Origin of the sequence: Streptomyces sp. RPT161, assembly GCF_027533845.1 — a bacterium.
Lineage (GTDB): Bacteria > Actinomycetota > Actinomycetes > Streptomycetales > Streptomycetaceae > Streptantibioticus_A > Streptantibioticus_A silvisoli_A.
In genome coordinates this window covers 1-52,951 of record NZ_JAPZVN010000033.1, presented here as the reverse complement: position 1 = coordinate 52,951, position 52,951 = coordinate 1, and the positions used below count along the sequence as shown (strand labels likewise).

Genomic DNA, 52,951 nt, shown 5'->3' with positions numbered 1-52,951 from the left:
GGCAAAACAAGACATAAGAATCGGCGTAGGCTACGGCCTGGATTAGTACGCCGACATTCACTCGCGGGTGAGCCCCCGCCATCCCCGGCTTGCGGGCACCTGGTTGCCACTAAGTGGCCTCGTATGTGACGCGCCTCATATCGGGGGCATCACAGCGAACCCCCCTCAATGTGGCGTGGGTCATATTGCGCCCGTCACACGAATAGGCCGCCGAACAGAAAAACCCTGCGCGAGTAGCAGGAAGGCCCACCGGAAATTCCGTGAGAGGCGCGGGCGGCCCCCGCCCAGCTCGGGCGGCGCTGGCGCCTTCGGCACACCTCACGACGAGCCGACTGACTACCTCGCCGCCCCCTGCCTACCGCCGGTCGCACGGCTTCGCGCGCGACGGGATGCCCGAACGCCCACGAGCGCGCCGAGTTGCTGGGCCTGGCCCACTGTGAACTTCGCGGCTCGGCGATGCGCGGCGCCCCGGTACGGACGTGGATCGCCGCCCGCGCGGGTAGAGCGGAAGCCGCGACGACGATGACCCCGAGCGGCGCGACGGAGCGGTGTTCCCTCGTAGCCGTGAGTGACGGCGAGGACGCCCTACGGCGCGCTGGTCTCGACCCGGACGAGATCACGGTGGATGAGCCAGGACTAATCGAGCGGCGAGGCGGCAGCCCGAACGGCTACCTCCTCGTCGGCCCCAACCCCTCCCCTCCATCGCGACGGCCACGGCATGGTCTTCCTCGCGCAGGGCTCGCCGACGGGTGACGGGCCAGAACTCCCCAAGGCACTGCTGCCGAAGTGGGTGGCGGCGGAGGGGCAGCAGTCACGTAGCGTCAGGTCAACGCCCCTGCCAATGCGGCGCGTTGGGAAAACTCACGGAGCTGAACCACGGTCACTCCGTAGGATCGACGGTCATGGTTGATCTCTACCCTCCGACCCGTCCTTACGACTATGGATTTCTCGACGCCGGAGACGGCAACCGCATCTACTACGAACAGCTCGGCAACCCTGAAGGCAAGCCTGCCCTGCATGTCCACGGCGGCCCAGGGTCGGGCGCACCACAGCGGCCGACGAGGGCCTGGGACCCCGAGCGCTACCGCGTCATCCGCTTTGACCAGCGCAACTGCGGTCGTAGCACCCCGCACGCCAGCGACCCGGCAGCGGACATGAGTTTGAACACCACGCAGCACCTGATCGACGACATGGAGCGGCTGCGCGAGCATCTCGGCATCGAGAAGTGGCTGCTGAACGGTGCCTCCTGGGGCTCGACGCTCATCCTGGCCTATGCGCAACAGCACCCCGAGCGGGTCAGCGAGGTAGTCGTCCAGGCGGTGACGACGACCCGCCGCTCCGAGACCGACTGGCTCTACCGGGGCGCCGGGCGCTTCTATCCCGAGGCGTGGGACCGGTTCCGCGACGGCGTCCCCGAGGACGAGCGGGACGGCGACTTGCTGGCGGCCTACGCGCGGCTGATGGAGAACCCTGATCGGGCGATCCGGGAGAAGGCCGCTGCCGACTGGCTCGCCTGGGAGGACGCGGTCATCTCCAACGAGCCCAACGGCGTGCCCGGCATGTACAGCGACCGGGAGGTCGACGCGCAGATCGCGTTCGTACGGATCTGCGCCCACTTCTTCAGCAACGGCGCGTGGCTGGAGGAGGACCAACTGCTGCGCGACGCCCACAAGCTGGCTGGTATCCCGGCGGTGCTGGTGCACGGCCGACACGACATGGGCAGCCCGGTACAGACGGCGTGGGAGCTGGCGAAGGCGTGGCCGGACGCGCGGCTGCACATCTTCGAAGACTCCGGGCACACCGGAAGCGCCGCGATGCAGCACATGGTCCGGGAAGCCATTGAGGAGTTCAAGAACCGGTGATCCTCTGGGTATTTAGCAGAGGACCTCGAACGGGAGGTGCTCGGTCCAGGCGACAGGCGGTCCGACCGTGACCGTCCAGCGTGCGCGGCGTTGTCACCGTCGGGCGGCTTTCACGGGCGGCAGGATCGCGAAGGACCGCGCGCGACCCGATGGTTGTGCTTTCGGGAGGAGTGGCGGAGTTGGCGGACGGTGGTCAGCGGGGCTGTCCCGCCATGCGTCGCGTGGTGCAGGAGGCCTATGGCCCAGCCGATCTGAGTGGGAATCCGATCTTCGCCGGCGGGTTCATCAACTTTGGATACTGGCGGGCCATTGATCTGGGACTGCCACTCAACGAGGCGGAGCGGGTCCGCAGCCAGGAGGATCTCTACCGGCATGTCCTGGACGCCGCTGGGCTGTTGAAGGAGCCGAAGGTTCTGGAAGTGGGCTGCGGGCTCGGGATGGGATGCGTGGTGGCCCTGCGTGAATACGGTCCCGCCGCGGTTACCGGCATGGACATTCATCCGGAGCAGTTGCAGCGGGCGCGCGACGCGCACGCCGGTCTGCTGCGGGAGGAGCCGGGACGTCTGCGGTTCGTCCAAGGGGCCGCGGAACACATGCCGTTGGAAGACGGCGAGTTCGATGCCGTCATCAGCGTGGAGGCCGCTCAGCACTTCCCGGATATCGTCGCCTTCGCAGCAGAGACATCGCGGGTGCTGCGGCCGGGCGGCCGCGCGGCTGTCGCCAGCTTCTTCACCGTGGAGGACGCGCCGGGGCGGCCGCAGGAACTCGCGGGGCTGCTGGACACGTACGCGAACGGCCTGGACATCGCCCGGCCGGTGAAAGCGCTCACGGACGCGTTCGCGGCAGCCGGGCTCACGGGGGTGCGCGTCGAATCGATCGGGCCGCACGTCTGGCCCGGATGGGACCGCTGGCTCAGCCGGTGGTGGGCTCCGGGAACCTGGCCGCGGAACTTCCTGCGAGCATACGAGCGGCGGATCCTCGACTACTACGTCGTCACGGCGGTCCGGCCGGGGTAACCAGGCGGGTAGGACCCCGGTGCCATGCCGTGCGTGGTCAGCCGCCGCCTGCCTGGTTACATCGGTAGGAGCAGCGGAACAGCGGCTCGCGGTAACGGTGTTCCCTGAGTCGCCCCTGCGAGTGTCCATGCCAGGCCAGTGACTCGCACCTAGGCGACCCATGTTGATCGGTGACATCGACATCCACCCCATCGCCGACGGGACCTTCCGGGCTTCCCCCGCCTACTTCGGCGCCCACGCCCGCGCCGACGGCCATGAGGACCTCTTCACCCGCCACGCGATGGCCTGGCTGCCCATCGGCTGTTTCCTTGTGCGAACCGGTGACCGCACGATCCTTGTCGACGCCGGTATGGGACCAGAGATGCGTGACGACGGCCCCCGCCGACTCCTGGTCGGCGGCCAGCTTCTGCTCGGTCTCCGCGCCGTCGGCGTCACTCCGCCGGAGTGCGGCGGCCATGTCCAGGTCCTCGACTACGTCGGCGGGACTCTGGTCATTCCTCAGTCAGTGCTCGTGGAACAGTACTGGGACGAGCTTGAATCCGGTCTCCGCAAGGCAGGTATCCCGGTCCACCACTTCGTTCTCCATGCCGATCACGACACTCTGGTCCAACGCATCGAGAACGACGCCGTGGAGACCGGTGCCCGCCAATGGCGCCTCGACCACCTGGTCGACTATCAGCAGGCCCAACCATGGCTGAGCCGCAGAGCGCGGCTCATCGACACAACCAAGCGCACACCCTCCGAAGTGGCAGCGTTGATCTCGGGTACCGTGCCCCAGTCGGCCGACGAATTCAGGTAGCGGCAAGAAGCGGACGGGCAGCGCGGCGTATGCGTTTTTGCGTACCGCCGCAGGGGCGACTGCTGCTAGGTGAACTGCGGGCCGGTGGCTGATGTGAGCACTGTCAGTTGACGCGGGCGCTGAAAGTACCGGCGTTCTTCGCATCGGCTCGGCGAAGTCCGCCTCGACATGGCCAGCCGCCTCGCGCTGACCGGGTGACCTCTGCTGCGGGCCATAGCCCCCTTGGGGTCCGCGCGGGTGGCCGGAGCCGAAGGGCTCGCCCGGCTCAGGTGGCGGGTGGGGCGCTCGCCTGCCCGTTGGGCAGGTGGAGAGCAGTGATGCCGGCGAGGACGAGATCGATTCCGGCGAGGAACTGCTCGCGGTCGTCGTGCTCGCGCATCTGGTCCGCGACGGACCGGGTGAACGGGTAGTCGTCGGGGTCGAGTTCCTCCCATGCCTTCGAGACGGCGTCGAGGAACTCGCCGCGGTCCACGTCGGGCCCGAGAACGCGGCCGTTCGCGGCGTTCTGGCCAGCGGCGCCGAGGATGTAGTGCACCAACGCGGAGGTCGCTGTGAACTGGCTGCCCTCGGGCACACCCACGGCACCGACCTGCCGACCGATGCTTTCGAAGATCCGCGGCGTCACCGACCCCCAGGGACTGCGGGAGAGCTGCGTGGCGAGCTGCGTCGCAAGCCACGGGTGTTCGTCGATCGCGTCGAACAGGCCGAGCGCGACAGCGCGGATCTTCCCCCTCGGCGAGTCCGGAGACTCGGCGGGCTCGATGGCCAGAGCGGCGGCGACGACGGCGTCGGTCGCTGCGTCGAGCAGCTCGCTCTTGTTCGCCACATGCCAGTAGATCGCCCCGGGCCCGGTGGCAAGGCGCTCGGTCAGCGCCCGAAACGTCAGCCCGCCCTCGCCGGCAGCATCGAGCAGTTCGACGGCAGCCTCGACGATGCGCTCCCGGGAGAGGGCCTCTGTGCGCCGCTGTGACCGGCGCGTCCGCGTTGCCATGCCGCCATCTTGACACGCCTGGAGCGTCGTTCCAACATTGGAACGGCATACCAGATTGGAACGACATACCAGAGCGACTGGCCGAACCTCACCGACGGCGGCCTCGATCTCGAAGGAACACAAAATGGGCACTCCCGTCACGATCATCGGCGCCGGACTCGGTGGCCTCACCCTCGCCCGCGTCCTGCACGTCCAGGGAATCCCGGCCACGGTCTACGAGGCGGAGCCCTCACCGACGGCCCGCGCGCAGGGCGGGATGCTCGACATCCACGACCACAACGGCCAACCCGCGCTGCAGGCGGCGGGCCTGATCGACGAGTTCCGCGGCCTCATCCTGGAGGGCCGCCAGCAGTACCGGTTCCTCGACCGGGACGGGACCGTGCTGCTCGACATAGCCGACGACGGCACGGGTGAACGCCCCGAGGTGCAGCGCGGTGAGCTGCGACGGATCCTGCTCGACTCGCTGCCGGCCGACACCGTCCGGTGGGGGCACAAGGTCAGCGGCGTCCGCACCCTCGGCGACAACCGCCACGAGGTGACCTTCGCCGACGGCACCACCGTCGCCACGAGCCTGCTGGTCGGCGCGGACGGCGCGTGGTCACGAGTCCGGCCGCTGCTCTCCAGCGCCACACCCGAGTACGCCGGCCTGACCTTCGTCGAGACCTACCTGTTCGACAGCGACACCCGGCACCCCACCAGCGCGAAAACCGTCGGCGGCGGGTCCCTGTTCGCGCTCGCACCGGGGAAGGGGATCCAGGCTCACCGCGAGAGCGGCGGGACCCTCCACACCTACGTGACGCTCCTCAAGCCGCAGGACTGGTTCGCCTGTATCGACTTCACCGATCCCGCCGCGGCCAGCGCGCGGATCATGCAGGAGTTCGACGGCTGGGCGCCGGAGCTCACCGCGCTCATGACCGACGGTGACATCGCGCCGGTCCTGCGCCCCGTCAATACGCTGCCCAATGGGCACCACTGGGATCGGGTGCCGGGGGTGACCCTGCTCGGCGACGCCGCCCACCTCATGATTCCGTCCGGCGAAGGCGCCAACCTGGCCATGTATGACGGCGCCGAACTCGGCAAGGCCATCGCCGCGCACCCCGATGACGTCGAGGCCGCGCTCACCGAGTACGAGCAGGCACTGTTCCCCCGCAGTGCCGCGGAGGCCACCGAAGCCGTCCGCATCCACCAGCTCATGTTCGGCGACAACGCACCCCACAGCCTGATCAACAGGTTCACCGAATACGAGCGGACCCAGTGAGCCGCTCGTCATGTGGGCCCAAGGACATCGATGAACCGGCCAGGGATTGGTGTCCCAGGGCCTGTCTCTGAGTTCGGTGGAGGCGGTGGGTTCGTCGGTTTCTGACTCGATCGGGCGGAGGCGGAATTTGGCGAGGAGTTCGCGGCCCATGTAGCGGCGGGCCTCGGCCCGTTCGTCGTTCTGCTCGGCGAGTACGGATCCGACCTGGCGGATGACGGCTGTGCCGTCGGGGTTCGCGCGCCGCGCAGATCGGCTCCGTGGTTTCCCGTTGCCCAGAACCTATGTGGCAGGTGCGGTGCTCGTGGCACAGGACGGGTGGCCCCAGCCCCGTGGAGTCTTCGCGATCGTCTCCCCTTGCGCGTATGGACGGCCGCAGGGGCAGTGCCCGGGGAACTTCGCCTTGACCGTGGCGCCCGCGCTACGCGCCGACCGGCCCCGGCGGGAGTTCGCCGGAGCCTTGGCGCCCCCGCTCGGTCGGCCCGTGCGCTGCGGGCCCTCCCGTGGCGGCATCTCTGACCCGAGAGAGGTGCCGGCAGCCTGCTGGGTGCGGGCCACGTAGCTGGCCGCGCGGTCCGCGACGTCGTTGTAGGGATCTCCGTCCACTTGGTGGGCGGGCACGTAGACGAACTCGACCGCGCGTCCTGTGAGCAGTTCGTCGATTCGGACCACCAGGTCGCGGTTGGCAACAGGGGTTCCGGCTGCGGTCTTCCAACCCCTCTTACGCCAACCGGGCAGCCAGTCCGTGACCGCCTTCATCGCGTACTGGGAGTCCATCCGCACTTGAAGTGGGATGGTGGGGTCCGTATACGCCAAAAGCTCACGCAGGGCCGTCAGTTCGGCCACGTTGTTGGTGGCGATCCCCAGCGGCCCGGCCTCCCAGCGGTCGACCGTGCCGTCCGGGGCCGCCAGGACCCATGCCCAGGCGGCGGCCCCGGGATTACCTTTCGACGCGCCGTCGCATGCTGCAATGATCTGTTCAGCCATGCTGTGATTCTTCCACTTGGAGCCCTGTGGCCGACGTCCGTGGTTCCCCCATTGTGCTGCTCCGCAGTGGAAGGGCGACGGCAGCAGGCCCTCAAGCTGTAACCAACTCAGCTTGGGAACCAGCGTCGACAGGCACTGTGCGGAGGGCTCACTTCGCACGCATCTCGGCGCTGCCTTCTGCATCCGACCGACGTGTCCGGAACCTGACCGTGCAGCGCCACACCTCCAGTCGTCCACAGTGGTTGCCCCTTGGGGACACGGTCACGTTCGTGATCAACGACTGCTGGGGAAGCGGGCGCTAGCCGATCGTCACGTTGATTCCCGCGCTCCTCATGTCGGCGACAGCCTGCGCCGACGCTTGTTGGGCGTCAACGCCGTTCAACCGCGGTTGGTACAAGTGATGTGCGCGAACGCTGATGGCAAACCGGTGCCCGGAATAGCCGTGTTGCGCCAGGGCGATGAGTCTTTCGGCGCACCCTTCGGCACCGTCAACCTTGGTGCAGGTCCGCCTCGCGCTGGAGCAGGGACTCGCGGTGAGGTGGATGGCGAGAGCGTGCACGCCGCCCTGCCCCGCGGCCAGGGCCTGCGCGACTGCGGGATTCCCGTACATCCCGGCGATGGTTGCCTCGATCTCGTCCACCAACTGGTCCTCGGCGTGATCACCGGGCGAGTACGGGGTGGTTTCGCTGCTGAAGGTTCCGATCGTGACCCCGTTGAGTGTTGCCTGCAGGGTGACGGAGAAGCCGGGGTGAGCGGTGACGGTTGCGCCTGGCTCGTAGTGGACGCGTTGCACACTCTCCATGGTCGCCGCCGTCGACTGCCGCACCGTGCCGCCGAGTCCTGCGGCCTGCGCGCGTTGCACGGGGCTGGGTCCACGCAGCACGCGATGCGCCTGCGCTTCGGCTTCACGTTCGAACCGGTCCGAGGGGTCGGAGACCTTGAGCCCGTCGCCGTTGTCGGTGCCTGCTACCGGCCCTTGACGCTGCTGGATGACATGCGTCAGCTCGTGGGCGAGAGTGTGCCGGTCAGCGCCGCCTTCGCCGATGACCACATGGTTTCCGGACGTGTAGGCGCGCGCGCCGATTTCGGCGGCGGAGCGCTGGGCGGCGGGACCGGTGTGCACACGCACATCGGAGAAGTCCTCGCCGAAGCGTCCCTCCATGTCGGCGCGGACCTCGTCATCCAGCGGCTTGCCGGGTCCGCGTAGTACGTCAGGGACGGTCGAGCGCTGGACCGGGGCCACCTCCTGGTGGCCGCATCCGGGGCCGTGCGTGTGCTGGTCGTGGGCCAGGGCGCGCTGCATGGCCGCATTGCCCGCCGTGCGCTGCAAAGCAGCGACGGTCGCTGGCGTCCAGCCGGTTGATCGGCAGTCCTGGATGTGCGCGGCCTGCCGCTGGCGTTCGGCCGCTACCAGCGAGCGCTGTGAGGTGCCGCTCTGATCCTTTTGTTTCCCGTGCGCCCGCATGAACATCTCCTCGACTTCGGACAGAGACTGACCAACAGGCTCCCCGAACGGGAAGCGGGCGGGGAATGTCTGGACGGGCACCAGTGCGGGCAACGTCGCCCGACAGGCGCGCCGCGCCCCGCGCCCGGTCGCGTTGGTCACCAGTACCAGGAGCACTTGTGCCGGTGCTCGGTGTCTCAGGGCGCATCTCCTCGTCGGCCGGGGATGGTGCGTTGGCGAGCACGACTGCGAGTTCGCGGGCGTGTTGCTGCGGCATTCGGTCGCACCACCACGGCAAAGGGCCAACTGATCTTCGCTGGAGCGGTCATTCCCGTTGCGGGACCCGGCGCCCCGGAGAGGGAGCGGCAAGCAGCCGATTCGTGTGGCCTGACCTTGGTCAGCGCGTCGGGTTGCCCCCCGGCGCGGCGGGTTCACTCCACGCGCTGTGGAGCCGCGCTCTGGGCCATCTCAGCAGTGATGGCCCAGCGTTCGTGGTCCCGCCACGCGCCGTTGACGAACTGGAAAGCGGTCGAGTAGTCCTCGCGCCGGAACCCCAGTCTCCTGACGAGGTTCAGCGAAGGCGTGTTGTCGGGCTGGATGTTGGCCTCCAGCCGGTGCAGTCCCAACTCGCCGAACGCAAGCCGCATGACGAGCCCCAGCCCCTCGGTCATATAGCCGCGGCCGGTCGTCGAAGCGTAGGCGGTATAGCCCAAGGTTCCGCATTGGAGGGTGCCCCGGACGATGTTGTTGACGTTGACACCGCCCACGATCGCTCCCGTGTTCCGCAGGCAGATGACGAACCCCTCGTGGGTGGGCTGCGCAAAGCGTTCGAGGTAACTCTCGAATGCCTCTGTCGAGTTCTCGCGAGCTGGCAGCCACTGGCGGTGCAACTCGCCGCTCTCCTCGGCCAATGCCCTGAGTTCCTGGTGGTCGCGGCGACAGACATGCCGAACAGCCACCCGGCGTCCCGACACAAGGTAGTTGGTGGAAGACATTCACGGATCCTACGCAGACTGCCGGGACGAGCACTGGCCCACCTGCCGTTGCGCTGGGGCCCGCGTTGCCGGTGGCGGGTTCATCTCCGCCAGCGCAGCGAGGGTGGTGCCGTATGCGGGGCCACCCCGTCGGTCTCGTGCCCCGGCGACGTGGTTGCTCCGCGAGCCGGGTGAGCCGTTCCTCGCCTGGATGCCGTCACGCGATCCACCGGTGGACGGCGGCGTGAGGGCGGTCCGTGGCCGGTCCGACGCTCGACCAGTCTTCTGCGATGAGCTACCCATCGCGCCCCCGTCGCCGCTCCCTCCGTCAAGCGTCACCGCGCCCGATGGCCGCCCACGCAACTCGAATCTTCCGGGGGGCGGATGGAGTTGCGGTGCGGTACCGGCAGGCCACTCCGTGGGGGGTTGCTCGCCGTCGCGGCGGGCACTTCTTGCCGCCGCCGCGCCGAGAAGCCGCCGTACGGTCGTCACCGAGGACACTGCCGCGACGGTGAGCACCCAGGACGGCTCGGGTCCGGCGGTGCCGAACCCACAGCAACCCCCACCCGGCACCCGAAAAACTGGCGCGGCTACCAGCTGCTCTTGGTCACCCCCGGCAGCTCCCCCGCATGGGCCATCTCCCGCAGTCGGATGCGGGAGAGCCCGAACGCGCGGAAGTGGCCGCGCGGGCGGCCGTCGACCGAATCCCGGTTCCGGACCCGGGTGGCGCTCGCATCGCGCGGCTGACGCCGCAACTCACGCTGGGCGGCGAGCCGTTCCTCGTCCGAGGACTGCGGACTCGCGATGATCTCCTTCAGCTCGGCCCGTCGCTGCGCGTACCGCGCGACGATCTCCTGCCGCTTCTCGTTCTTTGCGATCTTGCTCTTCTTCGCCATCAGACCTTCTCTCCCCTCGCCCGGATGCGGGTCACCGCGGCCTCGATCCCGATGACGTCCACGGTCTTGATCCCCTTGGTGCTCAGCGTCAGCCGTACGTACCGCCCCTCGCTCGGCAGCCAGTACCGCTTGCGCTGCACGTTGGGGTCGAAGCGCCGCTTGGTGCGCCGGTGCGAGTGCGAGATGTTGTGGCCGAACCCCGGCTGGCGGCCGGTGAGTTGGCAGTGCGCGGACATGGCTCCCTTTCGCTGGTGGATGGTGCTCGACTCCCCACCGTATCGCTTTATGAAAATGAAAACCAATTCTCAATGCGCCATCCGACTCACCGCCCCGCACGACCGGCGGCCCGGTCGTATTTGCATAGTTGATCGGTAAGTCCATGTTTGTGGTGATCTTTACAGGTTTGTCCTGGCATCTTTGGCGGGAGACCGGCGGCCCGACCGCCGTGGACAGACGTCGACCGTGGAAGAGGTGCCGTGTCTGGGCTGCCTGAGGAGCGCGCGGCGAATGTGAGCCGCCGCAGGTTCTTGGCGTCGCTGGCGGTGGCGTCAGCGGCCGCGGTGGGTATGGACGGCGGCACGACCGCCGCTGCGCGGGCCGGGGTGACGGTGCCCGAGGCGGTGCCGCTGCCACTGCCCTACGACCTGGAGGGCGCGTCGTACGACTCCGACCGTTCGACCGGGGACTTCGACGGTCACGGCTGGGCCTTCCCGGCCGAGGAACTGCCCTCCGGTCACACCAGGGTCGCCGGGCTGCCGTTCGTGTTCCCGACGTACGAGCCGGGTGAGAAGAGCTTCCTGGCCGCGTCGGGCCAGACGCTCGACGTGCCGGAGGGCCGCCACTCCATGCTGTACCTGATCGGCGCCGCCTCCGGCGGTTCGGTCAGCAAGGAGGCGCTGGTCCGCTACGCGGACGGTGGCAGCGAGTCGGTACCGCTGCGGTTCACCGACTGGGCGCATCTGCCCCAGTTCCTGGAGGCGGTGGCCGTGGAGACCACGCACCGGCACCGGCCGGCGGGCGACGCGGGGCCGCGGGTGCGGCTGTTCCTCCAGGTGGTGCCGTTCGACCCGGCACGGCAGGCGGTCAGCCTGACCTTGCCGGAGGCCCCCGCGTTGAAGCTGATCGCGGTCAGCGCACAACCGGCGGTGGACGCGGCGGCGGTGAAGGTCACCTCGGTGGCGTCGACGGAACTGTTCACGGGCACAGAGAAGGCACCTCGCCAACTGGTGCACGTCACCGTCGCCAACATCGGCGCCCGGCCACTGACTTCCGACTCCCCGGCGACCATCAGCCTGACCGGGGACGGCATCGGCGTCCCGGACCCGGCCACCATCACGGACCTGCCGCCCGGCCACCAGGACACCATCGAGGTCGGCGTCGTCTACGCCGCACCGCAGACCGAGGGCACGGTGCACCGGGCCCGCGTCGAGGCGCGCACCGCGGACGTCCGGGACGTCCAGTCGGTACGGATCACCGCCGCCGAACCCGGCTGGACGATGTACATGGTCTCGCACTACCACTACGACCCGGTCTGGTGGAACACCCAGGGCGCCTACACCGAGTCATGGGAGAACTCCGGCTTCCAGCGTCCCGGCCTGACCCTGGTCCAGGCGCATCTGGACATGGCGCGGCGGGACCCGGACTACAAGTTCGTACTGGCCGAGCTGGACTACCTAAAGCCGTTCTGGGACACCTGCCCCGAGGACCGCGACTACGTGCGGCAACTGCTGCGCGAGGGACGACTGGAGTTCGTCGGCGGACTGTACAACGAGCCGAACACCAACCTCACCAGCATGGAACTGACCATCCGCAGCGCGGTGTACGGCGTGGGATACCAGCGCGACGTACTGGGCGGAACGCCGCGCAGTACCTGGCAGTTGGACGTGTTCGGGCACGACCCGCAGTTCCCCGGCATCATGGCGGACGCCGGTCTGACCTCAAGCTCCTGGGCGCGCGGACCGCACCACGAGTGGGGGCCCAAGAGCTGTGTGGGGGACAACCGGCGGATGCAGTTCCGCAGCGAGTTCGACTGGATCGCTCCCAGCGGCAGGGCGCTGCTCACCAGTTACATGCCCAACCACTATTCGGCGGGCTGGTGGATGGACACCGCCAAGGACCTGCCGACCGCCGAGGCCGCCACCTACGAGCTGTTCCGCGACCTGAAGTCGGTCGCCGCCACCAAGAACTGCCTGCTGCCGGTGGGCACCGACTACTCGCCGCCGAACCGCTGGGTGACCCGCATCCACCGCTCCTGGGCCGACAAGTACGTCTGGCCCAAGTTCGTCACCGCGGTGCCCAGCGAGTTCTTCGACGCGGTGCGCCGGGACCTGGCCCGGGACAAGGTGGCGCTGTCCCCCCAGACCCGGGACATGAACCCCATCTTCACCGGCAAGGACATCTCGTTCATCGACACCAAGCAGGCACAACGGCAGGCGGAGAACACCCTGCTCGCGGCGGAACGGTTCGCCACCGTCGCGGCCCTGCTCGGTGCCCGCTATCCCGTGGAGGCGATGGACAAGGCGTGGCGACAGCTCTGCTTCGGCGCCCACCATGACGCGATCACCGGTTCCGAGTGCGACCAGGTCTACCTGGACCTGCTGGGCGGCTGGCGGGAGGCGCTGGAGCTGGGCCGGACCGCGCTGGACGGCGCCCAGGCGCTGATCGCCGCGCACGCGGACACCTCGGGGCCCGGCACACCGGTGCTGGTGTTCAACGCGATGTCCTGGCCGCGCACCGACGCCGCCCGGGCCACCGTGGAGTTCCCCGCGCCCGGTCCGGTCGGCATCGCCCTACTGGACTCCACCGGCAAGAGCGTGCCCGTCCAGGTGGACCACCTCACCCGGCATCCCGACGGCACCCTCGACTCGGTGACGCTGGCGTTCGTCGCGCATGACGTTCCGGCCACCGGCTACGCCACGTACCACGTCATCCCCGCCAACGCCCCGCTGGACGGGCCGACCTGGGCGAAGTCGGACGGCCTGACGATCGAGAACGAGTACTACCGGCTGACCGTCGACTACGAACGCGGGGGTGCCATCACCTCGTTGTACGACAAGAAGGCGGCCAAGCAGATGCTGCGGCCCGGCGGCCTCGCCAACGAGCTGCTGGCGTACGACGAGTACGAGGACGGCCCCGGCGCCCCGTCCGGCGGACCGTGGGTGACGGTTCCCAAGGGCGGCCCGGTCGCGGCGAGTTCGGCCTATCCGGCGACCGTCAGCGTGGAGCACTCCCCCGTCGGGCAGCGCATCACCGTCTCCGCCGACTTCGAACTGTGCCGCTACGCACAGGAGATCACCCTCTGGGACGGCGTCGACCGGGTCGATCTGACCACCCGCATCGACGGCTTCACCGGCACCAACCGCCTGATGCGGGTGCGCTTCCAGCCCGCCGTCGAGGGCGGCATGCCGGTCTCCGAGGTGGGCGACGCGGTGGTGGGACGGGGCTTCGGGTTCCCCAACGTCGACTACGCGGACGCGAAGTGGACCCTGGAGTACCCCGCCTACAACTGGGTCGAGCTGGGCGCGACGCTGGTCGTCGCGCTGGTGAACACGGCGGGCGGCGACACGGTGCGGGCCGCGCGGGCGGTGAGCGTCGCCGAGGTCGTCGTGCCCGACATCACCGACTACGCGCGGGCGGCGCGGGACGCGGTCACCGCGCTGGTGGCCACCGGTGTCACCGCCACCACCTCCACCCACGACGGCTCGCGCTACGGCAGCCTGGACGTGGACTCCAACCTGCCCGACGTGCGGGTCAGCGTCGGCGGGCCGGCCGAGAACGACTTCACCGCGGCGGTACTGGCCGCGGCCCCGCCCGGGTACCGGGCCGAACTCGACCGGCAGCTCGCCCGGGGCCGTACCGCACGGGTGTGGGTACCGGCCGACAAGCCGCTGGCCGAGGCGTGGCAGCCGCGCGCCGACCTACGCGGCCCGCGCACCCTGCCGGTCCTGGTGGTCGCCGGGCGCACCCCGGCCGACACCCGTACCGCGCTGCACGGCCTCGCCGCCGAACTGCGCCGCGCGCCGAGGATCGACGTGGTGCAGCCCGCCGAACTCGACGGCACCACCGGTCGGGTCGAGCCGTACGGCTTCGCCGTGCTCAACCGGGGCCTGCCGGGCTTCACCATCGACAACTCCGGCGACATCTACCTGGGCATCCTGCGGTCCTCCACCGGCTGGCCGTCCGGCACCTGGATCGACCCGCCACGGCGCACCCTGCCGGACGGGGCGAACTTCGAGACCAACCACTGGAGCCACACCTTCTCGTACGCGCTGGTCGGCCACCGCGGCGACTGGCGCGACGCCGGTCTGGCGCGACGCGGCCACGCCTACAACAACCCCTTCAGCACCCGGCAGGAGAGCGTGCACCGCGGCCAACTGGGCGCCGCCGCCGAGTTCCTGGCCGCCGAGGGCGACGGCGTGGTGGTCACCGCGCTCAAGCCGCACGGCAACCCGATGGCGTCGATGGCCGGTACGGAAGTGGACCCGTCCGCCGGGGTCGTGCTGCGGGCGTACGAGTCGACCGGGCGGCCGACCACCGCCCGGTTCCGGTTCTTCCGCCCGCTGGACTTCCCGGCCAACGTCAATCCCCTTGAGCAGGAGGCCCGTTCGATCGCGGGGGCGGAGGGCGGAATCACCACCGAGCTCGGCGCGTTCGAGATCCGCACCATGGTGGCCACCCCGCGCGAGCCCGCCGGGCATCCACGTGGGGTGCCGGGCGCCACGCGGCCGGAGCTGGCGCCGAGCGCGGAGCCCACCCAACCGGTCTTCGCGCGGTACTGGCGGCACAACAAGGGCGCCGCGTCGATGGGTTACCGGATGGCCTCGATCGAGGCCGAGCCGACCGCCGTCACCGGACACGGCCCTTACGACCTCACGGTCACCGTCGCCTCCTCGCACACCCGCGAGCAGGTCGCGGGGATGGTCGAGGTGATCGTCCCGGACGGCTGGACGGCCAGCCCGCCGAACCGCATGTACGCGCTCTCCCCCGGCGCGCATCTGCGGTACACCGTGCGCGTCCAGCCCAACGGCCCCAGCGGGCGGTACTTCGTGGCCGTCCGCACCGCAGACGGGCGCGGCCAGATCCACGAGGACGTGGTGACCGTGGACCATGTGCCCGCCGCGCGGGCCACCACCGCCCCGGCCCGGACCGTGCTGCCCGGCTCGGATCCGACCGAGCAGCTGGTGGAGTCCACCTTCGAACGGGCGTTGGCGCTGTCCATCGACAAGATCACCCGCAAGGCGCGGCTGGTCGTGCCCGAACGTCCCGAACAGCGGGCGCCGACCACGGAGTTGGACGCGGCCCTGGCGGTCCAGGACATCGTGGTGTCCCCCGGACAGACCGGCCACTTGTCCGTGACGCTGCGCAACACCGCGCGCTCGTCCATCCACGGCGAGGCCCAGCTGATCACCCCCTACGCGATCTGGCCGATCAGCGGGCCGTGGAGCCAGCCGTTCTCGGTTCCGGCGGGCGGCGAGAGCGCGGTCGCCTTCGAGATCAACGCTCCGGGTGGCGCCCGACCGGGCAACTGGTGGGCGCTGGTGAAGCTGATGTACTTCGGGCGGCTGATCTACACCCCGACCGCGTCCATCATCATCAGTTCCTCCGCGCAGGCTCCCGCGCCCCGGCAGAGCGTGGACAGCGACGAGGGCCACACTGCGGCGAGTCCGTCATGAGCGCCGCCGGACAGGTCGTCGCCCGGGTGGGCGGAAGCGTGATCACCACCGTCGAGCTGGACGAGCGGCTGGCCGCCATCCGGAACGGGCCACTGGGCCCACGGCTGCCGAAGGACGGCACGCCGGCGGGGGTGCGACTGCGCCGCTGGGTCGCCCAACTACTGGCTTCCGAGGCGCTGTTGCTGCATGAGGCCGGACACAGCGTCCCGTCCTATGACGGCTCGCATCCGGCGCTCGACCGGGCCGCCCGGGCCCTGTTCGACCGGGTCACCGCGGACGTGATGGTCAGCGAGGCGGAACTGTTCCGGTACTACCGGGACAACCTCGATCTGTGGGCCCGCCCCGAGCGGCGTACCGTGCGGCAGGCGGTCCACAACACCCGGGCGCAGGCCGCCGCCGTACGCCGCGGCGACCTCGGCGCTCCCGAGACGCTGACTCGGGGGCAGCTCAGCGGCCCCTTCGAGGACGCGGTGTTCGGCGCGGCGCCGGGGGCGTGGATCGGCCCGGTGCGGACGGTCTTCGGCTGGCATGTCGCCGTCCTCGACGGCGTCGAGCAGGGTGCGGTACTCCCCTACGACGCGGTACGCGAATCCATCCACGACGACCTGCTCTCCGCCGCGCGCGGGCAGGCGTTCGACGACTGGCTCGCCGGTCGCCGAGCCGCGCTCATCCATCTGTCGCCCGGCTACGAACACCCGGGCGACCCGAGCCTCCCGGACGCGGTGCACCGGCATTGAGGCCCTTTCGGCGTGCGGTGGTTGGCACCGCCGGTCTCCGCCATGGTGGTTGCTGGGCGTCGCGGCGGATTGCCTTTCGGGGGCACGCACCCAGGCCCCGGCACGGCGGCTTCCCGCGTTCGCACGATGCCACAACCTCGGCGTCCGTCCGCTCGTTCCCAACCGGAACCCTCAGGCCGCCGTCTGGCCCTCCAGTTCCGCGCGGAAGCGCCGAAGCATGGAGCGGGCGTGGTCCAGGCCGATACGGCGGAACGTTTCGTCCAGTTCCGCCAGCTCCGCCTCGGTCTGCGCCGCCGAACGGCCGAGGTACGCACGGGACTTGACCAAACCCAACCTGGACAACGCCTCGCCGCGCGGTTCCCCGATGGCCCGGAACTCCTCCAGCGCGCCGGAGTAGACCTCGCGCGCCTCCTCGTACCGACCGGCGCGGAACAGTACGTTCCCCCGCATCTTGTGGTTGTACGCGAGCGCGCTCTCCAACCGCATGGCACGGCAGACGACTTCGGCCTCGGTGAGCAGTTCCAGCGCCCGCTCGGTCTCACCCCGTACCGACAGCACGTCGGCTATGCCGCGCAGCGCCCACGCATGGCCGCGGGCGTCCTCGGCGGCCGCGGCGATCTCGGCGGCCTCCTCGAACATCGCCAACGCGGTGTCATACGAACCGGTGTTGCGGTGCATCTGCGCGATGCCCTCCAGCGCCCACACCGTGTGCCGGGCCTCACCGTGCGCCCGGGCCTCGGCCAGCAGCCGCTCGTGCAGTTCGGTGACGGCCGCGTAGTCACCCTGGATGCGTCCGGTCTCCGCAAGGCCGGCCAGGGCGTATCCGCGGGCGATCCGGTCACCGCCGCGCTCCGCGCACTCGGCGGCGGCCGCCAGCCAGCGGCGGGCCAGCGCGAGCCTGCCGCGCTGCCGGGCCAGGGTGCCGCCGCTCCACAGCGCCCAGGCCATCGCCGCGCTGTCCCCCGCACGGCTCGCGGCACGGTAGCTGTCCCGCCAGGCCCGCTCGGCGTCGGCCACCCGGCCCAGCCGCCGGTTCGCCTCGGCGACCGCGAGCCCGGCCCGTGCGTACCCCAGCGTCGAACGGCGCTGCTCCTCGGTCGCCTTGGCCAGCACCTCCTCGTACGAGGAGTTCACCGACAGAGCGGATCCCAGAACGCCTTGGTACTCGGGAGCGAACGCCTTGCTGTACATATGTGCCTGTCTTCCTGGTCGCCGTCACCGGTCTCGACCAAGAACCTATGAGCGGGGGGCAGTTCGCCGGATCAACCTGTACGTGGGTTGTGACGTCAAACTCCGGTACCACGCGGGAGCGGTTGTCATCATTGAGTCGTACGGGACGCCCGGTGCGGCCCGAGTCCGCGCAGCACACCGCCCAGCTCGTCCGGGGTGAGCGGCGGTACCGGAAGCGGGCGCGCCGCCTCGGCGCGCAACCCGTCGAGCAGCAGGGCGAGGTAACGCCGCCAGGCGTCCGGACTGACGGCGACCGAGGCTGGTACCACCCTGCCGAGCGCGGCCAGGGTGAACAGCAGGTCCTCGGTGGCGATGTCGTCGCGCATGGTGCCCTGCCGCTGCGCGCGCTCGATCAGCATGTCGATGGTCTCCCGGTTGTGCTGGTGCAGCGCTTCAAGTGACGGCACCCCCGAAATCCCGGTTGTCATGAGGTCGTTGGCGCCGCGGTCGGCGGCCAGCCCGGCGAAGACGTGCTCCAGGTAGGCGGTGAGCCCGCTCCAGGCGTCAGCGCTGCGCCGGGCCTCCTCGCCCGCGCGCAGGGTCGCGGTCAGCGAGTCGTGGAAGACGGCCTCGATGAGTGCCGCCCGGGTGGGGAAGCGACGGTACAGGGTGGCGTTGCCCACCCCGGCGCGGCGGGCGATCTCGTCCAGCGGCGCGTCCAGACCCTGCTCCGCGTAGATCTGCCGGGCAGCCGAGATCAGCAGTTCCCGGTTGCGCCGCGCGTCCCGCCGCAGCGGTGTCGTCCCGTCTTCGCTCGCTCCCATGGACCGCACCCTAACAAGGAACCGTGGACCACTCCCCGGTTCGGTGTTAGGGTTCCCACCAACGGGGAAGCGGGGAGCACTCCCCGGTTAATCCGCGGAGTGCTCCCCGGTTGATTGTGTGTCACATCACGCCCCCTCCAACCTGCGCCGCAGAGGCACCGGGCACGCCATGGGCCGACGAAGGGATCCCAACATGACCATGCCGTCACTGGAGCAACTCACCCCGCCCGGCATGGACTTCGCCACCGATCCCTACCCGCTCTACGCACATCTGCGGGAGCGGGGCCCGGTGCACCGGGTGACGGCGCCCGACGGCACCGGGGTGTGGCTGGTGGTCGGCCACGAGCAGGTCCGGGCCGCGCTGACCGACCCACGGCTGCGCAACGACGTACGGCACTCCTCGACGTGGGAGGACGACGGCGGCTATGCCGTCGGACTCAACATGCTGCAGACCGACCCGCCGCATCACACCCGGCTGCGCAAGCTGGTCGCCAAGAAGTTCACCGCCCGGCGGATCGAGGCGCTACGGCCGCGCGTCCAGCGGATCGCCGACGAACTCCTGGACGCCATGGTGCCGTTGGGCCGAGCCGACCTGGTGGCGGCGTTCGCGCTTCCGCTGCCGATGTCGGTGATCTGCGAACTCATGGGGGTGCCCGTCGAGGACCGGGAGGCATTCCACGGATGGTCGAACGAGACAGTCCACCCCAGCAGCCCGGAGGCGGCGACCGCAGCCGCCCAGGCCATGACCGGCTATCTTGCCCAACTCATCGACGGCAAACGCCGAGTGCCCGACGACGACCTGCTGAGCGCCCTGGTACGGGCCATGGACGACGACGGTGACCGGCTCTCCGCCGAGGAGATCCTCGGCATGGCGTTCCTGCTGCTCGTCGCCGGGCACGAGACGACCGTCAACCTCATCTCCACGGGTGCGCTCACACTCCTCGGCCACCCCGAGCAACTCTCGGCGCTGCGCGCCGATCCGGGACTGGTCGACGGTGCGGTGGAGGAGGTGCTGCGGTACGACGGACCGGCGCAGTCCACGTCCTACCGGTTCACCGCCGAACCGGTGGAGATCGGCGGTACCGTCATCCCGGCTGGGGAAGCGGTGTTGATACTGCTCGCCTCGGCGGGACGCGATCCCCGGCTGGCACCGGACCCGGACCGCTTCGACATCCGCCGCACCGGGGCGGCCCGCGGCCATCTCGGCTTCGGCCACGGCATCCACCACTGCCTCGGGGCACCGCTCGCCCGCCTGGAAGCGGGCATCGCGCTGAGGACGCTCTTCGAGCGGTGCCCGAGGCTCGCGCTGGACAGGGACCCGGCCACCCTCATGTGGCGGCCCAGCTTGCTGCGTGGAGTACGGGAGTTGCCCGTACGGTTCTGAGCCTGGCGCGGGGAGTCGCGGGCCTGGGATGGTACGGCGCCGCCGGGACCCCGCCGTTGCGGCGGACCAGCTTCTGTCAGCGCCCGGAGCAACCGCTACCCCACGCCGACTAGCGGGACTTGGACTCCGCGCCGTGGGCGAAGGCGCCCGCGTTCTCCTCGTCGCGGTGCGGCTGGGCCTGGGCCTGGAGCCGCGGCAGTACCCGGCGCAGGTCCTCCAGGAAGAGGTCGGCGAGGTCGTGCCCGAAGCCGTTGCGGATGACGACGCGCAGCGCCGCGAGGTCGGTGCGGTTGGCCGGGAAGGTGTACGCGGGGACCAGCCAGCCGCGTTCGCGCAGTGCGGCGGACACGTCGAAGACGGTGAAGTTGGTGATCCCGTCGCTCACCCGGAACGCGAAGACGGGAAGTTCACTGCCGTCGGTGATCAGGGTGAACGGCTCCAACTCGGCGATCCCTCGGGCCAGTCGGGTGGCCACGTCCCGGCAGGTCTGCTGCACCCTGCGGTAGCCGTCGAACCCCAGCCGCAGGAAGTTGTAGTACTGCGCGATCACTTGGGCGCCCGGCCGGGAGAAGTTCAGGGCGAACGTCGGCATGTCGCCGCCGAGGTAGTTGACGTGGAAGACCAGGTCCTGCGGCAGCGCCTGGGCGTCCCGCCACAGCGCCCAGCCCACACCCGGCATGACCAGACCGTACTTGTGCCCGGAGGTGTTGATGGAGGCGACCCTCGGCAGCCGGAAGTCCCACGCCAGGTCGGGGTCGAGGAACGGGGCGATCATGGCACCGGAGGCGCCGTCCACATGGACCGGAACATCGATGCCGGTGCGCTCCTGGAGCGCGTCGAGGGCCGCGCATATCTCGGCCACCGGCTCGTACGCGCCGTCGAAGGTCGAACCGAGCACCGCGACGACACCGATGGTGTTCTCGTCGCACAGCTCGGCGGCGGCCTCGGCGGAGAGGGTGAAGCGGTTGCCCTCCATGGGCACGTAGCGGGGTTCGACCTCGAAGTAGTCGGCGAACTTCTCCCAGCACACCTGCACGTTGATGCCCATGACCATGTTCGGCCGGTCGGTCGGCCTGCCCTCGGCGCGACGGCGGTGCTGCCAGCGCCGCTTGAGCGCGAGACCCGCCAGCATCGCGGCCTCGCTGGAACCGGTGGTGGAACAGCCCACCGCCGCATGGGGGTCGGGGGCGCGCCACAGATCGGCGAGCATGTGGACGCAGCGGGCCTCCACCTCCGCGGTCTGCGGGTACTCGTCCTTGTCGATCATGTTCTTCTCGGCGCACTCGGCCATCAACTGCTGCGCCTGCGGCTCGGCCCAGGTGCTGACGAAGGTGGCCAGGTTCAGCCGGGCGTTGCCGTCGAGCATCAACTCGTCGTGCACGATCTGGTACGCGGTGTCGGGGTCCATTCCCCCCTCGGGCAGCTCGAACCGGGGGACGCTGATGGGCTCCCGGGTGAAGACCGGGTTCACCATGAGGTGGGTGCTGGCTTTGCGGTGCTGGTGCGGGCGCTTGAGCGGCATCGTGAGCAGGTCCCTTTCGCCGACTTCATTCCGTACGTACCGATTCACTCGGCGGCGGCCGGCCCGGTCGGACCGGTCACGCCCGGCGGCCAGGCTAGTGCCCGCTCCTTTGTGGTCAGCGGCCGCCCTCTCCAGTACGGCGGCACTCGGCGGCGCGTGCCAAGAGCAGAGTGCGCTCGCGCTCGTTCCTGGTGAGCGCCGCGGCGCGCTCGAACTCCTCGCGCGCTTCGGCGAGTCGACCGAGCTTGGCCAGCAGATCGCCGCGCACGCTGGGCAGTAGATGGTAGGTGCGCAGCGACGGTTCGGCGGCCAGCTGGTCGACGAGTTCCAGGCCGGTGGCCGGGCCGTACGCCATCGCCAGCGCGACGGCGCGGTTCAACTCCACGACGGGCGACGGCGCCAGATGCGCCAGCGCCTCGTAAAGCGCGGCGATCCCACCCCAGTCGGTCTCCTGCGCGGTACGGGCCCGGGCGTGGCAGGCGGCGATCGCGGCCTGTAGGACATAGGGGCCGGGGGCGCCGAGCTTCTCGGCGCGTTCCAACGCGGCCAGTCCGCGGTGGATCAGCAACTGGTCCCAGCGGGAACGGTCCTGCTCCAGCAGTAGCACGGGCTCACCGCCGGGACCGGTGCGGGCGGCCGACCTGGACGCCTGGATCTCCATCAGCGCCACCAGGCCGTGCACCTCCGACTCGTCCGGCACCAGCTCGGCCAGGATGCGGCCGAGCCGCAGCGCCTCCTCGCACAGCGCCGGGCGCATCCAGTCATCACCGGCGGTCGCCGAGTAGCCCTCGTTGAACACCAGGTAGACGACCTCAAGCACGGAGGACAGCCGGTCGGCGAGTTCCGGCTCCTCCGGCACCTCGAAGGGCACGTGTTCCTTGGCGAGGGTGCGTTTCGCCCGCACGATCCGCTGGGCGACGGTCGACTCCGACACCAGGAAGGCGCGGGCGATCTCCGCGGTGCTCAGCCCACCCAGCAGCCGCAGCGTCAACGCGACCCGGGACTCGGTGGACAGCACCGGATGGCAGGAGATGAACATCAGCCTCAGCAGGTCATCGCCGAAGTCGGTCTCCAGGACGGCTTCGAAGTGCGGGTCTTCGCCGCGCTGTCCGGTCTCCAGTTCCCGGCCGAGCAGCTGGACCTTGTCATCCAGTCGCTGCTGTCGCCGCAGCAGGTCGATCGCCCGGTGCTTGGCGGTGGCCATGAGCCAGGCACCCGGGTTGCGCGGGATGCCCGACTCCGGCCACTGTTCGAGCGCGGCGACCAGCGCGTCCTGGGCCAGTTCCTCGGCGAGGCCGACATCGCGGACGATACGCGTGAGCCCGGCGATCACCCTCGCCGACTCGATCCGCCAGACCGCGTCGATCGCGCGATGGGTATTCGAAGCCGTCACGCCGCCCCATCAGAGCAGCGCACACCGCCTCCCCGCAACCCAGACGCGCGAGGCCCACCGGGGGCCTGCCCCCGACACTCGCGGGGAGCCGGAGCCTGCCTCGCAGAACGCGCTAGCCGAGTGCGTCCCGCAACGCCTGCTCGCGCGCCGCGTCCTCGGGCGGGAGGATGTCGGCGGGGAAGTCCGAGACCTCCTGAACCTGCCGGACCTCGACCTCGCCCTCCTCGAAGGGCACCCGGCCCGCCCACTCGACCGCCTCGTCCAGCGACTTCGCCTGGATGATCCAGAACCCGGCGATCAGTTCCTTGGTCTCCGCGAACGGACCGTCGGTCACCGTGCGCTTCGCGCCGGAGAACGACACCCGTGCTCCCTTCGAGCTGGCCTGCAGCCCGTCGGCCGCCAACAGCACACCCGCCTTGGCCAACTCCTCGTTGTACTTGCCCATGGCCGCGAGCAGCTCCTTGCTCGGCAACACGCCCGCCTCGGAGTCCTCGCTGGCCTTGACGATCATCATGAACCGCATCGTCTTCTCTCCTCGTCCATCCGATGAACGGCCGGTCCGCCCGGCCTCTGCCTACGCGTCGAACGGCCGAGGACGGAATCGACACCCCAGCGAAAAAGTCTTTCGGTCTAGGCTCAGCGGATGCTCGTTCTTCGCTCCGTCGTGTTGTTCGTCATCGCCGCACTCTTCGAGATCGGCGGTGCCTGGCTGGTGTGGCAGGGGGTCAGGGAACACCGTGGCTGGGCCTGGGTGGGGGCCGGTGTACTGGCGCTGGGCATCTACGGCTTCGTCGCGACGCTCCAGCCGGACGCGGCGTTCGGGCGGATCCTGGCGGCCTACGGCGGCGTCTTCGTCGCCGGGTCACTGGCATGGGGTGTGATCGTGGACGGCTACCGCCCGGACCGGGCGGATATCATCGGTGCCTGCGTCTGCCTGCTCGGCGTCGCCGTGATCATGTACGCGCCGCGCGGGCACTGACCGCGGCGGCGGTCAGCCGGCCGCCGCACCCGGTACGGAGGCGAGGTGGCTGAGGAACCAGTCCTTCGCCAGTTCCGCCGCGCGCTCCAGCGTGCCCTCCTCCTCGAAGAGGTGGGTGGCACCCGGCACCACGGCGAGGCGGCTCTCACAGCGCATACGGGCCTGCGCCTGCCGGTTGAGGTCCAGCACCTGAGGGTCCGCCCCGCCGACGATCAGCAACGTCGGCGAGGTCACCGCGGACAACCGCGGCCCGGCCAGGTCCGGGCGCCCGCCCCGGGAGACCACCGCGCAGATCCGCGCCCCCGGCTCGGCCGCGGCCCACAGCGCCGCGGCGGCCCCGGTGCTGGCACCGAAGTAGCCCACCGGCAGTCCCCGTACCTCCGGCCGCTCCCGCAGCCACTTCGTGGTGTCCGTCAGCCGACGGGCGAGCAGCACGGTGTCGAAGACATTGGCCCGGTCACCCTCCTCCTCCCGGGTCAGCAGGTCGAACAGCAGCGTCGCCAGCCCGGCCCGGTTCAGCTCCTCCGCGACCAGGCGGTTCCGGGGGCTGTGCCGACTGCTGCCGCTGCCGTGGGCGAACACCACTATGCCCGCCGCCCCGGCGGGGACGGTGAGGCGCCCTTCCAGCCGTACGGATCCGGCACAGATCTCCACCTCCCTGTCGTACGGACCGGAGTCAGAGGAGGCCGAAGAGGACATGGTGCTCCCGGCAGCGCCGCTTCGCTCCGCGGCACGGGCCAGGCACTCCATCACCTCCGCGTCGGAGGTCTGCGAGAAGTCGACGTAGAACTGGCCCACGCCGAAGAAGTCGTGCGGCGTCTCCAGGCACACCAGCTCGTCGGCGTCCTCCTGCAGCGGCACGATCCGGTCCGGCGGCGCCACCGGCACCGCGAGTATCACCGGCTCCGCGCCCTGTGCCCGGGCGATCCGGCAGGCCGCCTTGGCGGTGGCGCCGGTGGCGATGCCGTCGTCGACAACGATCACCGTGCGGCCCCTGATGTCCAGCCGCGGCCGGTCGCCCCGGTACGCACGGGCACGCCGGGCCAGTTCCGTGCGCTCGCGTTCCTCGACCTCGGCCAGTTCCTGCTCGGAGACCCGCTCCAGGCCGACCACCTCGTCATTGATGACGCGCACACCGCCCTCGCCGATCGCCCCCATGGCCAGCTCCGGCTGGAACGGCGCCCCGAGCTTGCGCACCACACAGACATCGAGCGGTGCGTCGAGCGCCTCCGCGACCTGGGCGGCGACCGGGACCCCGCCCCGGGGCAGGCCGAGCACCACCACATCCGTGCCACGTAGGTGCGCCAGCCGCTCGGCCAGTCGCCGTCCCGCATCAAGCCGATCGTAGAAGTACACGGTCAAACCTCCTCGCACGCCGGATCCGGTCCCTTCGGACCAAGGCGGACCCGGCGCGCGGGCGACGACCCCCATGAGCGACGCGTCCGCCCCGACCTGCTCCCTCCAGTGTCGTCCTCGCCCGCCTCTCTCGGCACGGCTAGCGGCGGCGACCGGAAAGGCGCAGGTCGGGGCGGTTTGTCAGGCGGTGGTTCTGGTACCTGCCTGGTGGGCGAGTGCGGTCACTCGTTGCAGGGTGGGTTCGCGCAGGATTTCCGGGAGTCTGGCCATGAAGGCGGCCTCGGCGTCGGGGGCGAGGACCTCGCGGCTGAGGGCGGCGAGCATGGCCAGCAGGGAGACGGAGTCACCGCCGAGGCGGTGGAAGTCGGCCTGCCCGTCCAGCCGGGCGGGCGGTACCCCGAGGGTGTCCGCCCAGATCCGGGCCACCGTCTCCTGTACCGGATCGTCCACGGCCTCGGCCCCGTCGTCCCCGGCGGCGTCGGCAGCGGGCTGGTTGCCGAGGGGGTCGGGCAGGGCGCGGACGTCGACCTTGCCGCTGACGGTGTACGGCAGCTCCGACAGCACCATCATCGCCGCGGGCACCATATAGGCGGGTAGCCGTGCGGCCAGGTGCTTTTCCAACTCCTCTTCCGTAACCGCCGAGTTGGCCAGGACGTACCCGTACAGGGCCTTGCCCGACTGGCCCGGCCGGGACTTGGCCACGACGACGGCGCGCTCGACTGCCGGGTGGTCCTCCAAGGCCTGGGCGACTTCGGCGGGTTCGACACGGTGACCGCGGACCTTGACCTGGTCGTCGATGCGCCCGATGAACTCCAACGCGCCCGACGGCAGGACACGCGCCAGGTCACCGGTGCGATACACCCGCCTACCATCGGCCAGGGTGGGGAACCGTTCACGGTTCAGATCCGGACGCCCCAGGTAGCCGCGGGCCAACTGCGCGCCGCCCAGATACATCTCGCCCACCTCGCCGGGTGCGACGAACCGGCCGTGTGCGTCGAGCAGATGGACGGTGGTGTTGTCCGCCGGAACCCCGATCGGCACGACCGCACTGTCCTTGTCCGCGGCCGGGTCGTAGGTGTGGGCGGTGCAGCCGATGGTGGCCTCGGTGGGACCGTACTCGTTGATGATCCGGCACCGGGGGCCGAACATCTGCTGTGCCCGTGCGGCGACTTCCACCCGCAACTGCTCGCCGATCACGATCACCGTGCGATAACTGGTGGGCGTGATGTCGAGCCTGCCGATCAGATCGAGGTGGGACGGGGTCAGGTTCAAGGCGTTGGCGCCGGATTCCTGCAACAGCCGGCGCAACGAGAGGTGGTTGGGGTCTTCGCGCATCAAGATGACCTGGCCGCCGGCCAGCAGTGGCAGGAACACCGACGTCCCGGTCACGTCGAACGACGGCGAAGTCAATAGCGGCAGCCGGATGTCCTCGTCGACATCGAAGGCCCGGGTCGCCCAGTGGACGTAGTTGGCCAGATTGCCATGCTCGATCTGCACGCCTTTCGGCCGGCCCGTTGAACCCGAGGTGTAGATGATGTATGCGAGATCGCCGAAGCTGACTTCCGCGTCAGCGCTGCCGGTGGCTTCGACGTTCACCAGGTCATCCACCACGTCGTCCAGCAGCAGGGACCGGCACCCCTCCGGGATGCAGTCACGCTCGTCGTAAGGGCGTTCCACCAGGCACAGCGAACTGCCCGCATCCGCAAGCAACTCCGCCAACCGCAAATCCGGATGCCGCACGTCCAACGGCAGGTAGCACGCGCCCACCCGCAGCACGCCCCACACCGCGGCCACCGCGGCCACCGACCGCCCGGCCAGCAACCCCACCACCGCACCACGGCCCACACCACAACGCCGCAACGCAGCCGCCACCGCGTCTGCGCGACGACTCAACTCCGCGTAGCTCACGTCGCCTTCCGGACCACTCAACGCGACGCGATCGGGAGTCCGCTCCACCTGGTCCCGAAACAACCGCACCACCGAATGCCCGCTGGGCAACGCCCGCTCAGTACGGTTGCCCGCCCACACACGACGCTCCCGGGGGGAAAGCGCCTGCTCCACCACATCCAGCAACCGCTCAGCCCGCGCCGCAACACCGGGACCCTCGTACCAGGCGACGGTGATCTCCGTCCGTCCCACCGATTCCACCAGGTTGATCTCCGGCGGGCTGCCAGGGTTCACACCGCCCAGTGTGTACAGGGACGTGGCATGGAAGTCATCGGTGGAGAAGTCGTCGAGGCTGACGGCGCCCAGATGGGAGACGTAGGCCCGGCCGGTGTGGGTGTCGGCGCGAGCCGCCTTGTCGTCCAACTCCGCTATGCCCACGCGGAGTACGGGCAGCGGCAGATCCATGATGGTCGGGTTGGCGCGGTTGGCCAGTTCCTCCCGGTCGGCCATGGCGGTCAGCATCTTGTGCTGCACCTCCTCCCATCCGTCGTCGGCGCCCACCGGCAGGTGCAGCGGGTGCGACAACGGGGCCGTGGAGCGGACGTCCGGTGCGTGACGGCGCAGGTCGACCGGTACGAAGTACCGTCCGGGTCCGTATGTCGCGGCGAGCGCCGCGGTCACCTTGGCGGTGGCGGCCGGATGGGTGCCGTCAACCGTCCGGCGCCGCCACAGCGGACCGGCCGCCGCATCGGGACGCGGCCCCAGCGGTGACGGGAACTCCATCGCCGGATCCTCAGCCAGCGGCGGCAGGCCGTCTGGCGCGCAGATCCGCCGCAGCAGGTCGTCGTTGCCGATCGGCGAGTTGGCGCCCAGCGGCTCCTCACCGCGCAGCACCCGGAACACGTCGCCCATCCACATCAACAGGCCGCGCCCGTCCATCACGGCGTGTGCCGCGCGGAACACCACGGTGGCCGGATCCCCGAGGACGAGCAGCACCTCGCAGGTCGGACCGGTCAGTCCGGTGCGCAGTGCGGGCGAGTCAAGGCGCTCCCGGTTGAACGTTTCCGCGGTAAGCAACCGCACTTCGGGTGCCTTGCCGCTGTCCACCCAGCGCCTGTCCTGGAGGACCAGCCTGGCCCCCGGGTTGGCCTCGGACGCGACGGCCACGGCATGGGCCAGGTCCTCGGCACCGAGTCTGCCATCACCTTCGACAAGGTGGTTGACGACACTGCGTTCCGGCTCGATCCCCAAGAAGATCCACTCCAGGGGTGAGACGACCCGGTTGTAGGGCTGATGTCCGGCGGCGGTCGGTCCGCCGGGCGATCGAAACCCGTTAGTTGGCGTACTCAACAGTAAACTCCCCGTTTCTCTGCTGATCTGGCCTAAAAACACCATCCAGCAGTGTAGTTACGCCGCCACAGCCGATCGCTTTCGGTCAAACCTGCCTGGTTTGCGGGGCATTGAGGCTCACGCGGGAGGATTCCAGGTGTACTCCCGGCGAACCCGTACCGCCAGGGTTCGCAAGCCAGGCGCTCCGGCCCCCGCCGGACGGAGTGGCGCCATGCCCGAACGGACCCGGGCACCGAACGGACACCCACAAGGGCGAGAAGCCACTCGCTTCCACCAGGCGTACCGCGCCCACCTGCGTAAACTCGATATCCAAGGCACAGAAAACCGGGCACAACTTTCCCAGTTCCGGACCAACCCGTGGGCGTACCCCGTTGATATAACTCTCGGGCGGGCAGAAGCGGGCCGCACATGCCCGATCAGACAAAAAGTCCGGCGGTGCACGGGAAGGAGGCGGGCAGTGTCATGACAGCGGAGGAACGGCAACACCGAATCCTCGCCCTCGCCCGGCACGAAGGCCGGGTCGAGGTGACGGCCGCCGCCACCGAATTCGGTGTGGCGCCCGAGACCGTCCGCCGCGATCTACGCGACCTGGAACACAGAGGACTGGTCCGCCGTACCCATGGCGGTGCCTATCCGGTGGAGAGCGCGGGCTTCGAGACCAGCCTGGCCCGCCGCGAGAACCAGAACGTGGCGGACAAACGCCGCATCGCCGCGGCGGCGGTACGCCTCCTCGGCGACGCGGAGACGGTGTTCGTGGACGAGGGGTACACCCCGCAGCTCCTCACCTCCATGCTGCCCGCCGGCCGGAAGCTCACCATCGTGACCGCCTCGCTGGCCACCGCCGCCGCCGTGGCGGAGTCGGACGACATCACCGTCCTGCTCCTCGGTGGCCGCGTCCGTGGCAGGACACTGGCCTCGGTCGGCTCCTGGGCCACCGAGATGCTCTCCACCTTCGTGATCGACCTGGCCTTCCTCGGGGCCAACGGCATCTCCCGCGAGTTCGGCCTGACCACTCCCGATCCGGCGGTGGCCGCGGTCAAGTCACAGGCGGTGCGCTCGGCACGCAGGCGGGTGTTCCTGGGCTTCCACAGCAAGTTCGGGGCCAACAGCTTCTGCCGGTTCGCGGACGTCGGTGACTTCGAGACCATAGTCACCGACACCGGACTGTCCGCCGCCGAGGCCCACCGCTACTCGCTGCTCGGACCCCAGGTGCAGCGGGTTTGAGCTTGTGGGGGCCTGCCCGCACGCCCCCTTCGTGGGGGCAGGCCCCCACAACCCCCCTTGTCTCTCCCCGGAAAGCGCCCATCATGACCACCCGCATGTCAAAAACACCGCGTTCCCCGGCCCGCCGCCTCGGCGTTCTGGTTGCCTGCGCCGCGCTGCTACTGAGCGGCTGCGCCGGAGCGGGCGGGGACGAACTCGGCGGCGGACCACACCGCCACACCATCAACGTGCTGATGGTCAACAACCCGCAGATGGTGGATCTGCAGAAGCTGACCGCCGAGCATTTCACCCGGCAGACCGGCATCAAGGTGAATTTCACCCTGCTGCCCGAGGACGACGTCCGCGACAAGATCAGCCAGGACTTCTCCAGCCAGGCCGCCGAATACGACGTCGCCTCCATCAGCAACTACGAAGTGCCGTTCTACGCCAGGAACGGCTGGCTTTCCCCGCTGGGCCAACGCGCCGCGCGCGATCCATCGTACGACCAACAGGACGTACTCACCCCGATTCGGCGTTCGTTGACCGCGAGCGACGGCCGCATCTACGCCGAGCCGTTCTACGGCGAATCGTCGTTCCTGATGTACCGCAAGGACCTGTTGGCCGCCAAGGGACTCACCATGCCCACCCGGCCGACCTGGACCCAAGTGGCGGACCTGGCCGCCAAGTTGGACGGCGCACAGCCCGGGATGCGGGGCATCTGCCTGCGCGGCCAACCCGGTTGGGGCCAGATGGCGGCGCCGTTCACCACGGTGGTGAACACCTTCGGCGGCACCTGGTTCACCAAGGACTGGAAGGCGCGGTTGGACAGCCCCGAGTTCACCCGCGCGGCGAACTTCTATGTGGGATTGCTGCGATCACACGGTGAGGCGGGCGCCGCGCAGTCCGGATACACCGAATGCCTCAACGACCTCCAGCAGGGCAAGGTCGCCATGTGGTACGACTCCACCGCGGCGGCAGGTTCGCTGGACGGCGCCGGATCCCCGGTGGCCGGGAAGATCGGATACGCGCCGGCCCCGGTGGAGCGGACCCGCGATTCCGGCTGGCTCTACACCTGGGCGTTCGCACTGCAGAAGGCCAGCAAGCACCAGGACGACGCCTGGAAGTTCATCGACTGGGCGACCAGCAAGCAGTACGAGCAACTGGTCGGCAGGGAACTCGGCTGGTCAAGGGTGCCCGCGGGCAAACGGGCGTCCACCTACAGCGATCCCGACTACCTGCGCGCCTCCGCCGCCTTCGCGAACGCCACCAAGACCGCGATCGACAGCGCGGACCCCGAACACCCCGGCGTACAGCCGCGACCGGCCCCCGGTATCCAGTTCGTCGGCATTCCCGAGTTCTCCTCGCTGGGCACCCGGGTCTCGCAGAGCCTCAGTTCGGCCATCGCCGGACAGACCAGCGTCGCACAGGCGCTCAAGGACAGCCAGAAACTCGCCGCGAGGGTCGCCGCGACCTATGCCAAGTGACACCGCCGCCGCGACTGAACGCTTCGTACGGAGCGGAGAGCAGGCATGAGTACGAACGCAACCTATCCCCTCACCCCCACCGCACCACTCGACCGCAGCGGGTCCGCCAAGCGGACCGGAGAACGGGCCAGGGCATGGGCGCGCCGCGCCCCGCTGCTTCCCGCGCTGGTGTTCATGGTCGTGGTGACCCAACTGCCGTTCGTGGCAACCCTGGTGATCTCGTTCATGCAGTGGAACGCCCTGGCCCCGCAGAACCGCCGTTTCACCGGGCTGACCAACTACCAGACGGTGTTCGAGGATCCGATGCTGCGCTCCTCGGTGCTCACCACCATCGTGCTGACCGCGACCGTCGTGGTGGTGAGCCTGTTGCTCGGGCTCGGCCTCGCGCTGCTGCTGGACCGGCGCTTCCGGGGCCGGGGCATCGTACGCACCCTGCTGATCACACCGTTCCTGATCGTGCCGGTCGCCTCCGCGCTGCTGTGGAAGCACGCCCTGTACAACGCGTCGTACGGTGTCATCAACGGCGTGCTCGACTGGGTGTGGCGACTGTTCGGCAGCCACCACGCTCCGCAGCCGGACTGGATCTCGCACACTCCGCTGCTGGCGGTTGAGGTCTCGCTGATCTGGCAGTGGACCCCGTTCATGATGCTGATCCTGCTCGCCGGGCTGCAGAGCAGGCAGTTGGACGCGGTCGAGGCGGCCACCGTCGACGGCGCTGGCAGCTGGCAGATCTTCCGCTATCTGACGCTGCCGCACCTGCGCCGCTACCTCGAACTCGCGGCGCTGCTCGGCTCGGTGTACGTGGTGCAGAACTTCGACGCGGTCTTCACGATCACCTCCGGCGGCCTGGGCACCGCCAACCTGCCGTACAGCATCTACCAGACCTTCTACCAGGCCCATGACTACGGTCAGGCGTCCGCCGAGGGCGTCGTGGTGGTGATCGGCTCGATCATCGTGGCGACCTTCGCACTGCGTACCGTGTCGTCCCTGCTCAGCCAGGAGGGATCCCGATGACTTCTACGGCCCGACGGGGCGCGGTCTGGACGCTGCTGGCCTGGATCGCGGGTGTGCTGTTCGTGCTGCCGGTGCTGTGGATGGTGCTGACCTCGCTGCACAGCGAGCAGGACGCGGCGACCAATCCGCCGAGTCCCGGCGCCGCCCTGACGCTCCAGGGCTACCGGGAGTTCTTCGGCGCCGGAGGCGGGCTCAGCCCGTGGCCACCGCTGCTCAACTCCCTGACCGCCAGCGTGATGTCCACCCTCCTGGTCCTGGTGCTGGCGATACCGGCCGCGTACGCGCTGTCCATCAAGCCGGTGCGCAAGTGGTCCGACGTCCTGTTCTTCTTCCTGTCCACCAAGATGTTGCCCGCGGTCGCGGCGCTGCTACCGGTCTATCTGATCGCCGAGCACCTCGCCATGCTGGACAACATCTGGCTGTTGGTCATCCTCTACACCTCGATGAACCTGCCGATCGCGGTGTGGATGATGCGCTCGTTCCTCGCCGAGGTACCGGTGGAGATCCTGGAGGCGTCCGCCATCGACGGCGCCCGGTTGCCGACCACGCTGCTGCGGATCGTCGCTCCGGTGGCGATGCCCGGAATCGCCGCGACCGCGTTGATCTCCTTCATCTTCAGTTGGAACGAGTTGCTGTTCGCGCGTGTACTGACCGGCGTGGTGGCGGGTACCGCACCGGTCTTCCTCACCAGCTTCGTCACCAGTCAGGGCCTGTTCCTGGCGAAGGTCTGCGCGGCCGCGACCTGTATCTCCCTGCCCGTGCTGATCGCCGGGTTCGCCGCCCAGGACAAGCTCGTCCAGGGCCTGTCGCTAGGAGCAGTCAAATGAAGGCAGCCATCATCACCGGCGTCGGTTCGGTGGAGGTCGCAGAGGTTCCCGACCCCACTCCGGGCCCTCGGGAGGTGGTGGTCGAGGTGGCGGCCTGCGGGCTGTGCGGCACCGATCTGCACATCCTCCAGGGCGAGTTCGCACCCACCCTGCCGGTGGTGCCCGGCCATGAGTTCGCCGGACGCGTGGTGGCGGTCGGCTCGCAGGTCGACGAACTTCGCGACGGGGACCGGGTCGCGGTGGATCCGTCGCTGTACTGCCACGAGTGCTACTACTGCCGTCGTGGCCGCAACAACCTGTGCGAGCGCTGGGCGGCGATCGGGGTCAGCACCGCGGGCGGCGCCGCGCAGTACGCCGTGGCGCCCGCCGCCAACTGCGTGAAGCTGCCGGACCACGTCCGCACCGAGGACGCGGCGCTGATCGAACCGCTGTCCTGCGCGGTACGCGGATACGACATCCTGCGCAACGAGTTGGCCACCCATGTACTGATCTACGGGTCCGGGACCATGGGCCTGATGATGCTTCAACTGGCCAAGCTCACCGGCGCCGCCTCGGTGGACATGGTCGATCTGAACCGCGAACGGCTGGCCACCGCCGAGCAGTTGGGCTGCAGCTCCGCGGTCATCTCGGCCGACGAGATCGAACGGCCGCGCGGCTGGGACGTCGTGATCGACGCCACCGGCAACGAGAAGGCGATCCAGGACGCACTCGGCCGGGTCGGCAAGGGCGGTACGTATCTGCAGTTCGGGGTCTCCGACTACGCGGCCCGGGCCACCATCGAGCCGTACCGGATCTACAACCAGGAGATCACCATCACCGGTTCCATGGCGGTGCTGCACAGTTACGAGCGGGCCGCCGAGCTGTTCAGCATGGGAGTGCTCGACCCTGAGGTCTTCATCAGCGACCGGCTGCCGCTGGACGACTACGCCTCGGCCCTGGACCGCTTCCGGGCGGGCAGGGGCCGCAAGATCCAGGTGCTGCCGTGAGGTCCCCTAAGCTCGGTTCTCCGAGCCCGCCGCCGACGCCGAGGAACACGCCATGACCCCGTCACAACCGCCGGTGCTCGTCATCGGAGAGGCGCTCACCGATGTCCTGTGCGGCCCGGACGGCAGCCGCAGCGCCCGCCCGGGCGGCAGTCCGGCGAACGTCGCCCTCGGTCTGGCCCGGCTCGGCCACCCGGTGCGGCTGGCCACCAGGATCGGCCAGGACCACAACGGGCAGGAACTGCTGCGCCATCTGGTGGGCAGCGGTGTGGAGTTGACGGACGGCTCGGTGGTGCCCGGGCCCTCGCCAACCGCGACCGCGGTCCTGGACAAGCACGGTTCGGCCACCTACACCTTCGACCTGCACTGGGAGATGCCACCGAGCACCCTCGGGCTGGTGCGGGAAGGGGCTGTGGGGCATCTGCACACCGGTTCCATCGCCACCGCGCTCGCGCCAGGCGCGCCCCACGTGGAGGCGGCGGTGCGCGCCGCCCGCGCGGTGTCCACCGTCTCGTACGACCCGAACCTGCGGCCCAGCCTGCTGGGCGGCGCCGAGGCGGAGCGGCCACGGGTGGAGACGTTCGTGGCGGCCAGCGACGTGGTGAAGGCCAGCCAGGAGGACCTCGCCTGGCTCTACCCCGAGCGGCGGCCGGAGGAGGTGGCGGCCGGGTGGACGGCTTCCGGGCCGTCCCTGGTGGTGCTGACCCGGGGGTCGGACAGTACGGGCGTCTTCTGGCGGGCGGGCGGCTGCGATGTGCCGGTGCCCGCGGTACGGGTGGTGGACACCGTGGGTGCGGGTGACGCGTTCATGGCGGGCCTGCTCAGCGGCCTGCTGGGCGCCGGGCTGCTCGGCGACGTACCGGCCGGAGCCGACTCGACGCCGCGCACCAGGCTGCGGGCGGCGACCGCCGCCCCGGAGCTGGACGCCGCCGTGACGGCCGCGCTGGCGCGGGCCAACCTGGTCGCAGCGCTGACCTGCGGCCGCCCGGGCGCCGATCCGCCGACGCTGGCCGACCTCGCCGCCCACCGGTCCGCGGCGCTGCCGTAGCGTCCGCGGTTGTACCGACCGCATCACTGGCGGACGATGGAGGGTGCCCCGGGGCCTGATGCGGCGAGGTGAGCCATGGGGACGCCGGAGACGGAAGCGGAGCGGTACGGCACGGCGGCGGTCGACGGACGGGAGCCCGTCATCCGTACGCGCGGTCTGACCAAGGTCTATCCGAAGACCGACTTCGCCGCCGTGGACCGGCTGGACCTGTGCGTTTACCAGGGCGAGATCTTCGGGCTGCTCGGCCCGAACGGCGCGGGCAAGACCACCACGGTCGGGATGCTCACCACCCGGGTCATCCCGACCGCGGGCTCCGCGTACGTCGGCGGGGTCGACGTCATCGCCCAACCCGCACTGGCCAAGCAGGTCATCGCCGTGGTCACCCAGCAGAACACCCTGGACCGGTCGCTGACGGTGCGGGAGAACCTGTACTTCCACGGTCTGCTGTTCGGCATCCCGGCCCGGCGATCGCGCCGGATGGCCGACGAACTCCTCGCTCAGTTCCGGCTGTCGAAGTGGGCGGACTCCTCGGTGTACGCGCTGTCCGGCGGCATGGCCCAGCGGTTGCTGGTGGCGCGGGCGATCTTCCACCGCCCGGCCGTGCTCTTCCTGGACGAACCGACGGCGGGGCTGGACCCGCAGAGCCGACTGGCGCTCTGGGAGGTCCTGGACCAGTTGATCGCCGAGGGCCAGACGATCCTGCTCACCACGCACAACATGGAGGAGGCCGACCACCTCTGCGACCGGGTTGCGATCATCGACCACGGCCGGATCCTGGCACTGGACACCCCCGACGCGCTCAAACGGAGCCTCGGCGCCGACACGGTGGTCACGGTGGCCACCAGCGGCGACCCGGGCCCGCTTGCGGCACGGCTGCGCCGGGACATCGACGGTGTGGTGCGCACCCGGATGGTGGACGGTGGGCTGGAGCTCCAGGTCAAGGGTGGCGACCGGATCCTGCCCCGGGTGATGGCCAGCGCCGAGTCCGGCGGCTTCCAACTGGTCGATCTGTCGATCGCCGAGAGCACCCTGGAGACGGTGTTCATCAGCCTCACCGGAAAGGAGCTGAGGGACTGATGGCCGCACCCTCCGCACCTTCGGTACCCGCAGGGATCGCCGTAGGGCCCACGAGGTCCGCGGCGGCCGCCAGCCGCTCGGCGCTGGCGGCGCTGATCCGACGGGATCTGACGGTGCTGCGCAAGAACTTCGGCGAGTTCGTGGGCCGTACGCTGATGCAGCCGTTCCTGTTGGTGTTCGTGTTCCTCTACGTCTTCCCCACCATCGGCCAGGGCATCGGCTCCGGCGGCGGCACGGCGGGAGAATCGGCGTTCGCCACCGTGCTGGTGCCGGGGGTGGTGTCGATCGCCATCATGTTCCAGGGCATCCAGTCGGTGGCCATCCAGATGTCCCAGGAGTTCGGTTTCACGCGGGAGATAGAGGACCGGGTTCAGGCCCCGTGCCCGCTGTGGCTGGTGGCGGTGGCCCGGGTGTTGTCCGGCGCCACCCAGGGGCTGATCTCCGCGGTCATCGTGCTGCCCATCGCAGCCGTGGTGCACGCACCAGGCGTGCACGCCCACCTGACGGTGCACTGGTGGATCGTGGTCACCCTGATCCCCCTGGCCTGCGTCACCATGACCTCACTCGGACTACTTCTCGGCACCACGTTCGAGCCGCGGAACATCGGTGTCATGTTCGGCTTCGTGGTACTGCCACTGGTCTTCCTCGGCGGCACCTACTATCAGTGGACCAAGCTGTCACTGGTGCATGTCGGTGGATTCCACTGGCTCCAAATCCTGGTGCTGGTCAATCCGTTGATCTACCTCACCGAGGGAATGCGCGCCGGATTCACCGAGGCATCGCACATGCATCTGTACGTGGTGTATCCGGTGCTCATCGGGTTCTGTGCACTCTTCCTCGGCCTCGGGCTACGGAACTTCCGCCGCCGCGTGCTCTCCTGAGGGTGCCGCGTCGAGCGCGACAAGGGCTTCCTCGTCCACCGCGGTACGGGCCGATGTCCAACTGCCCAGTGCGATCTCGGCGGTGATCCCGGGACCGAAACCGGCGATCACCCCGCGCGCGGCGTCCACCTGGGTGCCGTCCGCGAACAGCCGCGCCATGGCGTCGAACACCACCGCGCTGGCGATGTTTCCGCGTTCCTCAAGCGTGGCCCGGCTGTAGCGGAAGGCGGCGGGTTTCAGTGAGAGCAGGCGGCACAGGTCGTCGAGAATGCGCGGGCCGCCGGCGTGGATTATGTAGAAGTCGAGACCCGACACGTCCCAGGAATGCTGCTCGGCCAGTGTGCGCAGGGCCGGGGCGAGCATCTCCATGGTTTTCGGAACCCGTTTGTCCAACAGGAAGTGGAATCCGGTGTTGCGTACCCCGTAGGCGATCCAGTCCACCGTGTCCGGTACCAGATGGGAGCCGTTGCGCTCCAGTCGTATGCCGGTGCCGCCGTCGCCGCGCACCACGGCCGCGGCGATGGCGTCGCCGAACAGCCCGTTGGACAGCAGCGAGCCGACACCCACGTCGGTGGGCTGGTAGCACAGCGAGCAGAACTCGCAGGCGACGATGAGCACATTGGCGCCGGGATAGGCCAGGCAGAAGTCATGTGCCCGGTTGATCGCGGCACCGCCCGCCGCGCAGCCCAGTTGGGCTATCGGCGTTTGCCGGGTGTCGCTTCTGAAGCCCATGGTGTTGATCAGCCATGCCGTCAACGAGGGCATCATGAAACCGGTACAGGACACATAGACGATGAGGTCGATGTCCCGCGGGCGCAACTCGGCGTACTCCAGCGCCTGCTCGATGACGGGCGGTACGAGTCTTTTCGACTCGGCCTCGTAGAGCGCGTTGCGTTGGGTGAATCCGGGGTGTTTGAGGGTGTCCTCAATGGGCTGGACGATATGGCGGGTACGCACACCGGTGTTCTCGATCAGCCGCAGTACCAGGCCGAGTTGCGGATGGTCCGCGTGCAGACTGCGGGCGAGTTCCAGAGTCTGCTCCATCGTGATGACATGCTCGGGAACACAGATAGCCGGTCTGCACAGGGTTGCCATGAGCTCTCCGCTATCGGGCGCAGGGGGCGGGAAGGCGTCCGGTGAGCCCACCGATTTCACCAGGAGACCGGTAGGGCCTGCGGATACCGCCAAATCGATCCGCTGTTCCAGTCAATCTCATCGCGAGGCACCGCCAACCGCAACTTCGGGAAACGGTCCAGCAGGGTACCGACGGCGATCTGGAGTTCCATCCTCGCCAGGTGCGCACCGGCGCAGTGGTGGGTTCCGTGCCCGAATGTCATGTGGTTCGCGGCACCGCGTTCCAGGTCCAGTTCGTCGGGCCGTTCGAAAACCCGCTCGTCGCGGTTGGCACAGAGGTACGAAACGTGTACCGGCTCACCCTTGCGAACGGTCACCCCGCCGATCTCCACGTCCTCCATGGCGATCCGGGCGATGCCGACGCCCTGTCGGAAGGGTATGAAACGCAGCAGTTCCTCGATGGCCTTCGGAAGCAGTTCCGGCCGGGCGCGCAGGGTGGCGAGCGCTTCGGGGCGGGTGAGCAGGGTGTAGACGATGTTGCTGATCTGATAGGTGCTGGTGTCATGGCCGGTGACCATCAACACCTGTCCCATGACGGCCAGTTCGGCGTCGTCCAGCAGGTCCTCGCCGTCGCGTGAGGTGGCCAGCGCGCTCAGCAGGTCGTCGCCGGGATCGCGGCGACGCTGGGCGGTCAGTTCGGTGAAGTACCCGCGCAGTTCCGCCTTCGCCGTGGCAGCCGCCTCCCGCCCGGTCGGGGAGGTGGACATCATGGTGATGGCGCAGCGGCGCAGCCGGGGGCGGTCTTCCTCGGGTATGCCGAGCATCTCGCTGATGGTCATCAGCGGCAGTCGAGACGACAGGTGCCGCACCAGGTCGGCGGGCCTGCCGTGGGCTTCCATCTCGTCCAGCAGCTCGTCCACGATCCGCTGGGTCTTCGGGCGCATCGCCTCGACCTGGCGGTTGGTGAACGCCTTCGCCACCAGCCTGCGCAGATGGTTGTGGGCCGGGGGGTCCATCAGGTTGATCGACTCGGCCTGCGCGATGGGTTCCGGGGTCATCCTGGGCAGGTCGCGCCCGATGCCCGCAGCGCGGCTGAAGCGGCGGTCGGTGGTCACGGTGCGGACGTCCTCGTACCTGGTGACCAGCCATGCCTCGCCGTCGCCGTGCGGCATACGGATCCTGGCGACCGGTTCCTCATCGAGTAATCGGCGCATCAGCGGGTCGAACTCCAGAGCCGTCTCGTGCTTGAACGGGCAGTCCCATACGGTGCCGGGGTTCTCCATGCGATGGCTCCAGGTGGCGTGACAGCTTGTGGGGGAACTCGTTCCGTTTACGTTCCGCCATTCGAATGACCACGCATTCCCCCGGCCGCCGAGCACTCATGTACGGCCGTCACCGAAACCACCCGTAGGTGTTGTCCTGCCGCGTTTGCCACGGTGCGACGCCCCCCGTCGTGCGCCACGGTCGCACGACGGGGGTCTCGCCACGCCATGCCGAAGCCCGGGCCAGAAGTGGTCGCGGCCACAACGCACCTCCGCAAGCGAAGGCAACAAAGGCGGGAGGGTTCGCGAGGTCGCCACGAGATGTCGAAGGGGCTCCAGCGCCTCGCCGATGTCGACCCGGATGAGGCAGCCCTGGACGGTCCGGACCTCAGCGACTCGCGGGGCGGCGGCCCTGACGTGCGGCACCAGTGCTGGCAGGCTCTTCGCCGGGGACGGAATCCGTTCGGCGAGGGGCATCGCCAACCGGGTGCTTGGCCCCGGTCTCCCTCATCGCCCTGGTGACACTCGACCGGGGTCAGCTGTCATCGAGTTCGTCGAGGGTGCGGCCACTGCGCACCGAGGCCGGTTCGGTGCTGACCGGGTTGCGGCGGGCGTCCGCTCCCTCGTCGGAGAGCTTGATCATGATCCAGCGCTCGCGGTCGCCGTCCCGTCCGGTGCGGGTCAGCGCGTAGCCGCCATGGAGTTTCTCGCCCTCCAACCACACCTTGATGTGGCCTTCGTCGACGCCCTTGGAGACGGGAACCTTCTTGCCGTCGCGCTCGGTGAGGTTGCGATAGGTTCCGGTGTCCCAGACGATGACCTTGCCCGCGCCGTACTCGCCGCGTGGGATGACGCCCTCGAACCCCAGGTAGTCGACGGGATGGTCCTCAGTGCGCATCGCCAGGCGCTTGTCCTTGGGGTTGGTGGACGGCCCCTTGGGCACGGCCCACGACTTCAGCACGCCGCCCGCCTCCAGCCGGAAGTCGTAGTGCAGCGCGGTCGCCGCGTGCTTCTGGACGACGAACCGCCGCTTGCCGCCCTTCGGCGAGGCGCCACCCATCGGCTCGGGCGTGCGTTCGGCCGTGCGCTTGCCGTGGTACTTCCGCAACGAGTCCGCCGAGCGACCGCTGCGGGATTTCCCACCCTGCTCGTCCTTACCGCTGCTACCAGCCATGGTCGGCGCCTGCCCGGGGCCGAACCGGACAAACTGTCGCATTGCCAGGGCAGATCCGGGCAGGGGAAACGCATGGCAGACGGAGCGGAGCGCCGCGGGACGTGCCGGGACTCGGGCCGACGGCCGTGGTCGTCTTTCCGCCGGACGTGCATTCCGACCGTTCCCCGGACGTGCATGCCCAGCAGGAATCCGCGGGCACAAGGCCCCGGCCGGTGCCGAGCGGCCCGCCCTGCCCGCCTCGCCCGAGTGGCTGGCCGGTCTCGTCCGGCGGCGCGACGACTGAGTTCTCGGACGGGACTGGTGCACGCCGCACTCGGCGAGCCTCTGACCCAATGATTTGTCCCCCCATCGGACCGGTAAGGAAACAAAGGAGGAAGGACATGGACAACAACGGGACACCGGAGCCGGACTCCGGCCCTGTGCCGCGCGATCTGCCACCGCCGCAGGATGCGCCGGACGACGAGGACACGCCCGCCTCCGACGTGCAGGAGTCGGGCACGTACCCGGACACGGACGAGGCGGGCTCCGGGCCGACTGACGGGGACGGGGACGGCACCACGGGAGACGAGGCCGCCCCCCAGGAACCGCCGGACTGACAGTCAGCGAACCGGGCCGGGGCCCCCGCCTGCGGAGATCAAAGCCATCCAGCGGCAATCCCCGGCAAGGAGAGTTAGCGTGCCCTGAAAGGGGGAACGCGTCCCGCGGAGTACCCCGGCTGCGCCTGCTCTTGGAAAGGCGGTATGCGGAATGGGACACGGCGCCGATGTCATCGCGGAGCTGACAGCTGACCACCGTGAAGTGGAAGATCTCTTTCAGCAGATCGAGCGGATCGCTCCGGCAGATTCGGAGCGTAAACACCTCGTCGATCAGCTCACCACCGAGCTGGTACGGCATGCGGTCGCTGAGGAGCAGCACCTCTACCCCGCGGTGCGTGAGCACGTGCCCGATGGCGATGCTCTGGCCGACAAGGAGATCACCGACCACAAACGTGTGGAGAGTCTTCTCAAAGACCTTGAGGCACGCGACGCCGACGACCCCGACTTCGCCCATCTCCTCGTCAAGCTAAGGACCGAGGTGACCGCCCACGTTCAGGACGAGGAGGGCAACCTGTTCGTCAAACTGCGAGCGAGCTGCCACCCCTACGTCCTGGAACTGCTCGGCGAGAAGATCCGCACTGCGAAGAAGACCGCCCCGACGCGCCCTCATCCTGGTTCCCCCAGCACCCCGCCGGCCAACAAGCTCCTAGCCCCTGGTATCGGGCTGGTGGACCGCGTCCGGGACTTCTTCACCGGGCGCGGCAAGTAACAAGGCGAGCCGGTGGCGTCTGCACCCGGGTAGGGCGTGGTTCCCGGAAGGCGTGGAGTGGGAGAAGCGACCCGGCGGTCGTATCAGGGCCCGTCGCGGGTAGGCGGAACGACACCAAGAGCACGAAGCCTGCAACGAGGAGGAGAAGCGTGATGCCAGCAGGATCCAGCCGTAAGCGGGAGCGGCAGTACGAGCACGTCAAGGAGAGCGCCGAGAAGCGCGGCGCCTCCCAGGGGCGGGCGAAGGAGATCGCCGCGCGCACCGTCAACAAGGAGCGGGCGCGCTCAGGAGAGGCGGAATCAGCCAGCAGGACCTCCACGCAAGATCCGAAATCCGCCTCCCAGCGCGGCGGCGAGCGTTCCCATCGCGGGGCCCAGGGGCCGACCAAGGACCAGCTCTACGAAGAGGCGAAGAAGAAGCACATCGAAGGACGCTCGACGATGAACAAGCAAGAGCTGCGCGAAGCCCTCGGCCGCTGAAGCACCGCTGCGATCCGCAGAGAGAACACGAACCGCGCCAACGGCCTGGTGATATCGGCACTTCGGCACCTTCCGTGAAGTGGGCCAGTTGGCGAGGAGAATGCGGCGTCTGAGGAGATCGACGCCGGCCGAGCGCGCGAGCTTGACCACGGGCTCGGTTTGCGCGGCCCCGGGGCTACCTGCATCCGGCCGTCGGCGCTGCTGCCCCTCGCCCCATTTCGGCTGCAGCTCCACGCTGACACCCGCCCGATCGCGGGGAGTGGCCCGATCCGCCCCCCACGGAGAGGGCCGAGGGTCGACAATGGGGTGATGGGCGACACACCGAATCTGGCGACGCTGCAACGCTCCTGGTGCGCTCGCGCCCAACAGGCAGACGTGGACTCGAACTTCGGGCGCGATTCTCGCAGGACGCCGGGATCGGCGTCGCGGGGAGGTCGCCTGGCTCGTCGGCGTCTCACCGGACTACGTCAAATGTCCCGAGCAGAGCCGCACGCACCCGAGTGGTGCCGTCCTGCGTGCGCTCGTGCGAATGCTGCGCCTCTCAGGCCGCTGACCGGCGACGTGCGAGGCCACGGCGGCCGGTCGACGAACGTCGTGTGGCGGTCTTCAACGGCGACACCGGACGGGTGCGGCACCCGCTCCCGGAGGACTGCAAGAAGTCGCTCGTCGCCGACCCGCGCGACATGGCGGCACGCTACCCGGCCGACAGCGGCTTGGTAGGCGTGATCAGCGCACTGCGGCAATCGGGCCCCGACTTGGCGCGCCCGTGGGAACACGCCACCGTCGCGCACCATGGGAACGAGAGGAAGACCATCGACCATCCCGAAGTCGGCGAACTCGAACTCGACTGCGACGTGCTGTCGATGCACGGCGCGGACCCGCGCATCATCGTCTTCACAGCGGCACCCCGGGGCGAAGCCGCGGACAAGCTAAGACTGCTGACCGTCCTCGCACCCGAGGACACGGCCGCACCACAATTGCCCCAAACTTCACGAATGGGCATTCAGAAAGTATCGGTGAGATGACATCAGCCCGCGCCGCAACAGCCACGGGGACCATCCGTCAGCAACCGTATGACCCGTGCCCGGTGTCGCCCCTCGTCGACGTCGTGTTCAGCCGCTGGACGACACCGATCCTTTGGCTGCTCCAGCACCAGGGACCGATGCGGTTCAACGAACTACGCGAGCGTCTCGGCACCATCACCGCGAAGACACTCACCGAGCGCCTTCGCCAGTTGGAACGCGACGGCTTGCTCATCCGGACCCACCACCCGCAGGTCCCGCCCCGCGTCGACTACGAGATCACTGACCTTGGTCTGTCCCTCAGCCCCATATTCCGGTTGATGGTCGAGTGGTCCGACGACAACATGCCGCTCGTGCGGAGGGCTCAGCGGCGATACGACGACTCTGGCCGCCCGCGACCGTCATGACTCGTTCCCAGGCACGGCCGGACGCGGCTGTTCCGCACCTGGGCGTCGACGGTTTCGCCTAGGAAACCCAAGCGCGGGCCGACGTAACGTCGGTTACGCGTTCGCAGCAGGCAGGCTACGGCGGACGCATCGGACTACTACCCGGTGGGACGGCCCAAGGCGCGCCCCCGGCAGTGAGGGAGAAGCGTCATGCCCAGGCTCCAGGGCCGGTTGGGGATCGGGAAGGTCCTGATCTCACTCGTGGCGGTCGAATCAGCCATAGGCCCATACAAGTTCGACTGGAACGAGACCCACATCTACAACCCCGCGTGGCCGCCGCATGCCAAGTTCCACAACGCGCAGACGATGAGCATGGGCGCCGCGCTCGGCGGCGCGAGCCTGTGGCACCTCTGGAAAGGTTCCCGCGACACACACGAGGCGCTCGATGCCGCCGCCATCTGCGCGGCGTTGTACTGGGTCACCAACATCTCCGCGCTGTTCTACCCCGGGTCCAAGGCCGTGGACCCGCCCGGCACCGCCAGGTTCCCACAGGCCAAGTTCGCTGTGCCCTCGCTTGCCCTCGTGGCGCTTGGCTACCTCATGGAACGGCGTCGGCTCGGTTGACCCGCTTCGCCGCCCACCACGCGGGCTCACGCGGCGGCTACTGAGCCGCACAGACGTGGCCGCTGTCTCGCCGAGGTCCTGGCAGAGCAAGGCCGCGGACCCAACCGATGTGACAGATCGAAGGGACGACATGGCAAACGACATTGAGGGCAGAGACAGCGCGGCGCGGCCGCCGCTCGTCCTCGTTCACGGCAACCCGGAGAACGCCGCGGTGTGGGGGCCGGTACTCAAGCTGCTGGACCGTGACGATGTGTTCACACTGTCCCCACCGGGGTTCGGCGTGCCCCTGCCCAGTGGCTTCGAGGCCACCGTGACTGGCTATCGCGAATGGCTGGTGTCACGGTTGGAGGCGTTCGCACGCCCAGTTGACCTCGTGGGCCATGACTGGGGCGGCGCACACGTGGTGCAGGTGGCCATGCACCGTCCCGACCTGATCCGCAGCTGGGTCTCGGACACGATGCAGTTGTTCGCCCCGGACTACGTCTGGCACCCGTTGGCGCAGGGCTGGCAGCAGGAGGGGGCCGGTGAAGCCTCGGTGGCGAAGCTCTTTGGCGGCACCTTTGAACAGAGGACGGCCGTCGTGAACGGCATGGGCATCAGCGGACCCGTCGCCGAGCGCCTCGCCGCCGGCTTTGACGAGGAACTCGGCCGGGCTGTGCTGTCCCTGCTGCGCTCGGCCGCCCAACCGGTGATGGCCGAGGCCGGAAAAGGTCTCGCGCGGGCTCGTCAGCGGCCTGGGCTTGCCCTCGTTCCCACTGCCGATCCCAATGGGACACTGGCCATGCATCAGTGGTCGGCGCAACAGGCCGGCGCGGAAGTCGCCCTCCTTGAGGGGGTGGTGCACTGGTGGCCGGAGATGGATCCGCGCCCCGCGGTCGAGGCGATGACACGGTTCTGGGCCGGTTTGCCTGACCGCGACTGATGCCGCGGTTCGCTGCGCCGTCGCGAGACCTCGACGGCGTAGCCCGCGCGCGTGTTGCCGACGATGTCGTTCCGGGCCATGGCGGTGCCGGTGCGCAGTTTGAGCAAGTCAGACCGCACCGCGGCGGGAAGTCGCGGGTTGGCGAAGTACGGATTCCCGTGATCCCTCACTCGTTCGCCTCGGCGGGGCAGTCGCCCAGGCGGTGACCGTCGCTGCGGTGCAGGATGGTCGCGAAGCCGCGCACCAGGCGGATGGAGTCGGCGATGCCCGGGCAGCGGGCTCACACGTCCTTCACAGGCCCTGCCGGGCCTGGTCGCTCTGCTTCTCCGGGCGGCCGATGCCCCATCGGACCACGTCGGCGACAGCTGGAAGCCGCACGGCGCCGGTCGTGAAACGCCCCTACTCGACAAGGGAGTTGAGACGGAGGCAACGGCGGACGCTCCTGCCGCTGCCCCGGGAGCCCCAAGCGCCGATCTCGTTCCGCCAGAGTTTGCGCGTTGTCGCATTCCTCGGACCACCGGCGGACGAGGTAGGGCCTGTGAGGGGTTGTTTCGCTGGTGCGGGCTGGCCACTCCCGCATCAGCGCCTGGGCGGTGGCGGCTCGCGCACAGCGACGTACGATCTTGCCATCGAGGCCGAACTGCTCGCCGACCTCGCCGATCGTCACGCCGCGCTGGAACGCCCCCTCGCCGATCCCTCCACACGGCGGCACTGACCACCGCCCCCTCACCAGCGCCGGGCCTACGGCGCCTGGCCCTGACCGTCGTCATCCCGCCCACGGCCCAACACCACTCCAGGCCGCTGACACATCAACGCTCACGCAGCACTGACAAACCGACACAGGTCATCAAGGGAGCACGTGCGTGCCCGCGAAAACTGCGTGACCGTCAGGTCGAGGCTGTGAGCGCCATTGTGCGCTGTTTCGATATTCCGGGCAGCGCCAGTTGGTCCGATGTGAGATTCACCCACGCACAGGCCAGTTCCACCCGCGAAGAAACCTCCAACTTACGGAATATCTTCTTCAGATGGAATGCGACGGTGTGAGTGGATATATAGAGCTGGCGGCCTACTTGGACGTTCGTCAATCCCTGACTCACCAAGTTGGCCACCGCGAACTCCGTATCCGTCAGAAACCCTATTGTGTGGCCATTGCGTCGCATCGGTCGCATTACTCGCCCGGAACGCACACCCAGATCCCTGAGTTTGCTTGCAACTCGGGCAAGGTCGCGAGCCGCGCCGACTTCCTCATAGGCGGCGGCCGCGTTCTTCAACTGCTCGACAGCGCGATCGCGGCCCATGCGCTGCGCGGACCATATCTTGGCCTGATCCTCGCTGGCGGAGGCTGCCGCCCAGCGATCCAGATGAAGGTCGCTGGCGGCTCGCAGTTTGTCGGGATTATTCTCGAACAGTCCTTCGGCGTGCAGTGCTGCCGCATGGAGCGTACGAAAGCCCCAAGACCCCCTTGCGAGCATGTCAGCTCGCTCCACGCATTTCAGCGCGAGCCCTTCCTCCCCCATACCTCGCGCGACCCGAACAAGCCACGCCGCGGCAGAAGGCTGAGCGACGAGGAGTTCCCGATTGAGCCGATCATCGATAATCAGGCGCTCCACGAGATGGGAAATACCTGCCGCGCCGTTATCGGCCTCAAACGCCTGGGCTGTGGCCCACGCGCATTGACCACGTACGTAAACCGTGCGGCCGATAAGAGCGTCGTCGCCCAACAGGCGCGCATACTCCAGGCCCGCGGTCATGTCGGACTGTCGCACAGCACCCACAGCCAGGATGACATGCAGGTTCGGTAACAGGACATGGACGCCGGCCTGCTCTGCCAACCCGACTCCGACGCCCGCCTTGGCGACCGCGCCGCCAACGTCGCCCGACGCGAGAGCGAGCTCAGCTCGGCAAACCATCAAAGCGGCTGAAACCCCGTCACCATCAGGAACGTCGGCCGGTACACCCATACCGTCCAGGACGCGTGCCCCCGCCTTCAAATCGCGTATACGAGTCAAGAGCTGGGCATGCCATATCTTCGCGAGCCTCGCGCAACCTCCGTCACAGTTCCCGTGTGCGGAGTCTGCGGCATACGACGCTAACTCAATTCCTCGCTTTACTTCACCGCCGAGCCAAGCGGATACCGAGAGCGCAAGAGAGCAGTCACGGACATCACCCGCCACGAGAGCGGTCACGAAATCGTCAGACAGGCTGTGGAGAAGCTGGGTGTGCACCCGGCACCGGCAATCACACATGATGCCCACTTACCTTTCGTCGACGCCTTCCGGGATAGTGCGCGCACGTGTGCGCATGTGGTCTCCTGGACCACCTGGCAACTTACGAAGCAGGTTCCTCCGCCCCTGCGCCCCCCTTCTGGACTCATTATCGCGCCTAAGCCGGTCTCGATTCCCGACCATCCGATTTTTCCGACTTGCCCCCTAATAGGGGCTTTTAATCCTGTCGCGGGACCAACATTGGTTAACCCAATGTTTCGCGCCCACCCTCTGTTGGCATGAGTTATCTGACATGAGTCGTGCGAGACACACGACTTGCGGCATGTCCGCCCGTACGCACGGTCTTTGCATGATGGCGTCCTGTCCGGGTTCATCAGACAAGTCGAGGGCTGAAAAGGGTCGTTGGTAGTCGCGGACGGCGGGGCGGAGGGCTGATGCTGCGTCCGTCCTGGCGGTGGACGCCGATCGCCAGGTTGCGCAAGCTGGCCATTGGTTCGACGCCGGTCAGACACCGCCGCCGCCAGACACGGTCACCACGCGCCATGCCACGAAAGTACTACCCCTCATAGCGAAGCCTACTCGCAGCGCAAGGCAGCTTCCCCAACCACCGGTGACGCGACGCCACTTCGAAGCAGCGGTTCCCTATTGTGTTGGGGGCTGACAATGCCGCCTTGCTTGGTGCAGGTCAGCGCCTCCTTGCTATCACCAAGTTCCGTGAGTACCCCGGCCTTGAGGAAGGCTTTGACTAGCGACAAGACGCCCTTTCCCTTCACCAGGTGACGCACCCGGTTCCGTCAGGGCCACGTGGTCGATCGAGCCGAAGCACGCCTCGATGCCTGCATCCAGTACCCAGCGACAGCCCGGGGCGCAGAAGTAGTCGACCGGGCTCCCTCGTTACCCGCGACCAGGTCGCACACGCCACCAGGAGCGTTGCCGGGTCGTGCACGAAGTTGGACAGGGAGCAGCCCGACTGCGTGCGGCATCGCCACGAGTACACCGCAGGCTTTCCTCGTGGCCTACCGGCCAGCTTTGTATACCAACAAAGACCAGCAGCGCCTCACAGCGCAAACACGACTAGCGCCGAGTTACGTGCCGTGCAAAGCAGTTCGCAACGATGTGGAACGGGCTGGTGGGCGAAGGCAGGGTCGGCCAGACGCTGCTGACCGGGTGGATCGCCAAGGAGAACCTGCGCAGCCTCCTCGCCTCTGCGTAGAGCACCGAAATGATCACATGTGCCCACGGGCGCTCTGCATACAGGGCCGATGCCCGCCACGCCAGTCACGCACTGCGACGGACAACTGGCTCGCCCAACGGAACGCACCGCTCAACTGCGAAGGCACCCTTCCCACTCAGACGTCCCGCTGCTCCTTGGCTGTGTCCGTTCCCGGAAGTGCTTCCTCGATCACCACGGGAGGCAGGCCGCACCTACTGGGCAAGAAGCTCAATCACTCGCTGTTGCACCGCTTCTGGGTAGCTGTGGCGGAAGGAGCTGCGTGTGTTGCGCTCTCCGGACGGTGCTTGGAGGCCGTTCAGGACGGCCTTGGGACCGTAGCCGAGGCGGCGTTCCTGGTCGGAATAGCATCCCGCGAGTGGGTTGATCATGCCGTGTCGGATGATGCGTCCGCGCGCGGGGCTCACCCTGGTCGCTATTGCCCAGGCCAGCTCTGTGGGGTTGGACGGGTCGATGTCGTCGTCGAGGACGAAGATCCGCGTGAATATAGCCTCGATGCGGGTGTTGGACAGGACTTGTGAGATGCGCAAGCACATCTCGTCTGTGCCGACGCCGGGCAACTGCTCCCGCCAGTCCCCAGGGAGGGTGATAACGAGCCAGTGGGAAGCGGATTCGAAGGGCATCCACGCGGTGGAAACCGGCAGGTTCGCCGCCCGCAGCTGAGCGAGCGCCTCCGCGGCCGTGACCAGGCCCCACGCGGTGTGTGTCTCGTCGGCTGGCTCACCTGCGACCGAGATCGGCCAGATGGGTTCGTCCCGGTAGGTGATCGCCTCCACCACGTATTCCGGTTGCATGCTGGTGTGCCGTGGCTGGTAGCCGGCGTACTCGCCCATCGGCCCCTCGACCGCGGTGCGCCCCGGCATGACGTGTCCTTCGATGACGATCTCCGCGCTCGCGGGGACCAGCAGGTCCAGAGTGGTGCACTTGACCAGCTCCATGGGCTCACCGAAGTGCGTTCCGAGGAATGCCGCTTCCTCGACCCCATCGGGGAGCGGCATGCTCGCGATGAACGGAATGCCGGGTTCAGTTCCTTGCACAATAGCGAACGGCATAGGGCGGCCGAGGTCGGACCACTGCTTCCGGATCTGCCCGAGGTGCTGGGTGGGAATGAAGGTGCCGGTCATTCGTCGGCCATCGATCTTCATCACGCGGGCGATCGCCCAGTTGGTGAACGACCCGTCAGGAGTCGAGACGATGATCGTCCCCCAGGTGTTGATGTAGGGGCCCCCGTCGCCGTCGTGAAGCATCGGTGCCGGGAACCGATCGAGGTCGGCTTCCTCACCGAGCAACACGTTGTCCTGACACGGCGCATGGTCGACAACGACTGGTGGGATCGGCTCCCGCGTGCGCGAAGCCGCGAGAGCGTCGATGATTTCGCGGGCCGTCGCGGCGACGTCGAGCCCGAGGGACAGCGCGATACGGGCAAGAGGGTATTCGGGGATGGAACTGAGCCCCGCCGGCGCGGCCAGGATGCGGCAGAACCGGTCATGTCCGGTCAGGTGGTTCAGGAGCAGGGCCGGTCCGCGGTTCTCGTAGGAGTAGCGGGCCGCGGCACCGGCCTCCAGATGGGGGTCGACCTGGTCGTCGATGTGGCGCACATCGTCATGCGCCTTCAGCTCGTCCAGATACTCACGCAGGTCCTTGAGTCGCTTCATTCAGCTGTTCCCTTCAGGATGGACGGACCGGTCGTCGGTGGCGTGGCCGACGCTAGCCGGGGCTCAACGGACTCTTGGTCGGTAGCCCGGCCCAGCGGGGGACCTCGGCGGAGTCGGGCCCGAACTGGTCGAGAACACGGCCGACGAAGTTGTCCACGACGTCGTCGATGTCCTGCGGAGCCGTGCGTAATACGCCGAAGTCGGCGGCATGGTCGTGACCCAGAGCCGGGCGAGTTCGAGCATGTTCTCCAGATGAATCGCCGAAAGCGGCGTCTCCCTCGTCACCAGGACAAGGCGCCGCCGCTCCTTGATCACGACATCAGCCGCTCTCGTGACCAGATCACTCGCGTATCCGATGCGGATCGCTGCGAGGGTTTCGTTGCTGCACGGGATCACGATCATCCCATCCGCGAGGAAGGAGCCGCTCAAGATCGGGGCGGCTTGGCCCGCCGGACCGTAGGTCACATCGGCGAGCTCGCGAACCTGACCAACGGAATACGGAATCTCCGGTTCCAGGGTGGCCCTCGGCCACCGACTCAGGATGAGATGCGTCTCGATCGAGCCGATCTCGCGCAACCGCTGAAGCAGCCGGACTCCCAACGCTGTACTGGTAGTCCCGGTGAGGTCGACGATCAACCGCATACCACTGCCTTCAGGGTCGCCAGCCCGAGTTGTCGCAACGCCAACTCAGCGACTTTTGTCAGTCGATACCAGGTGGTCCGCAGCGCCGCGCATTTCGCCTCGACATGCGATGCACGCACCTCTCCCACTCGGGCCACCTCTGGCGTCACACATCGCGCGCTGGCTCCGGCCGCCCAACTCTGCCAGCGCCACCCTGCTTCGGCCACACATTGACACCAGCCGCACCAGCGGCTTCACGCCGATAAGCCTGCACAACATTGGCGGTCCGTACTCAGGCGGGCGCTCACGGGCGTCTCGGCTGCCCATCCGGCTGTACTCACCGCCAGCTGCCAGGGTCACGGTTGAGGTGGACAGCCGACTCCCACATGACGAGGGGTCAAGGTATCTTCGGTTGCGGTTAGTTGAGGCCAGTCGAGTGTGCGGCACGTGGTGGCCGCACCCTGCTGGGCCTGGCACAGCTCTCCCGGCGCTGCGGCCGAAGCGCACGATGGCCTGCGGGGCGGTGGGGTTCATGGTCCGACTGCACACGACTGTCCCGATCACCAACCTGTACCCTAGGCCGTCAGTTCGTACGCCGCTCATTGTCCCGCGCGGCGCCAGCGACCCCATCCCTCGTTTGAGTAGTACGCGCGGCGTACGGCAGCGGGAACGCCTCGTCTTTGGGTCACGAACGCGCCGCGGCTGTGGGCAAGCGCCATCGATCCGACTTGCGCGTCAGGATCGCCGTTGGTGGGCAGTGGGCGCGGCGGGCCGCCGCCTGGCAGCCGGCACCAGCGCCGTCATCGCAAGTTCCTCAACCAGTGGTCGACAACACGAGCGGTCGAACCCACATGCTCACCTTCCAAGATGGTGAAGTGATCGCCGGGAACATCAGCGACTGAGGTCATCATCGATATGACATCACCTCGCCATTCAGGCTTCTCCTCTTCCACAAGAGGCTGAATCGGGCGAACGTACAGTGTCGGCGCGGAAAGTCCTTCCGGCCGCCAACCTCTGAGCAACTCCAGACTCCACACCTGGGCCGTGATCCGCTCGGACAGCTTGTCGCCACTCGCCCAACGCAGGTACTCGATCATCCTTGCGTTCAGCGCGTTCCGGAACATTTCTTCAGGCCGGCCGCCATCACCGTCGAAGCTGTATGAATCTATCAACACCACCGCAGTGGGATCCAAACCTCGCCCCTGAAGCTCCTTGGCGAGTTCATACGCCACCACACCACCCGAGGAATGACCGACGAGCGAGAGCTCTGAATCCCCGACGTAGTCTTCGACCGAATCTGCCAAGCTGCGCACCAAAGCCTCACGTGTCGCAGGCAGGGCTTCGCCGCCGTCGAACCCGGGCGGTACCAAGGCTGACACCGTCCAGCCGTCCGTGAACTGTTCCGCAAAACGTGTGTAAACCTGCGGTCCGGTTGTCATGACCGTCGGGCACACACAGATCATGTGCGGACCCTGCTGCGCCGAACCGATACGAACAACAGAAGGCGCGGCGTCCAATTCGGCAGGATCATGGAATTTCGCACGCAGCTGTGCGCCACTGAGCATGAGCTCTTGCGCATGCGCCAACTGACCGTTCTCCATGGCCCGAAGGTACAACTCGCCGAACAAGTCGTGATGCGACGTCGAGATCAGACCAGCACTGCGGTTTGAAGGTTCCGTCGGCGGGAACAAAATCGCCCCCAGGCCATTGGCCAGAGTCTCCGGATCCGGGTAGTCGAACACTACGCTGGCGGGCAGGCTCGCCCCGGTCTTGGCTTGTAGCAGGTTGCGTAGCTCGATTCCGGTCAGTGAGTCGAAGCCGAGTTCCTTGAAGGGCTGGTCACTATCGATCTGTGTGCTGGGGGCGTGTCCCAGTACGGTGGTGGCGGATTCCCGCACCAGGGCAAGCAGGACCTGTTCACGTTCCGTAGGGGGTAGTTCGGCCAACTGCTGGCGC

43 protein-coding genes and 1 pseudogene are annotated in these 52,951 nt (G+C 68.6%); 23 read left to right on the top strand and 21 right to left on the bottom strand.

The genetic code is table 11. From position 1 onward, the window contains the following. The first annotated feature begins 902 nt into the window (after nucleotides 1-902). From pip to O5O46_RS33535, 3 genes are all read left to right on the top strand, one after another. Nucleotides 903-1,862 carry a prolyl aminopeptidase gene (pip, locus tag O5O46_RS33545; protein ID WP_269859450.1) on the top strand — a complete coding sequence of 320 codons (960 nt, stop codon included), beginning with the start codon at nucleotides 903-905 and terminating at the stop codon, nucleotides 1,860-1,862. 212 nt (nucleotides 1,863-2,074) lie between these two features. Beyond that, the gene (locus O5O46_RS33540; protein WP_269859449.1) at nucleotides 2,075-2,878 is read left to right on the top strand and encodes a class I SAM-dependent methyltransferase; all 804 of its coding nucleotides are present in this window, start codon (nucleotides 2,075-2,077) and stop codon (nucleotides 2,876-2,878) included. A gap of 160 nt (nucleotides 2,879-3,038) precedes the next feature. Then, nucleotides 3,039-3,677, top strand: coding sequence for a hypothetical protein (locus tag O5O46_RS33535; protein ID WP_269859448.1), 639 nt, complete (start codon nucleotides 3,039-3,041; stop codon nucleotides 3,675-3,677). A gap of 265 nt (nucleotides 3,678-3,942) precedes the next feature. On the opposite strand, the gene O5O46_RS33530 is transcribed toward O5O46_RS33535, so the two are convergent. Beyond that, the gene (locus O5O46_RS33530) at nucleotides 3,943-4,668 is read right to left on the bottom strand and encodes a TetR/AcrR family transcriptional regulator (RefSeq protein ID WP_269859447.1); all 726 of its coding nucleotides are present in this window, start codon (nucleotides 4,666-4,668) and stop codon (nucleotides 3,943-3,945) included. A 124-nt stretch (nucleotides 4,669-4,792) separates the two neighbouring features. Between O5O46_RS33530 and O5O46_RS33525 the strand changes: the two genes are divergently transcribed. Continuing rightward, nucleotides 4,793-5,926 (top strand): FAD-dependent oxidoreductase, encoded by a 1,134-nt coding sequence (locus O5O46_RS33525; protein WP_269859446.1) that lies wholly within the window; start codon nucleotides 4,793-4,795, stop codon nucleotides 5,924-5,926. Nucleotides 5,927-5,995: 69 nt separating this feature from the next. Here the strand turns inward: O5O46_RS33525 and O5O46_RS35735 are convergent. The 6 genes and pseudogenes from O5O46_RS35735 to rpmB form a co-directional block, all read right to left on the bottom strand. Further along, nucleotides 5,996-6,157 (bottom strand): annotated as a pseudogene (locus tag O5O46_RS35735) (IS256 family transposase); the annotation flags it as partial. Nucleotides 6,158-6,205: 48 nt separating this feature from the next. Beyond that, nucleotides 6,206-6,910, bottom strand: coding sequence for a ribonuclease H family protein (locus O5O46_RS33520; RefSeq protein WP_269859445.1), 705 nt, complete (start codon nucleotides 6,908-6,910; stop codon nucleotides 6,206-6,208). A gap of 298 nt (nucleotides 6,911-7,208) precedes the next feature. Further along, complete coding sequence (locus O5O46_RS33515) at nucleotides 7,209-8,516, bottom strand: eCIS core domain-containing protein (protein ID WP_443072691.1); 1,308 nt, start codon at nucleotides 8,514-8,516, stop codon at nucleotides 7,209-7,211. A gap of 269 nt (nucleotides 8,517-8,785) precedes the next feature. Beyond that, nucleotides 8,786-9,349, bottom strand: a complete 564-nt coding sequence (locus O5O46_RS33510) for a GNAT family N-acetyltransferase (protein ID WP_269859444.1) — start codon at nucleotides 9,347-9,349, stop codon at nucleotides 8,786-8,788. Nucleotides 9,350-9,918: 569 nt separating this feature from the next. Beyond that, nucleotides 9,919-10,224: a 30S ribosomal protein S14 gene (rpsN, locus tag O5O46_RS33505; RefSeq protein ID WP_269859443.1), complete on the bottom strand. Its 306-nt coding sequence runs from the start codon at nucleotides 10,222-10,224 to the stop codon at nucleotides 9,919-9,921. Further along, entirely contained in the window at nucleotides 10,224-10,460 is a 237-nt protein-coding gene (gene rpmB / locus O5O46_RS33500; RefSeq protein ID WP_269859442.1) for a 50S ribosomal protein L28, read from the bottom strand. Before rpmB ends, rpsN begins: the two co-directional genes overlap by 1 nt. A gap of 240 nt (nucleotides 10,461-10,700) precedes the next feature. On the opposite strand from rpmB, the gene O5O46_RS33495 reads away from it, so the two are divergent. Together O5O46_RS33495 and O5O46_RS33490 are read left to right on the top strand one after the other, a co-directional pair. Then, complete coding sequence (locus O5O46_RS33495; RefSeq protein ID WP_269859441.1) at nucleotides 10,701-15,896, top strand: glycoside hydrolase family 38 C-terminal domain-containing protein; 5,196 nt, start codon at nucleotides 10,701-10,703, stop codon at nucleotides 15,894-15,896. Next, nucleotides 15,893-16,633 carry a peptidylprolyl isomerase gene (locus O5O46_RS33490; protein ID WP_269859440.1) on the top strand — a complete coding sequence of 247 codons (741 nt, stop codon included), beginning with the start codon at nucleotides 15,893-15,895 and terminating at the stop codon, nucleotides 16,631-16,633. Before O5O46_RS33495 ends, O5O46_RS33490 begins: the two co-directional genes overlap by 4 nt. A gap of 171 nt (nucleotides 16,634-16,804) precedes the next feature. Here the strand turns inward: O5O46_RS33490 and O5O46_RS33485 are convergent, their stop codons facing one another. Together O5O46_RS33485 and O5O46_RS33480 are read right to left on the bottom strand one after the other, a co-directional pair. Next, complete coding sequence (locus O5O46_RS33485; protein WP_269859439.1) at nucleotides 16,805-17,824, bottom strand: tetratricopeptide repeat protein; 1,020 nt, start codon at nucleotides 17,822-17,824, stop codon at nucleotides 16,805-16,807. Nucleotides 17,825-17,952: 128 nt separating this feature from the next. Beyond that, complete coding sequence (locus O5O46_RS33480; RefSeq protein ID WP_269859438.1) at nucleotides 17,953-18,627, bottom strand: TetR/AcrR family transcriptional regulator; 675 nt, start codon at nucleotides 18,625-18,627, stop codon at nucleotides 17,953-17,955. A gap of 193 nt (nucleotides 18,628-18,820) precedes the next feature. On the opposite strand from O5O46_RS33480, the gene O5O46_RS33475 reads away from it, so the two are divergent. Further along, nucleotides 18,821-20,011 (top strand): cytochrome P450 family protein, encoded by a 1,191-nt coding sequence (locus O5O46_RS33475; protein WP_269859437.1) that lies wholly within the window; start codon nucleotides 18,821-18,823, stop codon nucleotides 20,009-20,011. Between the two features lie 109 nt (nucleotides 20,012-20,120). On the opposite strand, the gene O5O46_RS33470 is transcribed toward O5O46_RS33475, so the two are convergent. The 3 genes from O5O46_RS33470 to O5O46_RS33460 all read right to left on the bottom strand — a co-directional run bounded on the left by O5O46_RS33470 (nucleotide 20,121) and on the right by O5O46_RS33460 (nucleotide 23,449). Further along, a complete protein-coding gene (locus O5O46_RS33470; RefSeq protein ID WP_269859436.1) occupies nucleotides 20,121-21,533 on the bottom strand; it encodes a glutamate decarboxylase in 1,413 nt (470 codons plus the stop codon). A gap of 115 nt (nucleotides 21,534-21,648) precedes the next feature. Beyond that, a complete protein-coding gene (locus tag O5O46_RS33465; protein ID WP_269859435.1) occupies nucleotides 21,649-22,926 on the bottom strand; it encodes an RNA polymerase sigma factor in 1,278 nt (425 codons plus the stop codon). 112 nt (nucleotides 22,927-23,038) lie between these two features. Beyond that, entirely contained in the window at nucleotides 23,039-23,449 is a 411-nt protein-coding gene (locus tag O5O46_RS33460; protein WP_269859434.1) for a YciI family protein, read from the bottom strand. 120 nt (nucleotides 23,450-23,569) lie between these two features. On the opposite strand from O5O46_RS33460, the gene O5O46_RS33455 reads away from it, so the two are divergent. Beyond that, the gene (locus tag O5O46_RS33455; RefSeq protein WP_269859433.1) at nucleotides 23,570-23,905 is read left to right on the top strand and encodes a YnfA family protein; all 336 of its coding nucleotides are present in this window, start codon (nucleotides 23,570-23,572) and stop codon (nucleotides 23,903-23,905) included. A gap of 12 nt (nucleotides 23,906-23,917) precedes the next feature. On the opposite strand, the gene O5O46_RS33450 is transcribed toward O5O46_RS33455, so the two are convergent. Both O5O46_RS33450 and O5O46_RS33445 read right to left on the bottom strand, forming a co-directional pair. After that, a complete protein-coding gene (locus O5O46_RS33450) occupies nucleotides 23,918-25,261 on the bottom strand; it encodes a phosphoribosyltransferase family protein (RefSeq protein WP_269859432.1) in 1,344 nt (447 codons plus the stop codon). A 180-nt stretch (nucleotides 25,262-25,441) separates the two neighbouring features. Beyond that, nucleotides 25,442-28,498 carry a non-ribosomal peptide synthetase gene (locus O5O46_RS33445; protein WP_269859431.1) on the bottom strand — a complete coding sequence of 1,019 codons (3,057 nt, stop codon included), beginning with the start codon at nucleotides 28,496-28,498 and terminating at the stop codon, nucleotides 25,442-25,444. 462 nt (nucleotides 28,499-28,960) lie between these two features. Between O5O46_RS33445 and O5O46_RS33440 the strand changes: the two genes are divergently transcribed. From O5O46_RS33440 to O5O46_RS33405, 8 genes are all read left to right on the top strand, one after another. Further along, a complete protein-coding gene (locus O5O46_RS33440; protein WP_269859430.1) occupies nucleotides 28,961-29,722 on the top strand; it encodes a DeoR/GlpR family DNA-binding transcription regulator in 762 nt (253 codons plus the stop codon). 83 nt (nucleotides 29,723-29,805) lie between these two features. Then, nucleotides 29,806-31,185, top strand: coding sequence for an ABC transporter substrate-binding protein (locus O5O46_RS33435; protein ID WP_269859429.1), 1,380 nt, complete (start codon nucleotides 29,806-29,808; stop codon nucleotides 31,183-31,185). Between the two features lie 45 nt (nucleotides 31,186-31,230). Beyond that, nucleotides 31,231-32,199 (top strand): carbohydrate ABC transporter permease, encoded by a 969-nt coding sequence (locus tag O5O46_RS33430; RefSeq protein WP_269859428.1) that lies wholly within the window; start codon nucleotides 31,231-31,233, stop codon nucleotides 32,197-32,199. Next, the gene (locus tag O5O46_RS33425; RefSeq protein ID WP_269859427.1) at nucleotides 32,196-33,026 is read left to right on the top strand and encodes a carbohydrate ABC transporter permease; all 831 of its coding nucleotides are present in this window, start codon (nucleotides 32,196-32,198) and stop codon (nucleotides 33,024-33,026) included. Before O5O46_RS33430 ends, O5O46_RS33425 begins: the two co-directional genes overlap by 4 nt. Continuing rightward, nucleotides 33,023-34,012, top strand: a complete 990-nt coding sequence (locus O5O46_RS33420) for a zinc-dependent alcohol dehydrogenase family protein (protein ID WP_269859426.1) — start codon at nucleotides 33,023-33,025, stop codon at nucleotides 34,010-34,012. Before O5O46_RS33425 ends, O5O46_RS33420 begins: the two co-directional genes overlap by 4 nt. Nucleotides 34,013-34,064: 52 nt before the next feature. Then, complete coding sequence (locus tag O5O46_RS33415) at nucleotides 34,065-35,057, top strand: carbohydrate kinase family protein (protein ID WP_269859425.1); 993 nt, start codon at nucleotides 34,065-34,067, stop codon at nucleotides 35,055-35,057. A 75-nt stretch (nucleotides 35,058-35,132) separates the two neighbouring features. Beyond that, nucleotides 35,133-36,134 (top strand): ATP-binding cassette domain-containing protein, encoded by a 1,002-nt coding sequence (locus O5O46_RS33410; RefSeq protein ID WP_269859424.1) that lies wholly within the window; start codon nucleotides 35,133-35,135, stop codon nucleotides 36,132-36,134. Further along, nucleotides 36,134-37,015 carry an ABC transporter permease gene (locus O5O46_RS33405; RefSeq protein WP_269859423.1) on the top strand — a complete coding sequence of 294 codons (882 nt, stop codon included), beginning with the start codon at nucleotides 36,134-36,136 and terminating at the stop codon, nucleotides 37,013-37,015. The genes O5O46_RS33410 and O5O46_RS33405 overlap by 1 nt, the downstream gene beginning before the upstream one ends. Here O5O46_RS33405 and O5O46_RS33400 read toward each other — a convergent pair. The 3 genes from O5O46_RS33400 to O5O46_RS33390 all read right to left on the bottom strand — a co-directional run bounded on the left by O5O46_RS33400 (nucleotide 36,983) and on the right by O5O46_RS33390 (nucleotide 40,525). After that, nucleotides 36,983-38,110, bottom strand: a complete 1,128-nt coding sequence (locus O5O46_RS33400; protein WP_269859422.1) for a type III polyketide synthase — start codon at nucleotides 38,108-38,110, stop codon at nucleotides 36,983-36,985. The two genes, O5O46_RS33405 and O5O46_RS33400, sit on opposite strands and share 33 nt — an antisense overlap. Before the next feature lie 56 nt (nucleotides 38,111-38,166). Continuing rightward, nucleotides 38,167-39,372: a cytochrome P450 gene (locus O5O46_RS33395; protein ID WP_269859421.1), complete on the bottom strand. Its 1,206-nt coding sequence runs from the start codon at nucleotides 39,370-39,372 to the stop codon at nucleotides 38,167-38,169. Nucleotides 39,373-39,886: 514 nt separating this feature from the next. Then, nucleotides 39,887-40,525 (bottom strand): DNA polymerase ligase N-terminal domain-containing protein, encoded by a 639-nt coding sequence (locus O5O46_RS33390; protein ID WP_269859420.1) that lies wholly within the window; start codon nucleotides 40,523-40,525, stop codon nucleotides 39,887-39,889. Nucleotides 40,526-40,905: 380 nt separating this feature from the next. Here O5O46_RS33390 and O5O46_RS33385 point away from each other — a divergent pair, with 380 nt between their 5' ends. The 7 genes from O5O46_RS33385 to O5O46_RS33355 all read left to right on the top strand — a co-directional run bounded on the left by O5O46_RS33385 (nucleotide 40,906) and on the right by O5O46_RS33355 (nucleotide 45,263). Then, on the top strand, nucleotides 40,906-41,121 hold the full coding sequence (locus tag O5O46_RS33385) for a hypothetical protein (protein WP_269859419.1): 216 nt from the start codon (nucleotides 40,906-40,908) through the stop codon (nucleotides 41,119-41,121). A gap of 151 nt (nucleotides 41,122-41,272) precedes the next feature. After that, a complete protein-coding gene (locus O5O46_RS33380; protein ID WP_269859418.1) occupies nucleotides 41,273-41,830 on the top strand; it encodes a hemerythrin domain-containing protein in 558 nt (185 codons plus the stop codon). Between the two features lie 152 nt (nucleotides 41,831-41,982). After that, nucleotides 41,983-42,309, top strand: a complete 327-nt coding sequence (locus tag O5O46_RS33375; protein ID WP_269859417.1) for a plasmid stabilization protein — start codon at nucleotides 41,983-41,985, stop codon at nucleotides 42,307-42,309. 596 nt (nucleotides 42,310-42,905) lie between these two features. Continuing rightward, nucleotides 42,906-43,334 carry an MmyB family transcriptional regulator gene (locus tag O5O46_RS33370; RefSeq protein ID WP_269859416.1) on the top strand — a complete coding sequence of 143 codons (429 nt, stop codon included), beginning with the start codon at nucleotides 42,906-42,908 and terminating at the stop codon, nucleotides 43,332-43,334. Then, on the top strand, nucleotides 43,331-43,738 hold the full coding sequence (locus tag O5O46_RS33365; RefSeq protein WP_269859415.1) for a winged helix-turn-helix transcriptional regulator: 408 nt from the start codon (nucleotides 43,331-43,333) through the stop codon (nucleotides 43,736-43,738). The genes O5O46_RS33370 and O5O46_RS33365 overlap by 4 nt, the downstream gene beginning before the upstream one ends. Nucleotides 43,739-43,927: 189 nt before the next feature. Then, on the top strand, nucleotides 43,928-44,341 hold the full coding sequence (locus tag O5O46_RS33360) for a DUF6640 family protein (RefSeq protein ID WP_269859414.1): 414 nt from the start codon (nucleotides 43,928-43,930) through the stop codon (nucleotides 44,339-44,341). 130 nt (nucleotides 44,342-44,471) lie between these two features. Continuing rightward, entirely contained in the window at nucleotides 44,472-45,263 is a 792-nt protein-coding gene (locus tag O5O46_RS33355) for an alpha/beta fold hydrolase (protein WP_269859413.1), read from the top strand. A gap of 887 nt (nucleotides 45,264-46,150) precedes the next feature. On the opposite strand, the gene O5O46_RS33350 is transcribed toward O5O46_RS33355, so the two are convergent. From O5O46_RS33350 to O5O46_RS33335, 4 genes are all read right to left on the bottom strand, one after another. Continuing rightward, nucleotides 46,151-47,224, bottom strand: a complete 1,074-nt coding sequence (locus O5O46_RS33350; protein ID WP_269859412.1) for a response regulator transcription factor — start codon at nucleotides 47,222-47,224, stop codon at nucleotides 46,151-46,153. Nucleotides 47,225-48,913: 1,689 nt separating this feature from the next. Next, nucleotides 48,914-50,374 carry a UbiD family decarboxylase gene (locus O5O46_RS33345; RefSeq protein WP_269859411.1) on the bottom strand — a complete coding sequence of 487 codons (1,461 nt, stop codon included), beginning with the start codon at nucleotides 50,372-50,374 and terminating at the stop codon, nucleotides 48,914-48,916. 63 nt (nucleotides 50,375-50,437) lie between these two features. Beyond that, nucleotides 50,438-51,016, bottom strand: coding sequence for a UbiX family flavin prenyltransferase (locus O5O46_RS33340; protein ID WP_269859410.1), 579 nt, complete (start codon nucleotides 51,014-51,016; stop codon nucleotides 50,438-50,440). Nucleotides 51,017-51,795: 779 nt separating this feature from the next. Then, the coding region (locus O5O46_RS33335; protein ID WP_269859409.1) for an alpha/beta fold hydrolase at nucleotides 51,796-52,951 on the bottom strand (1,156 nt) is incomplete at its 5' end.

What these genes read in the sequence shown, in the direction of transcription:
- pip (WP_269859450.1), top strand. Translation starts at nt 903, where the DNA reads ATGGTTGATCTCTACCCTCCGACCCGTCCTTACGACTATGGATTTCTC.
- O5O46_RS33540 (WP_269859449.1), top strand. Translation starts at nt 2,075, where the DNA reads ATGCGTCGCGTGGTGCAGGAGGCCTATGGCCCAGCCGATCTGAGTGGG.
- O5O46_RS33535 (WP_269859448.1), top strand. Translation starts at nt 3,039, where the DNA reads ATGTTGATCGGTGACATCGACATCCACCCCATCGCCGACGGGACCTTC.
- O5O46_RS33530 (WP_269859447.1), bottom strand. Translation starts at nt 4,668, where the DNA reads ATGGCAACGCGGACGCGCCGGTCACAGCGGCGCACAGAGGCCCTCTCC.
- O5O46_RS33525 (WP_269859446.1), top strand. Translation starts at nt 4,793, where the DNA reads ATGGGCACTCCCGTCACGATCATCGGCGCCGGACTCGGTGGCCTCACC.
- O5O46_RS33520 (WP_269859445.1), bottom strand. Translation starts at nt 6,910, where the DNA reads ATGGCTGAACAGATCATTGCAGCATGCGACGGCGCGTCGAAAGGTAAT.
- O5O46_RS33510 (WP_269859444.1), bottom strand. Translation starts at nt 9,349, where the DNA reads ATGTCTTCCACCAACTACCTTGTGTCGGGACGCCGGGTGGCTGTTCGG.
- rpsN (WP_269859443.1), bottom strand. Translation starts at nt 10,224, where the DNA reads ATGGCGAAGAAGAGCAAGATCGCAAAGAACGAGAAGCGGCAGGAGATC.
- rpmB (WP_269859442.1), bottom strand. Translation starts at nt 10,460, where the DNA reads ATGTCCGCGCACTGCCAACTCACCGGCCGCCAGCCGGGGTTCGGCCAC.
- O5O46_RS33490 (WP_269859440.1), top strand. Translation starts at nt 15,893, where the DNA reads ATGAGCGCCGCCGGACAGGTCGTCGCCCGGGTGGGCGGAAGCGTGATC.
- O5O46_RS33485 (WP_269859439.1), bottom strand. Translation starts at nt 17,824, where the DNA reads ATGTACAGCAAGGCGTTCGCTCCCGAGTACCAAGGCGTTCTGGGATCC.
- O5O46_RS33480 (WP_269859438.1), bottom strand. Translation starts at nt 18,627, where the DNA reads ATGGGAGCGAGCGAAGACGGGACGACACCGCTGCGGCGGGACGCGCGG.
- O5O46_RS33475 (WP_269859437.1), top strand. Translation starts at nt 18,821, where the DNA reads ATGACCATGCCGTCACTGGAGCAACTCACCCCGCCCGGCATGGACTTC.
- O5O46_RS33470 (WP_269859436.1), bottom strand. Translation starts at nt 21,533, where the DNA reads ATGCCGCTCAAGCGCCCGCACCAGCACCGCAAAGCCAGCACCCACCTC.
- O5O46_RS33460 (WP_269859434.1), bottom strand. Translation starts at nt 23,449, where the DNA reads ATGCGGTTCATGATGATCGTCAAGGCCAGCGAGGACTCCGAGGCGGGC.
- O5O46_RS33455 (WP_269859433.1), top strand. Translation starts at nt 23,570, where the DNA reads ATGCTCGTTCTTCGCTCCGTCGTGTTGTTCGTCATCGCCGCACTCTTC.
- O5O46_RS33440 (WP_269859430.1), top strand. Translation starts at nt 28,961, where the DNA reads ATGACAGCGGAGGAACGGCAACACCGAATCCTCGCCCTCGCCCGGCAC.
- O5O46_RS33435 (WP_269859429.1), top strand. Translation starts at nt 29,806, where the DNA reads ATGACCACCCGCATGTCAAAAACACCGCGTTCCCCGGCCCGCCGCCTC.
- O5O46_RS33430 (WP_269859428.1), top strand. Translation starts at nt 31,231, where the DNA reads ATGAGTACGAACGCAACCTATCCCCTCACCCCCACCGCACCACTCGAC.
- O5O46_RS33425 (WP_269859427.1), top strand. Translation starts at nt 32,196, where the DNA reads ATGACTTCTACGGCCCGACGGGGCGCGGTCTGGACGCTGCTGGCCTGG.
- O5O46_RS33420 (WP_269859426.1), top strand. Translation starts at nt 33,023, where the DNA reads ATGAAGGCAGCCATCATCACCGGCGTCGGTTCGGTGGAGGTCGCAGAG.
- O5O46_RS33415 (WP_269859425.1), top strand. Translation starts at nt 34,065, where the DNA reads ATGACCCCGTCACAACCGCCGGTGCTCGTCATCGGAGAGGCGCTCACC.
- O5O46_RS33410 (WP_269859424.1), top strand. Translation starts at nt 35,133, where the DNA reads ATGGGGACGCCGGAGACGGAAGCGGAGCGGTACGGCACGGCGGCGGTC.
- O5O46_RS33405 (WP_269859423.1), top strand. Translation starts at nt 36,134, where the DNA reads ATGGCCGCACCCTCCGCACCTTCGGTACCCGCAGGGATCGCCGTAGGG.
- O5O46_RS33400 (WP_269859422.1), bottom strand. Translation starts at nt 38,110, where the DNA reads ATGGCAACCCTGTGCAGACCGGCTATCTGTGTTCCCGAGCATGTCATC.
- O5O46_RS33395 (WP_269859421.1), bottom strand. Translation starts at nt 39,372, where the DNA reads ATGGAGAACCCCGGCACCGTATGGGACTGCCCGTTCAAGCACGAGACG.
- O5O46_RS33390 (WP_269859420.1), bottom strand. Translation starts at nt 40,525, where the DNA reads ATGGCTGGTAGCAGCGGTAAGGACGAGCAGGGTGGGAAATCCCGCAGC.
- O5O46_RS33385 (WP_269859419.1), top strand. Translation starts at nt 40,906, where the DNA reads ATGGACAACAACGGGACACCGGAGCCGGACTCCGGCCCTGTGCCGCGC.
- O5O46_RS33380 (WP_269859418.1), top strand. Translation starts at nt 41,273, where the DNA reads ATGGGACACGGCGCCGATGTCATCGCGGAGCTGACAGCTGACCACCGT.
- O5O46_RS33375 (WP_269859417.1), top strand. Translation starts at nt 41,983, where the DNA reads ATGCCAGCAGGATCCAGCCGTAAGCGGGAGCGGCAGTACGAGCACGTC.
- O5O46_RS33365 (WP_269859415.1), top strand. Translation starts at nt 43,331, where the DNA reads ATGACATCAGCCCGCGCCGCAACAGCCACGGGGACCATCCGTCAGCAA.
- O5O46_RS33360 (WP_269859414.1), top strand. Translation starts at nt 43,928, where the DNA reads ATGCCCAGGCTCCAGGGCCGGTTGGGGATCGGGAAGGTCCTGATCTCA.
- O5O46_RS33355 (WP_269859413.1), top strand. Translation starts at nt 44,472, where the DNA reads ATGGCAAACGACATTGAGGGCAGAGACAGCGCGGCGCGGCCGCCGCTC.
- O5O46_RS33350 (WP_269859412.1), bottom strand. Translation starts at nt 47,224, where the DNA reads ATGGGTGTACCGGCCGACGTTCCTGATGGTGACGGGGTTTCAGCCGCT.
- O5O46_RS33345 (WP_269859411.1), bottom strand. Translation starts at nt 50,374, where the DNA reads ATGAAGCGACTCAAGGACCTGCGTGAGTATCTGGACGAGCTGAAGGCG.
- O5O46_RS33340 (WP_269859410.1), bottom strand. Translation starts at nt 51,016, where the DNA reads ATGCGGTTGATCGTCGACCTCACCGGGACTACCAGTACAGCGTTGGGA.